The 57,671-nt window shown below is 43.7% G+C and carries 55 protein-coding genes, 1 tRNA gene and 1 pseudogene (1 of these 57 running past the window's edge); 36 read left to right on the forward strand and 21 right to left on the reverse strand.

The features are described 5' to 3' along the window. Positions 1-100 precede the first annotated feature (100 nt). Entirely contained in the window at positions 101-1,423 is a 1,323-nt protein-coding gene (locus tag FWF39_RS01450; RefSeq protein WP_343381660.1) for a DUF3131 domain-containing protein, read from the reverse strand. A 346-nt stretch (positions 1,424-1,769) separates the two neighbouring features. Between FWF39_RS01450 and nth the strand changes: the two genes are divergently transcribed. Together nth and FWF39_RS01460 are read left to right on the forward strand one after the other, a co-directional pair. Next, positions 1,770-2,378, forward strand: a complete 609-nt coding sequence (gene nth / locus FWF39_RS01455) for an endonuclease III (protein WP_343381661.1) — start codon at positions 1,770-1,772, stop codon at positions 2,376-2,378. Then, positions 2,378-4,306, forward strand: coding sequence for an ATP-dependent DNA helicase (locus FWF39_RS01460; RefSeq protein WP_343381662.1), 1,929 nt, complete (start codon positions 2,378-2,380; stop codon positions 4,304-4,306). The genes nth and FWF39_RS01460 overlap by 1 nt, the downstream gene beginning before the upstream one ends. On the opposite strand, the gene FWF39_RS01465 is transcribed toward FWF39_RS01460, so the two are convergent. Together FWF39_RS01465 and FWF39_RS01470 are read right to left on the reverse strand one after the other, a co-directional pair. After that, positions 4,297-5,385, reverse strand: coding sequence for a Clp1/GlmU family protein (locus FWF39_RS01465; RefSeq protein ID WP_343381663.1), 1,089 nt, complete (start codon positions 5,383-5,385; stop codon positions 4,297-4,299). The two genes, FWF39_RS01460 and FWF39_RS01465, sit on opposite strands and share 10 nt — an antisense overlap. Then, the gene (locus FWF39_RS01470) at positions 5,360-6,016 is read right to left on the reverse strand and encodes a hypothetical protein (RefSeq protein ID WP_343381664.1); all 657 of its coding nucleotides are present in this window, start codon (positions 6,014-6,016) and stop codon (positions 5,360-5,362) included. Before FWF39_RS01470 ends, FWF39_RS01465 begins: the two co-directional genes overlap by 26 nt. A 75-nt stretch (positions 6,017-6,091) precedes the next feature. Here FWF39_RS01470 and FWF39_RS01475 point away from each other — a divergent pair, with 75 nt between their 5' ends. Then, entirely contained in the window at positions 6,092-6,781 is a 690-nt protein-coding gene (locus FWF39_RS01475; RefSeq protein WP_343381665.1) for an AAA family ATPase, read from the forward strand. Positions 6,782-6,796: 15 nt separating this feature from the next. Continuing rightward, the gene (locus FWF39_RS01480; RefSeq protein ID WP_343381666.1) at positions 6,797-7,315 is read left to right on the forward strand and encodes a CDP-2,3-bis-(O-geranylgeranyl)-sn-glycerol synthase; all 519 of its coding nucleotides are present in this window, start codon (positions 6,797-6,799) and stop codon (positions 7,313-7,315) included. A gap of 206 nt (positions 7,316-7,521) precedes the next feature. Here the strand turns inward: FWF39_RS01480 and FWF39_RS01485 are convergent, their stop codons facing one another. From FWF39_RS01485 to topA, 3 genes are all read right to left on the reverse strand, one after another. Beyond that, positions 7,522-7,935, reverse strand: coding sequence for a hypothetical protein (locus tag FWF39_RS01485; RefSeq protein ID WP_343381667.1), 414 nt, complete (start codon positions 7,933-7,935; stop codon positions 7,522-7,524). Then, positions 7,919-8,161, reverse strand: a complete 243-nt coding sequence (locus FWF39_RS01490) for a hypothetical protein (protein ID WP_343381668.1) — start codon at positions 8,159-8,161, stop codon at positions 7,919-7,921. The genes FWF39_RS01485 and FWF39_RS01490 overlap by 17 nt, the downstream gene beginning before the upstream one ends. A 97-nt stretch (positions 8,162-8,258) precedes the next feature. Further along, complete coding sequence (gene topA, locus FWF39_RS01495) at positions 8,259-10,343, reverse strand: DNA topoisomerase I (RefSeq protein ID WP_343381669.1); 2,085 nt, start codon at positions 10,341-10,343, stop codon at positions 8,259-8,261. A 124-nt stretch (positions 10,344-10,467) separates the two neighbouring features. On the opposite strand from topA, the gene FWF39_RS01500 reads away from it, so the two are divergent. The 4 genes from FWF39_RS01500 (at position 10,468) to FWF39_RS01515 (ending at position 14,594) form a co-directional block, all read left to right on the forward strand. Next, complete coding sequence (locus tag FWF39_RS01500; RefSeq protein ID WP_343381670.1) at positions 10,468-10,638, forward strand: hypothetical protein; 171 nt, start codon at positions 10,468-10,470, stop codon at positions 10,636-10,638. 7 nt (positions 10,639-10,645) lie between these two features. Continuing rightward, a complete protein-coding gene (locus tag FWF39_RS01505) occupies positions 10,646-11,362 on the forward strand; it encodes a class I SAM-dependent methyltransferase (protein ID WP_343381671.1) in 717 nt (238 codons plus the stop codon). A gap of 77 nt (positions 11,363-11,439) precedes the next feature. Next, positions 11,440-13,716: an STT3 domain-containing protein gene (locus FWF39_RS01510; protein ID WP_343381672.1), complete on the forward strand. Its 2,277-nt coding sequence runs from the start codon at positions 11,440-11,442 to the stop codon at positions 13,714-13,716. Further along, entirely contained in the window at positions 13,716-14,594 is an 879-nt protein-coding gene (locus FWF39_RS01515; RefSeq protein ID WP_343381673.1) for a hypothetical protein, read from the forward strand. Before FWF39_RS01510 ends, FWF39_RS01515 begins: the two co-directional genes overlap by 1 nt. A gap of 168 nt (positions 14,595-14,762) precedes the next feature. Here FWF39_RS01515 and FWF39_RS01520 read toward each other — a convergent pair whose 3' ends face one another. Beyond that, positions 14,763-15,431: a translation initiation factor IF-6 gene (locus FWF39_RS01520; protein ID WP_343381674.1), complete on the reverse strand. Its 669-nt coding sequence runs from the start codon at positions 15,429-15,431 to the stop codon at positions 14,763-14,765. A gap of 233 nt (positions 15,432-15,664) precedes the next feature. Between FWF39_RS01520 and FWF39_RS01525 the strand changes: the two genes are divergently transcribed. Then, entirely contained in the window at positions 15,665-16,069 is a 405-nt protein-coding gene (locus tag FWF39_RS01525; protein WP_343381675.1) for a hypothetical protein, read from the forward strand. A 514-nt stretch (positions 16,070-16,583) separates the two neighbouring features. Here the strand turns inward: FWF39_RS01525 and FWF39_RS01530 are convergent. From FWF39_RS01530 to FWF39_RS01545, 4 genes are read right to left on the reverse strand one after another with little or no spacing between them, the layout of a single operon-like run. Next, entirely contained in the window at positions 16,584-17,066 is a 483-nt protein-coding gene (locus FWF39_RS01530) for a 50S ribosomal protein L31e (protein ID WP_343381676.1), read from the reverse strand. A 13-nt stretch (positions 17,067-17,079) separates the two neighbouring features. Then, on the reverse strand, positions 17,080-17,238 hold the full coding sequence (locus FWF39_RS01535; RefSeq protein WP_343380400.1) for a 50S ribosomal protein L39e: 159 nt from the start codon (positions 17,236-17,238) through the stop codon (positions 17,080-17,082). A 3-nt stretch (positions 17,239-17,241) separates the two neighbouring features. Beyond that, entirely contained in the window at positions 17,242-17,571 is a 330-nt protein-coding gene (locus FWF39_RS01540) for a DNA-binding protein (protein WP_343381677.1), read from the reverse strand. Positions 17,572-17,577: 6 nt separating this feature from the next. After that, positions 17,578-18,042 carry a 30S ribosomal protein S19e gene (locus FWF39_RS01545; RefSeq protein ID WP_343381678.1) on the reverse strand — a complete coding sequence of 155 codons (465 nt, stop codon included), beginning with the start codon at positions 18,040-18,042 and terminating at the stop codon, positions 17,578-17,580. A 417-nt stretch (positions 18,043-18,459) separates the two neighbouring features. Here FWF39_RS01545 and FWF39_RS01550 point away from each other — a divergent pair, with 417 nt between their 5' ends. The 8 genes and pseudogenes from FWF39_RS01550 to FWF39_RS01585 all read left to right on the forward strand — a co-directional run bounded on the left by FWF39_RS01550 (position 18,460) and on the right by FWF39_RS01585 (position 29,446). Beyond that, the gene (locus FWF39_RS01550) at positions 18,460-18,948 is read left to right on the forward strand and encodes an NAD(P)H-dependent oxidoreductase subunit E (RefSeq protein WP_343381679.1); all 489 of its coding nucleotides are present in this window, start codon (positions 18,460-18,462) and stop codon (positions 18,946-18,948) included. A 55-nt stretch (positions 18,949-19,003) separates the two neighbouring features. After that, positions 19,004-19,213 (forward strand): annotated as a pseudogene (locus FWF39_RS01555) ((2Fe-2S) ferredoxin domain-containing protein); the annotation flags it as partial. Between the two features lie 21 nt (positions 19,214-19,234). Then, positions 19,235-20,587 (forward strand): NADH-ubiquinone oxidoreductase-F iron-sulfur binding region domain-containing protein, encoded by a 1,353-nt coding sequence (locus FWF39_RS01560; protein ID WP_343381680.1) that lies wholly within the window; start codon positions 19,235-19,237, stop codon positions 20,585-20,587. Beyond that, on the forward strand, positions 20,584-21,294 hold the full coding sequence (locus FWF39_RS01565; RefSeq protein ID WP_343381681.1) for a 2Fe-2S iron-sulfur cluster-binding protein: 711 nt from the start codon (positions 20,584-20,586) through the stop codon (positions 21,292-21,294). The genes FWF39_RS01560 and FWF39_RS01565 overlap by 4 nt, the downstream gene beginning before the upstream one ends. Beyond that, a complete protein-coding gene (locus FWF39_RS01570; protein WP_343381682.1) occupies positions 21,291-21,833 on the forward strand; it encodes an oxidoreductase in 543 nt (180 codons plus the stop codon). Before FWF39_RS01565 ends, FWF39_RS01570 begins: the two co-directional genes overlap by 4 nt. Beyond that, positions 21,826-23,262, forward strand: a complete 1,437-nt coding sequence (locus FWF39_RS01575; protein WP_343381683.1) for a Ni/Fe hydrogenase subunit alpha — start codon at positions 21,826-21,828, stop codon at positions 23,260-23,262. Before FWF39_RS01570 ends, FWF39_RS01575 begins: the two co-directional genes overlap by 8 nt. Positions 23,263-23,557: 295 nt before the next feature. Continuing rightward, entirely contained in the window at positions 23,558-24,511 is a 954-nt protein-coding gene (locus FWF39_RS01580; RefSeq protein ID WP_343381684.1) for a LamG-like jellyroll fold domain-containing protein, read from the forward strand. A 405-nt stretch (positions 24,512-24,916) separates the two neighbouring features. Further along, positions 24,917-29,446: an InlB B-repeat-containing protein gene (locus tag FWF39_RS01585; protein ID WP_343381685.1), complete on the forward strand. Its 4,530-nt coding sequence runs from the start codon at positions 24,917-24,919 to the stop codon at positions 29,444-29,446. A 166-nt stretch (positions 29,447-29,612) separates the two neighbouring features. Here FWF39_RS01585 and FWF39_RS01590 read toward each other — a convergent pair whose 3' ends face one another. Next, positions 29,613-29,894, reverse strand: coding sequence for a hypothetical protein (locus FWF39_RS01590; protein WP_343381686.1), 282 nt, complete (start codon positions 29,892-29,894; stop codon positions 29,613-29,615). 97 nt (positions 29,895-29,991) lie between these two features. Here FWF39_RS01590 and FWF39_RS01595 point away from each other — a divergent pair, with 97 nt between their 5' ends. Further along, positions 29,992-30,387 (forward strand): methionine-R-sulfoxide reductase, encoded by a 396-nt coding sequence (locus FWF39_RS01595; RefSeq protein ID WP_343381687.1) that lies wholly within the window; start codon positions 29,992-29,994, stop codon positions 30,385-30,387. A 191-nt stretch (positions 30,388-30,578) separates the two neighbouring features. Here the strand turns inward: FWF39_RS01595 and FWF39_RS01600 are convergent, their stop codons facing one another. The 5 genes from FWF39_RS01600 to FWF39_RS01620 form a co-directional block, all read right to left on the reverse strand. Then, on the reverse strand, positions 30,579-31,175 hold the full coding sequence (locus tag FWF39_RS01600) for a nitroreductase family protein (protein ID WP_343381688.1): 597 nt from the start codon (positions 31,173-31,175) through the stop codon (positions 30,579-30,581). Between the two features lie 31 nt (positions 31,176-31,206). Next, positions 31,207-32,229, reverse strand: coding sequence for a zinc-dependent dehydrogenase (locus FWF39_RS01605; RefSeq protein ID WP_343381689.1), 1,023 nt, complete (start codon positions 32,227-32,229; stop codon positions 31,207-31,209). Positions 32,230-32,255: 26 nt separating this feature from the next. Further along, the gene (gene lsrF, locus FWF39_RS01610; protein ID WP_343381735.1) at positions 32,256-33,053 is read right to left on the reverse strand and encodes a 3-hydroxy-5-phosphonooxypentane-2,4-dione thiolase; all 798 of its coding nucleotides are present in this window, start codon (positions 33,051-33,053) and stop codon (positions 32,256-32,258) included. A 217-nt stretch (positions 33,054-33,270) separates the two neighbouring features. Next, complete coding sequence (locus tag FWF39_RS01615; protein ID WP_343381690.1) at positions 33,271-34,872, reverse strand: hypothetical protein; 1,602 nt, start codon at positions 34,870-34,872, stop codon at positions 33,271-33,273. A 123-nt stretch (positions 34,873-34,995) separates the two neighbouring features. Next, complete coding sequence (locus FWF39_RS01620) at positions 34,996-35,205, reverse strand: hypothetical protein (protein WP_343381691.1); 210 nt, start codon at positions 35,203-35,205, stop codon at positions 34,996-34,998. A gap of 521 nt (positions 35,206-35,726) precedes the next feature. On the opposite strand from FWF39_RS01620, the gene FWF39_RS01625 reads away from it, so the two are divergent. Genes FWF39_RS01625 through FWF39_RS01645 form a run of 5 tightly spaced genes read left to right on the forward strand, consistent with a single transcriptional unit; the run spans position 35,727 to position 39,233 of the window. Further along, entirely contained in the window at positions 35,727-36,365 is a 639-nt protein-coding gene (locus FWF39_RS01625) for a hypothetical protein (protein WP_343381692.1), read from the forward strand. A gap of 44 nt (positions 36,366-36,409) precedes the next feature. Then, the gene (locus FWF39_RS01630) at positions 36,410-37,051 is read left to right on the forward strand and encodes a Type 1 glutamine amidotransferase-like domain-containing protein (protein WP_343381693.1); all 642 of its coding nucleotides are present in this window, start codon (positions 36,410-36,412) and stop codon (positions 37,049-37,051) included. 54 nt (positions 37,052-37,105) lie between these two features. Continuing rightward, a complete protein-coding gene (locus tag FWF39_RS01635) occupies positions 37,106-38,572 on the forward strand; it encodes a hypothetical protein (protein WP_343381694.1) in 1,467 nt (488 codons plus the stop codon). Positions 38,573-38,620: 48 nt separating this feature from the next. Then, positions 38,621-38,929 (forward strand): translation initiation factor, encoded by a 309-nt coding sequence (locus FWF39_RS01640; protein WP_343381695.1) that lies wholly within the window; start codon positions 38,621-38,623, stop codon positions 38,927-38,929. A 34-nt stretch (positions 38,930-38,963) separates the two neighbouring features. Further along, positions 38,964-39,233, forward strand: coding sequence for a hypothetical protein (locus FWF39_RS01645; RefSeq protein ID WP_343381696.1), 270 nt, complete (start codon positions 38,964-38,966; stop codon positions 39,231-39,233). Between the two features lie 24 nt (positions 39,234-39,257). On the opposite strand, the gene FWF39_RS01650 is transcribed toward FWF39_RS01645, so the two are convergent. Beyond that, positions 39,258-40,202 (reverse strand): transcription initiation factor IIB, encoded by a 945-nt coding sequence (locus FWF39_RS01650; RefSeq protein WP_343381697.1) that lies wholly within the window; start codon positions 40,200-40,202, stop codon positions 39,258-39,260. Between the two features lie 370 nt (positions 40,203-40,572). On the opposite strand from FWF39_RS01650, the gene FWF39_RS01655 reads away from it, so the two are divergent. Next, a tRNA-Gln gene (locus FWF39_RS01655) sits at positions 40,573-40,648 on the forward strand. A 94-nt stretch (positions 40,649-40,742) separates the two neighbouring features. Here the strand turns inward: FWF39_RS01655 and FWF39_RS01660 are convergent. Then, on the reverse strand, positions 40,743-42,260 hold the full coding sequence (locus FWF39_RS01660; RefSeq protein WP_343381698.1) for a catalase: 1,518 nt from the start codon (positions 42,258-42,260) through the stop codon (positions 40,743-40,745). Between the two features lie 411 nt (positions 42,261-42,671). Between FWF39_RS01660 and FWF39_RS01665 the strand changes: the two genes are divergently transcribed. From FWF39_RS01665 to FWF39_RS01685, 5 genes are all read left to right on the forward strand, one after another. Continuing rightward, on the forward strand, positions 42,672-43,772 hold the full coding sequence (locus FWF39_RS01665) for a formate--phosphoribosylaminoimidazolecarboxamide ligase family protein (RefSeq protein ID WP_343381699.1): 1,101 nt from the start codon (positions 42,672-42,674) through the stop codon (positions 43,770-43,772). Next, a complete protein-coding gene (locus tag FWF39_RS01670; protein WP_343381700.1) occupies positions 43,772-44,857 on the forward strand; it encodes a formate--phosphoribosylaminoimidazolecarboxamide ligase in 1,086 nt (361 codons plus the stop codon). The genes FWF39_RS01665 and FWF39_RS01670 overlap by 1 nt, the downstream gene beginning before the upstream one ends. Before the next feature lie 159 nt (positions 44,858-45,016). Next, positions 45,017-46,693, forward strand: a complete 1,677-nt coding sequence (locus tag FWF39_RS01675) for a hypothetical protein (RefSeq protein ID WP_343381701.1) — start codon at positions 45,017-45,019, stop codon at positions 46,691-46,693. Positions 46,694-46,931: 238 nt separating this feature from the next. Further along, on the forward strand, positions 46,932-48,551 hold the full coding sequence (locus tag FWF39_RS01680; RefSeq protein ID WP_343381702.1) for a hypothetical protein: 1,620 nt from the start codon (positions 46,932-46,934) through the stop codon (positions 48,549-48,551). Between the two features lie 188 nt (positions 48,552-48,739). Next, entirely contained in the window at positions 48,740-50,272 is a 1,533-nt protein-coding gene (locus tag FWF39_RS01685; protein WP_343381703.1) for a hypothetical protein, read from the forward strand. Positions 50,273-50,320: 48 nt separating this feature from the next. Here FWF39_RS01685 and FWF39_RS01690 read toward each other — a convergent pair whose 3' ends face one another. Continuing rightward, positions 50,321-51,097: an RIO1 family regulatory kinase/ATPase gene (locus tag FWF39_RS01690; protein ID WP_343381704.1), complete on the reverse strand. Its 777-nt coding sequence runs from the start codon at positions 51,095-51,097 to the stop codon at positions 50,321-50,323. A gap of 132 nt (positions 51,098-51,229) precedes the next feature. Here FWF39_RS01690 and FWF39_RS01695 point away from each other — a divergent pair, with 132 nt between their 5' ends. From FWF39_RS01695 to FWF39_RS01720, 6 genes are all read left to right on the forward strand, one after another. Then, entirely contained in the window at positions 51,230-54,241 is a 3,012-nt protein-coding gene (locus FWF39_RS01695; RefSeq protein ID WP_343381705.1) for an ATP-dependent DNA helicase, read from the forward strand. Between the two features lie 183 nt (positions 54,242-54,424). Further along, positions 54,425-54,997 carry a 4Fe-4S dicluster domain-containing protein gene (locus FWF39_RS01700; RefSeq protein WP_343381706.1) on the forward strand — a complete coding sequence of 191 codons (573 nt, stop codon included), beginning with the start codon at positions 54,425-54,427 and terminating at the stop codon, positions 54,995-54,997. Continuing rightward, positions 54,984-55,889, forward strand: coding sequence for a CoB--CoM heterodisulfide reductase iron-sulfur subunit B family protein (locus tag FWF39_RS01705; protein ID WP_343381707.1), 906 nt, complete (start codon positions 54,984-54,986; stop codon positions 55,887-55,889). Before FWF39_RS01700 ends, FWF39_RS01705 begins: the two co-directional genes overlap by 14 nt. Before the next feature lie 29 nt (positions 55,890-55,918). Next, positions 55,919-56,101 (forward strand): hypothetical protein, encoded by a 183-nt coding sequence (locus FWF39_RS01710; protein WP_343381708.1) that lies wholly within the window; start codon positions 55,919-55,921, stop codon positions 56,099-56,101. Further along, the gene (locus FWF39_RS01715) at positions 56,082-56,441 is read left to right on the forward strand and encodes a nitrous oxide-stimulated promoter family protein (RefSeq protein ID WP_343381709.1); all 360 of its coding nucleotides are present in this window, start codon (positions 56,082-56,084) and stop codon (positions 56,439-56,441) included. The genes FWF39_RS01710 and FWF39_RS01715 overlap by 20 nt, the downstream gene beginning before the upstream one ends. A gap of 44 nt (positions 56,442-56,485) precedes the next feature. Next, positions 56,486-56,974 (forward strand): hydrogenase maturation protease, encoded by a 489-nt coding sequence (locus FWF39_RS01720; RefSeq protein WP_343381710.1) that lies wholly within the window; start codon positions 56,486-56,488, stop codon positions 56,972-56,974. On the opposite strand, the gene FWF39_RS01725 is transcribed toward FWF39_RS01720, so the two are convergent. Next, positions 56,963-57,439 (reverse strand): hypothetical protein, encoded by a 477-nt coding sequence (locus FWF39_RS01725; RefSeq protein WP_343381711.1) that lies wholly within the window; start codon positions 57,437-57,439, stop codon positions 56,963-56,965. The two genes, FWF39_RS01720 and FWF39_RS01725, sit on opposite strands and share 12 nt — an antisense overlap. 183 nt (positions 57,440-57,622) lie before the next feature. Between FWF39_RS01725 and FWF39_RS01730 the strand changes: the two genes are divergently transcribed. Continuing rightward, positions 57,623-57,671: the start of an AIR carboxylase family protein gene (locus FWF39_RS01730; RefSeq protein ID WP_343381712.1), read on the forward strand. 431 nt of this gene lie beyond the right edge of the window; 49 of the gene's 480 nt are visible here — the first part of the coding sequence; its start codon is at positions 57,623-57,625; the stop codon falls past the right edge of the window.

A 57,671-nucleotide genomic window follows, 5' to 3' on the forward strand; every position in this document is an offset into this window, starting at 1 on the left:
AATTGTCTCAAAAATTATCCAACGCTCATCTTTGGTCAAGTTAACACTGTACTTTTTATTCATAACTAAGCACGTGTTAACATATACAATCAACACTTATTTATAATGCGGTCAAAGCAATACACATATTTTTAGTATAATTGGTGTTGTAGATGGCTAAGAAGCTAAACGCAATTTTTGTATAAATCATCGGCGGGAGGGTTATTGGTTCTTGAGCACTGTTTAGAGCAATCCAGGTTCGACCATCCGGTAGTACTATCCATTCCCATTGCCAGTCGCTTGAAGCCGAGCCGGGTCCTTCTCCAAAGGCACGAAATTTCTTATTTTCGTTATAGTATGTTTCATGTGCTGAATAAGTCATATCTAACAACGTTTTTAGTCTGGGATCGTTGTTTTTTATTTCAAAAAATGCACAAAGTAATGGTTCGCATGAAATTCTTGCTTTAGGCAACCTAACATTGCCTCCTACATCGATATACTCCGATGAGAGTATGTTGTCTAGCACTTTTCTAGAAGAACCAGTAAGTTCTGGATAAAACGCTTCAATGCCTCTTATTATGTAGTATGCGTATATGTTTGTGTCTGTTTCTGCTAGGTTTTTTATTGTGGGCACTATGTTGGCGTAATTTGTTCGACCGTAATTTTGGCCATATACTATTCTATTTATTTTTGCGGTGTAATAGTCACCATAATCTCTTAGATTGTTTAGTGCAACAAACAGGCGTCCTGTGTCTGCTATATCGATATGCTCATCTGGGACTGAGTTGTCCTGCACTTTTGCTCCGGTATCTGAATGGTAAAACCAAAATGGATTATTGGCACCGCTTAACTCCCGAGTTTCTAGCCAATCTAGAACTTTATCTATTCTTTCCTCAAATCCCCAAGCTCCGATTCGATTAACCAACCCCAAGCTTTCTGCATCAATAACTGCTTGAATGTAGGCACCTAAATCCCAATCTGTAATGCAGGGTGAACCTACGCCTGCCAAAGGCAACCCAGTATTTCTATCAACACCTGTATCTGGCTGATAGTAACGCCATGCAATCGCTGCCATAGCCCGCCAAGTGGTGCTATTTATTGTCTGAGCTGATTCTAAAACACCTGGCTTTCTAGGCGTCTTATCACTTGATTCTTTGATATCAGTTAAAAAGTTATTCATATTCCCAGTTATCTTGTTTTGATCACTATTAGACGAGGTTGTTGTTGATGGCTGAGGACTTGCGGCATCAACCGGAGTATCCATCTGAGGGGTTTGATTGTATCTTGGAAGCAACGCAAAAAGAGCAACTAAAATAACGATAATAAGTCCAGATGTTACTAGAATCTTTATTCTTCTGTTGTAGCCTCGAGCATGAACCCCTTTATTTTGGTTTAATAACTCGACAAGACGGCTAAATATACCAATTTTCTGAAAATTACTCATATTTTTCCTCTTCACGGGTTGCTTGTTGAACTGAACCTTAGCTAAAACAACAACTACCCTTATGCAAGGTAGGTTCTTGCTTTTAATTAAGCTATTGAATAAACACTATAACCAATCAATTATTACGCTATTTCTAGTAGGTGTATGCTGGATCTTTTATACCCCCTATTTGGGTTCCGTGAATTGTACTTGCATCGGTGTTTGTGTGTTAATTTGATTGTTGTTTTTCTGTACAATCAGTATTTATAACCTGTTAAACATCTACAGAGCCTTACAGAGGGTGAGATCGATATTAACACAGCCCAGTGCACTAACAATTTTAACAACCCTAGATGGTAGGTTGTCTTTGCCTAAGCTTGTTAAATCTGGAGCAGATCCGTATCAAACCCTTGTTGTCACAATTATTTCTCAAAACACTGCAGATACCAACACTGAGCGTGCCTACAAAATTCTCTCTGAACGCTTTCAAATTGTGCCCGAGGTGTTGGCTAACGCCGAAATCAGCCAAATTGAGGCTTGTATACGAGTGGCTGGACTCTATCAAGGCAAAGCCAAAACCATTCAAACAGTGTCTCAAACTCTGCTTGAAAAATTCGGTGGAAATCTCGATTCAATTTTAGCGTTGCCCACTTCAGAGGCTAGAAAAACGCTTATGGATATGCCCGGTGTGGGACCCAAAACAGCAGATGTAGTGTTACTTTTTTCTGCTGGTAAACCCACCCTACCTGTGGATACACACGTTAATCGGGTTTCAAGACGCCTAGGTTTGGCACCTGCACATGGCGGCTATGAAGAGGTGCGGCTAAGTCTACAGAGGTTCTTTGAACCCAAAGATTACCGCTTGGCCCATCTGCTCTTTATTGCGCATGGCCGAAAAACCTGCAAAGCCCAAAAGCCGCTCTGCCCAACCTGTCCTCTCAACACATATTGTCCCTCTAATGGAAGAGTTAACTAATGCAGCTACCCGCAGAAGTCCAAGAATACTTTCCCTACGGCAAGGCCCGTCCCCACCAAGACGAATTTATAACAACTGTTAACAAAGCCCTAAATGACCGTAAAAGCGTACTCATCGAGGGTAGCAATGGTTTGGGCAAAACAATCTCTGCTCTCTCTGCAGTGCTCCCCATTGCAGTCAAAAAAGACCTCAAGGTTCTCTATGTCGCAAGAACCCACCGCCAGCATGACCGAGTCATCGAAGAACTCCGAGCTATATACAAACAACATCCCATAACAGGCGTATCTATCCGTGGACGCAACGAAATGTGTCTTAACGTATTTGCCTCCAAGGGTGCATCTGACTCACGCTCACTTATGGAAGTCTGCGAGATGCTCAAATCCAAAGGCAGATGTCCCTACCACACAAACGTACAAAACCGCTCTTGGGAGTACCTTCAAATGCAGCAAGAAATCTCCAGACGCCCCTATATGGGCTCTGAAATTCTGCGTTCCTGCAAAAAAAAGGAACTCTGTGCCTACGACCTAGTTAAGGGCGCAATATCTGAGGCACGGGTTATCGCACTAAGCTATCTCTATGTCTTTGACCCAATAATCCGAACAGCTTTTCTAAAAAACCTAGAAACTGAGCTCTCAAGGATAATTCTAGTTGTAGATGAAGCTCACAATCTGCCCGAAACCGCCATAGACATCTCTGGTAGCCAGCTGACCTCATTTGTCATGAAAGCCGCCGAAACAGAAGCCGAAAGATACGACTACCGCGACATAGAACAATTCATCCACTACTTCAGAAACGAAATAGAAACCCTAACCGATAAAGTTCACAAAGAAGAAATCATTCCCGCAAGCCGCATAAAAAGCATAATCGAAAAAGGCGGCATTCAAAATCCACGTTCTTTCTTTGAACACATCCACGAAACCGGGTTGGTAATAAGAAAAAGCATGCTTGCTGAAGGCAGAAACCCTCGTTCCTACATTAACTCTATGGGCGAATACCTGCAGAAATGGATCGAAACAGCAGATGATGACTCCTACATAAATGTGGCCAGCCGCTACTTTACCAAAGAAGGCAACAAAACCGGTAAACTCGAAATCGCTGCCCTTGATCCCTCCAAGATAACTGCACCCGTTTTCAGCTCCACTTATGCTAATGTAATCATGTCAGGTACCCTCCAACCCCTAGAAGCCTACGCCCGCATCACCCATCTCTCACAAGACACCGTGCAATTCTTAGCTCCCTCACCATTTCCAAAGGAGCACATTTTCTCCGCTGTTTGTAGCGGAGTTACCACCTCAATGGAGAATCGCACACCAAAAATGTACCAGACCATGATTGAACGCATAAACGAGGTCGTTAACAGCACCCCAACTAACACAGGGATTTTTGCCGCCAGCTTCCAAGTACTCAATGCCTTACTCTCTGAGGGTCTTGAGGAACAGTTACTAAAACCACTGTATTGTGAAAAAAGCGGCATGACATCTAAAGCCAACGAAAAATTAGTGCAAGATTTCAAAGTATGCGGCGACCGGGGCGGAGCAGTCTTTTTAGGCGTGCAAGGTGGTCGTACCTCAGAGGGCGTAGATTTCCCCGGCAACCAAATGAACTCAGTATTGGTTGTAGGTGTACCCTATGCTGAGCCAACCCCACGCGTAAAAGCACAAATCGACTACTACGAACGATGCTTCCCAGGCCGAGGCCGAGAATACGGCTACACATTACCCGCGATGAAAAAATCCACCCAAGCCGCAGGCCGACCCATTCGCACCCTAGATGACAAAGGCGCCATAATCTTTCTCGACTACCGCTTTGGATCAGCATACTGCAAAAGCTTCATACCCAGCTGGATAACAAACGGCATGAAAACCCTGCCCGATAAACCCGGCATATTGGGTGATGAAGTCAGAGCTTTCTTTTCCTCTCAATCCTGAATCTCTTGAAGCTTACGGTTTAACAAGACCTTGCCGATGATGAGTCGATGAGGTGTTGTGGTAACTGCCGTTTGAACCTTCAAAGTCCGTCTCTCAACATTAATTGCACGCAAAACTCCAATACCTAAAAACCTGTTTCCCCAGCCATATAACCCTATAAGTACCCCTTTCTCAGGATCCTGCTTTTTAGGTACAGCATTTCGAGGCTCAACTGTAACTTGACTAAGTGGATAACATTGCAATTTTGATTTACGCAGATACTTAGCATAGGTCATTTCACGAAGAATCCGCCGTTTCTCTGATGTTCTTTGACTCAACGCAGGTGAAGGTGTCGCTGTTAATACACCCCCGCCTCCCAGATAAGACATCAACGTCGTAAGCTCATCTTTTATCTGAACCCCAACAACAATATTGGGCTTTAATTCTTTAATCAAACTCAGCTTATAACGTATAGCATCAATACCTGATACAAAGCCATCTGTGTTGATTATTATAACATCTGCTTGGCGCTGGTTGGCTTCTCCCATAATGGCCGCTAAGCCCTCAAGCGTTTTGGCAACTGCTGTTGGAGGCGAAGTGACGCCTATAAAGTATCCGTTTTGATACCGTAAATCATAGAGTTCAACGACAGGTTTAGTGACTATTGCATAGCCAACAGTTGCGCAGGGACCAATATCAGACTGACCCAAATCTCCATCAAGAATTGCGACTCTACGTTTGGCTTCAACCATCTTGTTTAACATATAGGTGCATAAACTGCTCTTTCCCGAATCCGATGCACCTAAAACTAAAATTACAATAGGCTTTTTCTCAAGTCCCAACACGATTTGGATGGGTTTATTCCACGATTCTGGAACCGTATTGCCCTCCATCTCCTGCACCGTTGCGTTTGCACCCAACACAACATCAAAAACCGAGGGTTCAGATGCAAAAAATGGCATACGTTTACCTTCCCTAACAACAGTCCGCTGTAGTTCATTAAAGGGGCACCCGAACACTTCTGCTTTTCCCGAAATCAGCTCAACTGATGCTGGACCATCCACTATGAGCGTATTATTGGGTTGTATGGCTTGCCGCAATCATTGGTCTCCTGTGCACTGAATTACCTAATCGCCCAGCTATATGTATAGCTGAAGAAATATGCCTTACTTTTCGGCTATGGCGGCGATCTTTTAGAGGTTGATTGGTTCTGGTCTCATCTACCACCATAAGCACAATCTGCATCGGCAAAACATAATCAAGCTCTTTGAGCAGATCCCTATAAACTGCTACACCATTACCAATTTTTATAATAACCTTGGTCAAGGTATAGTCAACACTTTTTAGAATTTTTTGTATGCTTAAAACCAATTGCTGATTACTATAGCAGGTTTCCTGTTCTATGATTTTCCCATCAGCGATAACTGCTAAGCCAATGGCCTCACCGGGATCAATACCTATAACAATTCTTTTGTAAGCTTCTTTGCCAAGCATTAACCGTTTGGTTGCATTGAGTAAACTATCCAATTCATCCTCGCTGCAAAAAACCAAAACCTGCTCAAAGTTCACTAGATGCCGTTCCTGAGGCGTAGTTATGACCAGCTCTACCTTAGGCGGCACTGGCGTGCCTGGAACCAGACTCAAAAATGAAATATCATGTTTTTTGAGCATGTTAACTATGTGGAAGTAGGCTATGCCTCGCACTGTTGCAACAGCAACTTTTTCGTTCATACAACATCCTTAAAGAGTATACGTTTAAGTGCAAACACAATATCTATCTCTTAATAATCCTTAAAAAGTGATTCCATGGCGCAAATCTCAATCGGCGTAGAATCCATCGACAAAGCCATCGGCGGAGGCATAAACCCCCAAACAATCACCCTCATCTACGGCGAACCTGAAACCGGCAAATCCACCTTAGCGATGCAATCCGCAGTCTACTGTGCTCTACAGGGACACAAAATCCTCTATGCAGACTGCGACAACAGCTTCTCAACCCAACGCCTCGCACAGCTCTCAGGTGACAGATTTGACGAAGTTGCTGAGCGCATAATCTTGGTGAAACCACAAGATTTCAAAGAACAAACCGCCCTGATCGATCACATAGAAGACTACACAACAGGCGTTGGTTTAATAGTAATAGACACCTTCACGTCTCTCTACAGCGCCAAAGCCGCCGAATTCTCCCGAGCATACGGCACCAACCGAGAATTAAACCGACAACTTGCCCTATTGGCCCAAACAGTAAAAACCAAAAAAATTCCATTAGTTATGACCAGCCAAGTCCGAAGTGTAATTGGTAATGATGCCTCAGATGTACGTCCCGTGGCAACTAGGGTTCTACAATTCTGGGCTGAAAACATCTTGTTTCTAAAACCCACCCAATTTCCCCAAACAATCAAAGTAACAATCGAAAAAGTAGCGGGTCTTCCTCAAAGTGCTATATGCTACGTACAAATAGGAGGAAACGGAATAAAAGATACCCAACTCCACTAAAACGGCTGAACACCTATGGATGTCGTCCTGCTCATAATAGAAGCCCTGAAATTCATTTTCCCAGCCTACTGTGCTAATGCTACTCCCGTCCTTGCAGGCGGCGGTACAAAAATGGACTTTGGCAAAAACTTTACCGACGGCAAACGCATTTTTGGCAACAACAAAACCTGGCGTGGATTTTTCTTTGGATGGGCCGTGGGTTTTATGGTTGGTATAGCTGAGGGCTTCATTTTTGGCTTTGACAACTATCCCTTGCTATTTAGCGCCCTTATTCCCCTAGGCGCATTATTGGGGGATCTGACAGGAGCATTCATTAAGCGGCGTCTCAACATTGTTCCAGGCGGCTTATTGCCCATCGTAGACCAAATCGACTTTGTGGTGGGTGCTGTAGTATTCGCGTTACCCTTAGCTTTGATTAGCTGGCAGGGCTTGAGCTGGCCAGTTATCGCTGTAGTATTGTTGCTAACTCCACCTATACATTTGCTCACTAACTTTATAGCCTATAAACTAAAACTCAAAAAACACCCTTGGTAATCCATAATTACCCAGAATCCTAATTGGACCGCGCAATTACCAAACAAAATAGCGCACGGTTCGATATTGTTGTCTCTAAGTCAACAAAGTTAGCGCTATATTCTTTTGTTATATATTTAGCTATTAAATAAAGACAGAGGGGCTGTTGTCAGACCTGTTAATGAATGGTCTGCCAACAACCTGTTGGTTGTGGCTATATGTTTCTATTAAGCGCCGCCGGTTATCTTGAAGTTAATTGCGCTTTCTATGAATATGTATGATATCAATAGTAAGCTAATGCCGACAATAAGTAACATATAGGCCTGTTTAGGCTTACTTGTACTTTTTGCACTTTGATATAGAGAGAGCATACCAAAGAAACCTAGTGAATAGAGAATTGCAGTTATTATGGTGTCTCCGCCAAATTGCATGCTGAGATTAGGATACAGGAAATAAATTGTGCTTCCTGCAGGGTACACCATGATGGGTCGGACGATGAGGGTGTATAAGCCGCCGCTGAAGAGAAATATTGCATAGCCGATTATGGCAACTGTGATTATGAAGGTTGAGGGTGTATTTGCCGATACCCGACGGAACCATCGACTAAACGAGAACGACATGTCCTCAGTATGTTTCTTCATTTTTTCTGACATCAGTGCTCTCTCCTGTAATTATGTCACTTGCTACTTCTTTAGCCCATTCTCCAGTTAAAGTATTTTTCTGTATTTGAACTAAATATTCTACCCAATCTATGCCCAGTGCTTTATGCCAAACCGCATATTTCTCCACAATATTGCGATATGCCCCCAAATGCAATGAACAAAACCCGTTGGCTTCAACTTCTCGGTTACAAATTCTACAGTTCATAACTATCTTCTTTATAGTGTGTGAGCATCAAAAGACTATGTTGCGGTATGTCTTTAACTTTTTCTTACAATAGTCACATAAATGCTAACAAATGCTTCTAGCAACCAGCTTCAGGTTTATTGGCTGTAGCTTTGGAGTTGCATTGCGGATTTAAGCAGAGCCTCCAAGGTTTCTTTCCCCGCATATATGTTGCCACCACAGGTGCGTCACATATTTTACAGGCGCTTCCAAGCGGTTTGATTGTACCTTTCTGTGGTAATGGATACGCCATATTACATTTGCCCTCAAAAAAACCCGTGCAACCCACAAACCGTTTCCCTGACTTTTTTGAGCGCAGTATAATTAGTTGATTACACCCACATTTTGGACAGGTTCCAATTGCCCGATCATTTAACCATGACTGCTTAAGTGCTTCGCTCAACTGCGAACCAATAGTTGTTTCTTTGGCTTTGAGTTCTGTAGTAACCTGCTTTAGGGTTTCTACGGCATCTGTAAGCACACTTTGTTTGTTCTCTTTGCACTGCTGTATATCCTCCATTTTCCCCTCTAGCATCCGTGTCATTTCAGGTGAAACAACTACCGGGCAGTACCGCTCAAGGACTCCGATAACTCCAAACCCTAAATCACTCACAGCTAACTGATCTACTCCGTTTAGATATTTGCGGTCGTGAAGAGTTTGAATGATCGAAGCACGGGTTGCTTTAGTTCCAATTTCCTTTTTTTCCATCTCAAGAAGCAGACTACGCGGATTATAGCGAAGCGGCGGCTTAGTATAATGTTTCTTCACGCTGAGTTGCGAAACATCTACCGTCTGGCCCTCCATTAGCGGTGGAAAAGTATCTTCTTTTATACGTACATAGGGACGATAAAACCTAAACCAGCCCTCCATAAGTGTTCGTGCCAAGCTTAAACAAAAGCGGTAGTCATTGAGGCTGATTGTGATGTTTACATTTTGGCGTACCGCGGGTTCAGCAAAAACAGCCAAAAAACGCTTTACTACTAAGTCAAAGACATTTCTAGATGAGGCATCTAGGGGTTTTTGTGCTAGATTTCCTGTAGGATATATAGCAGGATGGGCGGGGTCGATTTTTTTACCCTCGTTTGGCTTTAAGCTGGGTTTAGCTAAGAGTTCTGATGCCTGTTTTGTGTAAGCGGGCGTTTTTTGGAGTTTTTTGAGTATGTCTTTGTAGCCGATGGCAGACGGCAGTTTTTGACTGCTTGTCCGCGGATAAGAAATCAGGGCATCAAGATATAGTCGTTGCAGAATTGCCGAGGTGCGTATGGGGGTGTAGTGAAAAAGTTTGTAGACTTCTCTTTGCAGGGTGCCCAAATCAAACGGTACTGGCGGTTGAACCTCAGATTCGTGAACCTCAACTGAAGATACGGTGCCTGTTTTAGTTTTAGCGGCATTCTGAATCGCTTTTGCCTCCGCTAAGGTTTCAAGTGGACGCTCATATTCTACCGCATAAATTTTGTTGTCTATGCTGATTTTTGCGGTAAGCTTCCAATACGGTGTAGGCACAAATGATTGGATGTCTTTTTCGCGTTCTTCTAAAAACCGTAGTGTTGGTCCCTGTACTCTGCCTGTGCTCAAGGTACTATACTGTCCACTGGCGGTTTTAGCGGCCTCTGTGAGGGCTCGGCTGAGATTTATACCATAGAGCCAGTCGACTTCATGGCGGGTTAGTCCTGCTTCTACCAGTGCAAAATCAAGATGGGGTAAAAGATTATCGTAGGCGGTTTGCAGTTCTTCATCGGTTAGCGTGGAGTATTTCATGCGTTTAGCGGTATCTTGTTTTTCACCACAGGCGTACTTGAGTATAGTGTAGCCAATGATGCTGCCTTCTATGTCAAAGTCACAGCCATCCACAAACATTTCTGCCTCTTTAGCCAAATTCGAGATAACCTTGAGCCAAACCCGAATTCGTCCCGCTTTTTTCTCTGCTTGATAGCGGGGCACCCAATGGTAATCAAAAACTGGGTAGTTGCGTTTTTTTTGTTTACTGGTTATGGTGTAGAGATGACCAAGTGCTGGAACAACCACAATGTTGCCACTGCGGTAGGATTCATAGTAGGGCACGCCATTTTGGATTGATTTTTTGGGTTTACCCCGCGCATCTAAGGCTGTAGCTATCCGGTTTGCAGCATCGGGTTTTTCAGTGACGATTAGTGTGTACTTCACGTGCTCTAACCACCTCATCCCAGCATTCTATCCATTAAAACCTTCAGTTCTATCTTTGATGCTCTATCTTGGGGGTTTAGCAAGCAATAAATATGCCCTGCGGATGTATTTAGGGGGGTATGGGATGCCACAACGTGTTGTTTGTCATGGTTGTAATTATATTCTATATGAGGGCACTGAATTAAAACCGCCAGATGAAATTATCCAACAAAACAGCGGAAAATGTCCACAATGTAGCCGCAAGCTATCCTTGTTACCCATAGAGGTTGAAATTATACCCCTAAACAAGCGTTGAATTCCCAATGGAAACCACCTCTGTATCCTCCTCCTCATCTGATTTCTCCTCAGAAACCCACTGGGAAATGGCTGCAAAAACCAAGATGGGCAAGTATCTAACACGTCTTGAAACAGATTTTATCTCTAGATCTCTTGATCTATCCCAAGAGAACCTATCTGTTATGGATGTGGGTGCTGAGGCAGGTCGTTTCTCTTTGCTTCCCCAAAACAGCAAAGCCCGTGTTGTCAGCATAGATATAAATGCCTATGCGCTCAGACGCCTCAAACAGAAAAGTCGGCACGTTAACATTATTTTGGCTGATGCAAGAAACCTGCCGCTAAAAGATGGCATATTTGATGTGGTTTTTATGATTGAGGTGCTAGACTACATTCCCGAGCTAGACCAAGCTTTGGGTGAATGTATGCGCACCCTCAAACCTGAGGCTTCAGCGGTTCTATCGTTTGGTAACAAATCCAGCATAAAAGCTCACTTAAAGGCAATACAGGGCAAATCATATCGTCACTCATATGGCGAGATGATGCGATGCATATCTAAAACAGAGTTCACAATTAAGCGAAAGTTGGGGTACAGCTGGGTACCTTTCGGTCGAACTTCACAAAGCAGTTTGGTACCTATTCTGTCGGCATTAGAGAAAATTTTTGGGTTGAGACGTATCGTAAGGTATAGTCCTTGGGTGATCATGCATATAACAAGGCATTCACGGACTATGAAACCTGTGTAGATATGTTTGGAAAGCCATAAATAAACCTCCCATGTGTAAAATAGTACAAACGGAAATATACACTGGAGATACCTAAGTTGGGGGAAACATTCAAGGAACGACTCGGCGGTTTCAATAGATTCGGACTCAGAATAAGCCACGGCACAATCATTGCAGGCGTAGCGTTGCTTCTCATACTCTTTATTGCAGTAACCATTCGTCTGTTGCCGCTCCGATGGGAAAACCTTACAGCCGGCACATCATTTCTCAACGAGTTTGACCCCTTCTACCAGCTCAGTATCACTAGACACATGGTAGACAACGGTCTGCTCTCCCCGTATTATCCTCAGCCTTGGATTGACACAATGAAATGGTATCCAACAGGCTTAGATATGTCCACTTCACTACCTGCTCTACCAGCGACAGCGGCTGTTCTCTACGGTATAGCATCCATTTTTAGTCCAAACATTGATTTAATGACTTTCTGCGCAATTCTACCCGCATTTATAGCTGCACTTTCCTGTATTATCATCTACTTTATAGGCAAAGACATGGGCGGCAGAACAGTTGGTTTATTTGCTGCGTTATTTCTCGCATTAGCCCCGTCTTTTCTGCAGAGAAGTTCCTTGGGATTCTTTGATACTGAAGTCCCGGGAGTTTTGGGTCTAGTTTTCTTCATATTCTTCTTCCTGCGTTCTATGGATAGTAATCGTTCGCTTAAGGGCTCCCTTCTGTATTCATTAGGTGCAGGTCTAGCGTTAGCATACTTTATTTCTGGTTGGGGTGCTGCATACTATGCTATTGCCTTAGCCAGTCTCTTTGTCTTTGTTATGGTTCTCCTCAAACGCTACAGTACCCGAATGCTTGTAACCTACAGCGTAACCTTTGGTTTAGCCCTGATGATAGGTACCAAAGTTCCCTACATCGGCCTGAGATATCTAACCTCGGGTGCAATTCTGCCTGTAGCCTTTGTATTTGTAGTGCTGATAATAGCAGAGCTTCTGCGCAATAACATATCGATAAAAAGTAAGTTAACTCTCACGGTTGCATCATTGGTTGCCATAGTTGGCGGAGTTTCTATCCTTGCGATAACTGGTTCACTTGTTGATCTGGCAGGTAAATTTATCACAGTTCTAAATCCATTTATCCGATCAGATTCGCCGCTTGTTGACTCTGTAGCTGAACAGAGGCTATCGGGCTGGGGTAACCTCTATATTGAATTCGGGATCGTTATCCTGTTCTTCCTAATCGGTTTATTCCTCACAATACGCAAACCAACTAACCGAAACATCTTCATGTTGCTCTTTGCGGCAACTTCGCTATATTTCGCAACTTCAATGGTTCGGTTGTTGGTAATCTTAGCACCGGCATTTGCCATACTCGCCGCCATAGGCATATATGGTCTGCTAAAGCCGTTCTGCGCAAGTCTAAAAGACACATCTAAAAACATTGCCAAATCCAAACGCAAAATAATGCGCGTCAGCAGAGAATACGGCGGCATAGCAATCTTGTTTGTATTCATACTCCTAGTAACAAACTTGGCAGTTTCACCACAAAGCGGTGGCATGCCAAGACCAGTATCACAGGCGCTCACACCTACTGCAATAAGCGCCTCCAGTCTTCCAGTGGGTGGTGCTGGATTAACCGAACCTATCACTGCATGGCTAGATGCCATTACCTGGTTAAAAGAGAACGCTAAATCAACCGATGTTGTGGTTATGTGGTGGGACTACGGAAACTGGCTAAGCGACCTTGGAAACGTGACCAGTTTGGCAGATAACACCACTGTAAACGCTACACAAATAGCAAACGTGGGTTTCATATTCATGGGCGACGAGGAACAAGCCATGAAAATGCTCTCCGCATATGGTCAAGAAAACACCAAATACATCGCAATCTTTACAGTCTTAGCTCTCCAGTCAGACACTAGCACAGAAACATACTATATGGTCCCAGCAGGTTATGGCGACGAAGGCAAATGGACTTGGATGGCACGTATTTCAGGGCAAGATAAACAACGCTTCATAGATCAAGGCTTCATAAGCGCCGCAGATGCATGGGTTGACGAAACCACCTTTGGCGAAAGCACACAATACGGCTGGCAATGGAATGAGCGCGGTCTAAACACTACTATAGTAAAACTCCTAACCTATACTGAATATACCTACTGTGCATTGATGCAAGAGCTTGAAGTGCCAGTAAGTCCAAGTTCGCAACAGGTTGAACCGTTGCAATACTTCAAACCTGCGGCATCTGATTCATTCAATTCATTTGCAGGTCTATTGACATCGCCCTTCCAATATGGACTGGTACCGATCGTGGCCATCTTTGAGATAGACTGGGCCGCATACAACCTTGATCACCCAGTTCGGTAATGCAGGAACGTAACAAAGTGTTGCCAAGGGTTCCTGACCAGCACAAAGTTGGGCGCCCTCTAATCCCCAACGGTTTAGGCGTTTTTTACGTCCTATTCACAACCGTTTATCTTTTTTTGGTTTATTTTTTGCAACAAAGCTCCAACCCTGAGCCCGTTTCAGCCGCTTTTACATTAGCGGCTTGTGTGCTCTTTGGCGGTTTTATGGGTATGATGGATGACTGGATAGATTTGAAATGGCGCTACAAAGCATTTATGCCCATCATCGCTGCCCTGCCTTTGATTTATTATGCTCAAGCAATCGGTGCCAGAACAAGCATAGCTCTGCCCTTTTTAGGCTTGGTGGACTTCGGCAGTGCATACTTCTACATTATAATCCCCCTAATCGTCATGATCGTGACTAATGTTGTAAATCAACTTGGAGGATTAAATGGACTTGAATCCATCTGCCCCGCCATAGTCATAGCTGGTCTGATGGCTTTCTCGCCAAACTATCTGCTTATGGTTGGTCCCCTTCTGTTCTGGCTGGTTTTAGCCGCAATTAACTTTTCCGGAAAAATCTTTGTAGGAAATACAGGCTCATTTGCAATAGGCATGACCGTCGCCTCATTTGCCGTCATATCCGACTTAAAAGTCAACCTGTTTGTTTCCATTCTCCCCTTCATCTTTAACTCTGCTCTTATCCTGCTCTCTGCCTTTTTTGTAGGCAAAAAAGCGGCAGTAACATTCGACGGCAAAAAACTCTGCTCTGAGAGCCGAAAAAGCCTTGTAACCATCATAACATACCGCCGTCCTCTCACCGAACGCCAAGTAGTCTTAATCATCTCATTAATCGTTGGGTTGTTTACTTTGCTTGGAGCATTAACCCATATATTCTAACTCGGCTGATTTACCTGACTTCTCTGTTGTATTATATCAAGAAAACTAAAATTAGCGGCACCTTTTAGATTTATTACCGGCTTACTTTTGGTTGCCGCATATCTATTTGTTGTGGATTTATTCCACTGGTATAGGCACAACTGGAAGTTGCTTAACTATGGCTTTGTTTTATAGTGTGTCTAGGGCGTGTTCGATTATGAACATTTCTGGTCCGGTAGTCATGGAGCCTGCTACGGAGGCGTTGCTGTTGGCTAGTAGGCCTGTGCCGACATAGGGGATACCGCAGTTAACTGTACCTACATCAACGGGAACTTTGAAGATATTTTCGAGAGTTTTCTTTTCTTCCTCTTTTAGGAGTGGATGAGCCAAAACACCTTTGTTGGTTGCCACTGCAAGTGAGCCGACATAGGGTAGAGCGGCGATTTCACAGGGTACGACTTCTACGCCTAGTGTGTCTGCGATTTGGTTGATTTCTTTGGGTTTGAAGCGGGGGTCTACGATTGCACCTTTGTCGTTGGCAAGTATCAGGTTGCCGTATGCGGTTTTTTTGCTTTCCATGATGGTTATGTTGCCTGTGAAGACTTTTTTTATGCGTTCTAGTTCTTCGCCACGGATGGAATTGGCTACCAACATACCGTTGCTATTGGCTGATACTAAGGCGCCGGCGAGAACAGAACCGCTGATAGTAGTGTAGATGAGTTGGGCTTTGAGCCAATCTGCGTATTCCTGAGCTTTCTCTTGGGTAACCATTACTGGAATAATTACTATGTTCTCTGTTGCTAAGGCGTATACGCCGATGCTTGCGCTTCCCACGATACTGGATAGGTAAACAGTCAAAAATCTTCACTGTCCTGTACTTGAACAATACTGTTCTAGACTCCCCCATTTAAAGTTCACGGAAGCGCTTCGACTTCATTTATTTCCAATCCGTTACTGACAAGCCCTATTTGGTAAATTTGTCTTCTTTTTTGTTTTGCTTGACAATCTTTGTTTTCTGGTGCTATATTATTTTTTTAGAGTGTTGCAAAAAGGATTATAAGACGGTTTAGCCGTTTGTATGTAGAATAGTTATGAGATGCCCAAAGTGTGGAAAAGAGCATTGTGTAAAAGCAGGCTTTAACCACAACAGACAACGCTTCAAATGTAAAGACTGCAAATACCAATTCACTCAAACAGACGGCAAAAACACCACAAAACGAGCTTTTGCCCTGTATCTTTACGTGATTGGGCTATCAATGAATGCTATTGGTCGAATGTTTAAAGTAGAGTCTTCCACAATTTTATATTGGGTAAGAAATTTTGCACTTAAAACCTATGAAAAACCCGCCCCTCAGGGTGAGGTTGTTATTGAGCTTGATGAGATGTGGCACTTTTTACATTCAAAAAAAACAAGGTCTGGGTGTGGAAGGCGTACTGTAGAACTACCGGTGAGCTTGTTGATTGGGAATGCGGAAACCGAAGCGCTCAAACTCTAAAAGAGATGTTTGACCGTCTTGAATTGTTGAAGGTTGAGGTTTTCTTTGCTGATAACTGGGAGGCTTATGCGGAGTTGATTCCGCCAGAGTTACTTACTCAAACTAAGGCGCAGACGCATGGGGTGGAGCGTAATAATTTTTGTCAGTGTCATTGGTGTGGGCGGTTTCGTCGGAAGACTTGTATTGTTTCAAGGAGTTTGTGTATGATTGATTTAACTGTGTCGTTGTTTGCTCGTTTTCATGTCAATGGCTCACGAGAGGAAATCTGGAACCTTGTTCATAATCCTTTTTAAAACACTCTCTATTTTTTTATGTCAAGTCCGGGTCTTCAAATATTTGGGTGGTTTTTTGGTTGATGTTTTGTGTTCTGGACGTTGTTGGTTGTTAGAGTGTTGCTTAACTTTTGAGTTGTTGTTGGTTGAGTGTAGTTTGTTGATTTTAATTCAACATTTTTTCAGCTACGCTTAGTTTGTTTGTTTGATTAAAAATAGTTTTAAAATAAAAGAAGAAGTGTTTATTGGTTTTCTGCCAAGTAAACGGTTACGTAACCGTCTTTGTCTTTGGTTACACGCGTTTTGATTCTGCGTGGAGGTTTCTCGATTCCTCGGCCCCAAACTTTTTCATTAACTTCTGGGGCGATGATAACCTGTGGTAATTCTTCACCTTCGTCTTCTTCAGTGACTTTGGTTTGAAGTTTCATATGTCTAGCTGCAAAGAGTTTGATGATCTGCATAGCGCGTGGTGCGCGCTTTTTAGGTGGACGAACAAGGGCTCTTTGGAGTGGAATGGTGTAAAATCTTTCTTCAACGATGTCGTCATCTTTCTTTTTGCGTTGGGCTTTGGCTTCTTCTTTAGCTTGGGTTTTTTGTGATGCCGCTTCTTCTTTAGCTACTGCTTGTTCTGGTTCGGCTGTTTCCTCTATTGTGCCTTCTGGTAATTCTGCTAACTCTTCCAGTTCTTCTTGTAGTACTTGTTCTTGTTCAGTTTCTTTTGTCATGGCTATTTTCTCCTTACGGCTTTATTTTGCTAGTCCGCCAGTTGCGCCTAGATTTGGGATTCATTCTGACTTTACCGTCAGTTCTTGCTATGACCCATGTTGGTACGGACTGCGACTCTCTGCCGGCTTTAGCTAAGCGGAGTTTTTTCGCGGTTGGTTTTACTCTTGCCATTTTCTATATCCTTCTGATGGTTGTCTCTCGCTTCCGTGATTGAAGCTGTAGTAGGATCGATTTGAGCTGTACATCTGAGAGTGGAATCGGCAATCTGCCGGTTTGAGCCATCTCGATGAGCTGCAACTCGATTTGTTCAGCAAAGTCTCGTTTAACCATTTTCAGGTTATTTAGCCTTTGCCGTGCTTCAGGCGACAAAATCTTTGCTAAGAGCGCCTGTTTTTGTTGTTCAATTTGTTGTTCGGCTTGAGCTTGTCTCTGGTCATCGCTTACTCGATTCTGCATCGAGTGAAGCTTTCTTTTACGAATTTGCTCAAGCTCGTCATCTGACATGGTTTCCTATTCGCCTTGATACTTCTTGAGCTCAGGTGTAGTCTTGAAGAGTTCTTTTGCAAGATCCCCTGCAACTTCCTGTGCTAGCTTGCGTCCTTTGGGTGTCATGATTCTACCCTTTGGACGAGTAACTTGGATTAAACCGGCTGTTTCAAGTTGTTTGAGAGCTTTACGTATGTTGCTCCCTCCGGCTTTTGTAGCCCGATTCGGCTTACTGCCCCGGTTTTTTCTTCCGCCATAATCTGAGCGGAGGTTCTCCAGACCGATTGGACCGTGAACGTAAACTTTACGCATTATAGATGCGCTTCTTGTATACCACCATGCTGGATTCTGTGGTTGTTTCTCAACATGAGAGCCGGTCTTAGCGAAGGGTGCCCATGGCAAAGGTTGCACTTCATCAACATTTTCCATAAGATACTTTGCTAAACGATCGATGAACATTGAAGATGGAACGTCATGAGGAGTCATCAAAGGTACTCTATCCTGTAGTTTTTCCTTGCACTAAAACAATGACGCCTAATATAAATGTATTCAGGCAACTCATCACACACAAGACCAAGCCTGCCCACCTGCTCTCTGACCAAACTTTACCACACATAATACATATGTGCCTAAACAGGCCACTAAAAAACAATCCCACAAATTATTAATTGATTTCCCCGCAACTAACAGATATTTCAGTGAAAATACCAGTGTTTTTCTCCTGATCATTCCTCCTTTAACTAATACAGGTGTATTTTTAACCTCTGATGCGTCGGTTTCTACAATAAATGGTGACAAAATAAGTAGCCAGGTATTGCTTGATTTTTTTGTTTGCGCCCTTATAGATTTTTATAGATGAGACTAAACCTTACTGATGTAGAAAAATTACCAAGTGGAGAAACATCGTTGAAAGATGATAAACGTCGTGGGATGCTTGAAAAGGTTCTAAAAGACCATGACTATCAGGAAAGCGCTCTTTTAGAGATTTTGCATGGAGCACAGGAAATCTATGGATTTCTTGACAAAGAATTGCTCACCGAAATCGCTGGGGTACTAAACATTCCACACAGTCAAGTATATGGCGTCGCCACCTTCTACAGCTTCTTTAAACTCCGCAAACCCGGCGAACATGTCGTCACCGCTTGCCTTGGCACCGCATGCTACGTTAAAGGTGTCGAGCCTATCATAGCGGCAATAGAAAAAGAATTCAACCTCAAACGAGGCGGCTCAACTGAGGATGGCAAACTCTCCATACTCCAAACACGATGCATAGGCGCATGCGCCATGGCACCAATCCTCTCAGTGGATGATGTAGTCATAGGAAAAGCCACCAAAGAAGTCGTCATCGCACACATCAAGAAGGTCTTGGGGGAAACTAACTCTGAAACTGTCTGATCTACACAAAATTCTCGAGCAGGAACTTGAATTCGAACGTGCCTACAACTTTCGCATAAACGTCTGTTGCTCTAGTAGCTGTACCTCACTCAACGCCCCCAAACTAATAAAAGCCTTCCAAGACGTTGTCAAAGAACTGGGCGTAGAAAAACAATGCAAAGTCGCCCGCACAGGTTGCATAGGCGCATGCTCCGCCGGACCAACCGTTCTTATCGAACCCGGCGCTTATCTCTACCAAAACATAACCCCCGACAAAGTCCACAACATAGTTCGGGATCACATCGTTTTGGGCACTCCAGTCAAAGAACTCCTCTATGAAAGCGGCGGATTCTTTAAAAAACAACACCGCCTTGTCCTGCGAAACGCAGGTAAAATAGATCCCAACCGCATCCAAGACTACATAGCCATGGGCGGCTACACCGCACTAGCCAAATGCCTCTCAGACATGACCCCCCAGGGTATCATAACCGAAATCCTATCCAGCGGACTGCGCGGAAGAGGCGGCGCGGGTTTCCCCACAGGCCAAAAATGGCGCCTAGTCGTCCAAGCTAACAACACCCCAAAATACATCGTTGCCAACCTTGACGAAGGCGACCCCGGCGTCTACGCTAACCGATCCATCGCCGAAGCCGATCCCCATGCCATAATCGAGGGCATGCTCATCGCCGCATACGTCACCGGCGCAGAAAAAGGCTACATCTACATCCGAAAAGAATACCCCCTGGCCATTCAAACCCTCCAAAAAGCCATCGAACAAGCCAAAGCTATGTCCTTGCTAGGCGATAACATCTTGGAAACTTCTCTAAAGTTTGATTTAACTCTACGCTTTGGAGCAGGCGCATTTGTGGCAGGCGAAGAAACCGCAATTTTAGCCTCAGTTGAAGGCCGCCGAGCAATGCCCCGCCCCCGTCCACCCTACCCCGCCAACTCGGGTCTCTGGCAAAAACCCACCCTTATACAAAACGTGGAAACCCTCGCAAACATCCCCCTAATTATCCAAAACAGTGCTGCATGGTTCTCCAAAACCGGCACCCCCGCATGCACAGGCACCAAATGCTTCTCCCTAACCGGCAAAGTAAAAAACCCCGGCCTAATCGAAGTCCCCATGGGCATCACACTGCGTGAAGTAGTGTTTGACATCGGCGGCGGAATCCCTGATGGTAAAAAATTCAAAGCTGCCCTAATCGGTGGACCCTCAGGAGGTTGTCTGCCTGAACAACTTCTCGAAGTACCCATAGACTACGACTCTCTAACCAAAGTCGGAGCGATCATGGGCTCAGGCGGCATTGTAGTGCTAGACGAAGACAGTTGCATGGTAGACACCGCACGATACTTTACAGAATTCTGCGTCGACGAATCATGCGGTCGATGCACCCCCTGCCGCGCAGGCCTACCCCGTATGCTAGAAATTTTCCAAAAAATCACCCACGGCCAGGGTGAATACAGCGATCTTGAGGTCTTAGAAAAATCCTGCCGCTTCATACGCGAAGCCAGTCTCTGCGGTCTAGGACAAACCGCACCAAACCCCGTACTTACCACTCTACGCTACTTCAAAAACGAATACCTGCGCCACATAGAAAACAAAGAATGCGAAGCGGGCGTATGCTTTAAAAACCGAGACGAGGACGAAACCAAATGAACCTCCACACTCTAAAACTCAAAATCGACGGTATAGACGTTGAATGCACCGAAGGCTCAACCATACTAACTGCCGCAAAAGCCATCGGCATAAACATCCCCACCCTTTGCTATCTAGACGGTTTAACACCCTACGGTGGTTGCCGACTATGTATAGTTGAGGTTAGCGGCACAAGCAAACTCTTCCCCGCATGTGCCACCCCTGTTGCATCAGGCATGGAAGTTACCACGCAGTCCCCCAAACTCTATGAATACCGAAAAATGGTATTAGAAACCTTGCTGGCCGAACGAACTCACATTTGTGCAGTTTGTGTTGCCAATGATCACTGTGAACTCCAAGCTCTAGCCAATCAACACGGCATAGATCATGTTTCCTATGAACGAAACTGGAGTACCAACAAAATCGACTCTACCCACGACTCTTTGGTAATCGACCCTAACCGTTGCATTCTCTGCACTCGATGCATTCGAGTCTGCGATGAACTCGAAGGCGTCCACACTCTTGACCTCAAATTCCGCGGCAAAAACGCCGATGTCATAATGGACCAAGACGAACCCTGGGTCAAAGCCTGTAGCTGTACATCCTGCCGCAAATGTGCCAAAGTCTGCCCCGTTGGAGCTATATACGTTGAAGGCGAAAACATTGAAACCACCAAAATTCCCGATGTCGCCGCCTTTATAGTCGAGCGGAGGAAACGCCTCAAATGAATCCAAACCAAAAAATACGCGTCGCAACAGTCTGGCTCAGCGGTTGCAGCGGATGCCACATGAGCTTTCTAGATCAAGACGAACGACTGATAGACTTGGCAAAAAAAATCACTCTGGTATACAGCCCCTTTGCTGATGTAAAAGAGTTCCCAAAAGATGTCGCAATCACCCTAATCGAGGGCGCTGTGGCAAACGAAGAACAAAAAGAACTGCTAAAAACCATCCGATCCCGAACAGCAATTCTAGTTTCTCTAGGCGACTGCGCAGTTACAGGCAACGTCGTTGCACTGCGCAATGGCTTGCCACACACCGACCAAGCAGTCCTAGAACGCGCCTACAAAGACCCAGCAGTTCTTAACGCTCAAATTCCTGACCAAGTACCCAAACTGCTCACCCATGCCCGACCCCTACACGAAATCATTAAAGTCGATCACTACATCCCCGGTTGCCCACCAAACGCCGATCTGATTAACTATATACTAACCGAATTACTGGCTGGGCGAACACCCACCATGGAGGGACATTCCAAGTATGGCTGATAAAAAAATCTTAATTTCACCCGTTACACGGATTGAAGGACACGCACAAATTACCATCCATCTAAACGATGATGACACAGTCAAAGAAGCAAACTTTAAAGTCACTGATTTCCGAGGCTTTGAAAAATTCACAGAAAACCGCCCATTCTATGAAATGCCCTCAATTACCAGCCGCGCCTGCGGCATATGCCCCGTGAGCCACCTCTTAGCCAGCGCTAAAGCCTGCGACCAAATCGTTGGCGTTAACCCTCCAAAAACAGCTATAAAACTCAGGCGCCTCATGCACATGGGCCAACTAATCCAGTCTCATGCATTAAATTTCTTCCACCTCTCCTCACCTGATTTTTTGATGGGATTTGACTCAAACCCTTTGCAACGTAACATTTTCGGATTAATAGACAAAGAACCCGAATTAGCCATGCGCGGCATTCGACTGCGCAAATTCGGACAAGACATCATCGAGAAGATAGCAGGCAAAAAAATCCATTCCAGCGAATGGGTTCAACCCGGAGGTGCCAAATGGCCTCTAACACAAGAACGCGCCGACTACCTCCGTGCCAATCTCCCCGAAGCTCTTGATGCCGCACAAAAAACGCTGGATATGTACAAACAAATGCTCGATGGCCTCCAAGAAGAAGTAGCAAACTTTGGTAGTTTCCCAACCTACTACATGGGCCTAGTAACCCCCGACGACGGCTTAGAGCACTATGACGGCAAACTCCGAATCATAGACCCAACCGGAGCTACAGTCGTCGAATGTGTAGACCCCGCAAAATACCAAGACTTCATAGGTGAAGCCGTGGAGCCATGGTCTTATATGAAATTCCCCTACTTCAAAAACGTCGGCTATCCCAGCGGTGCTTATCGTGTCGGCCCCCTAGCGCGTCTAAATGTTGCCTCTCACTGTGGCACACCCCTAGCCGATGAGGCACTCAAAGACTTCAAAAAACTAGGCAAAAACGGTCCTGTTCAGAGCACATTCCACTACCACTACGCTCGTCTTATCGAGGTGTTGTTCTGTATCGAAACCTCTAAGCGTCTCTTATCTGATCCCGATATCCAATCTGAGAACATTCGCTCAAAAGCCTTTGTAAACAACCCTGAAGGCATAGGCGTCACAGAAGCTCCCCGCGGTACCCTAATTCACCACTACAAAGTCGATCCTCAGGGCATGATAACTTGGAACAACATGGTTATCGCCACTGAGCACAACAACATCGCCTACAACATGGCTATAACCCAGGTCGCAAAAAAATACGTCAAAGCACGCGAACTACAAGAAGGCATGCTCAACCGCGTAGAAGCCGTCATCCGAGCATTTGACCCCTGTTTGAGCTGTGCCACACACGCCCTTGGAAGTATGCCTCTGGATATACAACTCGTTGCATCCAATGGAACACTTCTAGACCGCAAAATAAGACAACACTAACTCTGCATCAACACCAACCCCCTCTTTCACCAAGCAAGACTCGCCTAACCTGCCGGTTGCACACAAACGCTACTCTTTTGATGAAACAAGCACTGTCTCTATTTTCTAAAACTTAACTTTCTATAACCCTTTTTGGTTAAGCGCTGACTTGACATGTTGTTTAAATTCTTTGTACCCTTGTAGTATTATTGTTTTTAATTAAATATGAGCCGTAGCTTTAGCCTCTAGATACCCAGCGATTTATCCCTGTAGTTCAAGCAAGTGCTCATTCTATTTTAAAAGATGGTTGATTTAGTTGAACAAGAGTTTAGTAGCATTTTGTCTATTGGTCCTTCTGAGTGTTCTTTTAGTGGTTCCCCTAAAACCCGCAGGGGCTACAACGGTGTTTTCAGATAATTTTTCCTCTGGAAATTTTGAGCGCTGGTCTCAATCATTTGTTGTTTCTGGCGCAAGTCAAAGTGTTAGCGGCGGCATCGCCCGATTTATCGTTCCCACTCCAACTGCTGGGAGCAATTCATGTTCATACCTTGTAAGAGACGGTTTCACCTCAACAGTAAACAGCACCATCATAGCCTCCCAAGATATTTTGGTAGCAAACGTTCCCAATGGGTCTCCACAGGGTAACGGTGCCATATTTTTTCTCTATGTATGTGACTCAACCGATTTAGGCGGTAATGCCGGAAACATTGGCATTGGTATAGATGGTTCAACGCTATGGTCCATGTGGATAGGCGGAAGTCTCATCTACACATATGTTTTTCAAACAACCGGTTCATCCCCAACAAGCAATACATGGTACCATATTGTTCTAACTATTAACAATCAAGCCCAAACGGCCACTTTAGCAGTTAATGGTATAGTTGTGATTAATGTTTCTCAGCAAGAATTCACCGATAAACCCCATCCCATAAGTCTTATGTCTGGAATGGGTGAAGACTGGTGGAGCGATGGCTCGGGACAACAAGAAATCAATATTGATAATGTTCAACTCGACATCTCAGACGCATCCACATCCCTTGGTATTCCAAATAATATCTATCCACTTTCACCCTCTCCAAACAACCCTTTTGATACCCCAAATATCATGGTCACACCCTCCATTTCGCCACCCTTTCTGTATCCTACTCAAAAATTGATGCCCGTGGATGTTGACGTGTTCATTGGGTTAACACTTATGGGCGTCACTATCTTGACTGTTTTAGTCGGTGTTCTAATCGCTGTGTTTAGACACAAACATAGTGCTAAGTAAGAGCAAGTAGTAAACACAAATAATCTTGCTTAACATCTGCCAGGAAAAAACTTGATGAAAGTGGATTCTGCTCTTTTTTTTACTTCTTTTAAAAGAGTGTGGTGTTTTATCGGTATCATTGGGTCTAAGAAAATTAAGGCTGTTTTTTTATTGATGGAAGGTTGTGGTTGTTATAGCTTTTAGCTGTTAACTGTTTTGGTGAGGTCGTTGTTGTTATCGTGTTTTATCTTGTTAGGTGGAAATATGTGGGTGTATGTTTTTGGCTTATGTTTTTGATGTGTACCTACAATCCTGTATTCATTAAGCGCCATCTACGATTCATTTGTGAGTCATCAGTAGGCTTAATAATGCTGATATATCTTGTAAAAATGTATTAATTCACAATACATTATAAAGTGAACTGTTATGCGCCTCCTCATAAAAAAAGTCAACATACAACCTAACAAAAAACCAAAAACAAAACAAATTATAACACACTACCTACTACCCACACTACTCATCCTGACACTAATAATAACAACAGCCCTCATCATACAAACCAACAACAACGTAAACGCCCTCACAAGAACCGACCAATACGATACAACATATTATGTATCCGCAAATGGAAACGACACCACAAATGACGGCTTATCTACAGACACTCCTTTTGCAACACTAGCAAAAACAGCAGAGATAATCAATGGCAAGGAAATAGACGGAAATTATCTTGTCATTGTTATGACTGATCTAACCTCAACCGCATGTGCCCGCTACTATGATCACAGCGTCACTATCACAAGCATCAGTGACACACCCCTTACCGTCACCCGCGGCACCAACTTTACTGTTATAGCAGATAACGCACGCAGCTGGTACAACCCACCCATGCTAGAAATCCAAAGCACAAACCTAACCACAACCGCCCCTAAAATCACCTTAACCCTCAAAAACATCATCTTTGACGACGCATATCTTCACGAAGGTACAACATTTAGCTACGCACCAACCCCACATGGTAATGAATCAAGCACAGCCTATGTCCAAGACGCCATAGTCTCCTCCTATGCCCTCTCTGCAACCATCATATTAGACACAGGCGCCGAACTACACAACTTCGGAGGCATGACCGCAATACGTGCCGGCTACCAAGCCACTGTAGTACTTAACAGCGACAGCCTAATCACCGATATTCGACCCAACGCAAACACAAACAACCGCGAAGTCAACACAGCCACAAACAACTGGGCCGCCAATGGTGAGGCCGCCATAAGCATTGCAGATTCTTATCTCTACATGCACTCAGGCTCAAAAATTACAAACATTGCAAACACACACGCCATAAAATTCACCGGAACCATCGCATGTTTCATGGACGGCGAAATCTCCAACATGATAGGCAATAAAGGCATGGACACCGATCCCAACGGCAACGGAAGAGGAGTCAAAAGTGCAATATATTTTGACCGGAGCGCAACTGTCGACCATACCAATACAGCTGCACATATTTCTGGTTCAGCTATTATCGGTCCAAACGCAACCATACACAGCAACGCCATAAAATGCGGTGCCATATGTGTTTCTCGCAACCCAAACACTTCAGTAAAAATACATGGCAAAATCAACAACAACACAGGTGGAACAGGTTCACTAGGCTTAGGAGCAAATGGCGGGGGTCTCTACATCGTCAGCGGCGGTACAATATATCTAGAAGACGGTTGCGAAATTACCGGCAACAGCATTAGAGGTGGCGCCTACGGCGGTGCAGCCAGTGTTCAGCAGAGCGGCTCAAAATTGGTTATGAATGGCGGCACCATTTCTGGAAACAGCGGGTCAGTAGCCAACCCCGGTATAACCGTAAATAAGGGCGATGCAAGTTTTGAGATGAATGGTGGCATCATTGAAAATGGTGATCAAGCGCTACATCTCTATGAAAGCGGCTCAGATGGTACCGTGGGCAAGCTTACACTAAACGCAGGCACAGTCTCGGGTGTAACAGTGGACCCCAACATTCTCTTTGGGTATCATATCCAACGTTATCTTTTCATAAACCAAGACAATGTCACCATTGAAACGGGATACGCACGTGTTGCTGGCCGAAACGTATACCCCATAAGCGCGGATTTTAAAATCGGCAATCCAAACACAGCAACCTACACAAATATCCAATCAAACCTGCCCAAAGACTGGACCATGCCCACTAACAACGGTAATGTTATTGGGTTCTGGTTACAAAAAAACGGCAGTGCAAAATACTCCATACCAAAACCAACAACAGGCACGGGTGGGATTAACTATAACGCGTCTCTTAACAGCTATTTTGTTGCCATACAAGCAACAACAGCTGACGGCATAGCAGATACCAACATTCCACTCAAACTCTACCCGACATCAATTATCCGCGTAGGCAATGCCGATCACATTGTTGTATCTGTTCCTCTTGATGCATACCCAAACGGTGCTACTGTGGCCCTTGTTCAACCCACAACTGTATACGGTGAAATCATCATCACCGGACCCCCAACATTATACTATGACCTAACCGCTAACGACTACACCATCAACTACACCACTTCATACAATATGCCGCAAGGACTACACGCCGCACTAATAGCCGATGGACACAACAACGAAAACACACAATTTCAACTTATCCTCTATCCTGATTCCCGTACAACTCCTGATCTCTCAAACTTGGTTCTAACAAGCGATATCTTTGAGATCAAAGACATACCTGTTTGGAACACAGCTACCCACGAAGTTGTTTTGACCCTTAAACTAAAAGATGACTGGAACACCACGACAGACCTGGAGTTAAATTTCGAATTTAACTGCAATATGGTTGCTACAGAGTTTGAAGAAGGTGAATTTCTAAGACTTACAGGTGACCTTATAATTAACGGAAAGGGGCAAACCTATGAAGTACCTAGCAATGAAGCAAAAACTGAAATGAAGATACAAAAGGGCAATCTTGATATAAAAAAAATTCTTTCAGGCAATAGAGCAGAGGACACAAAAACTTTCCACTTCACCATAACCTTTAGTGACGGCGGCACATATGATGGCATTGTAAACGGAACCACCATTCCATTAAAGGGTGGTGAGAACAAACTCATCGAAGGTATAATTCAAGGAATAAACTATACCGTTATTGAACAGGAGGCAAATCAGGACGGTTATACAACAACCTCAACAGGTGCAAGCGGCACCATATCGGAAAACCTCTCTGAAGCCATCTTTATCAATTCCCGCGGTTTACCTGAGTATGTTGTGACCATTAATGACAGCTTTGCCGGCGAGTTATCTGGTGCAGGTAAGTATATTGAAAGCACCAATGTTACCATTCGTGCAGGCAATTGCAAGGGTTATGACTTCTCTGGCTGGACAGTTGACGATGTAACGGTTGGGCTTGAGAACAACACAAGTGCTACTACCTCTTTTATTATGCCTGCAAATAATGTTACACTCACAGCAAACTGGACGCCCATTGCATACAATATCGTCTATGTACTGTCTAGTGGAACTAATGCACCAAGTAATCCTTCTATGTACACTGCGCTTGATCTCCCCCTTAGCATAGCGGCACCCTCTAGAACAAACTTCCTCTTTGTAGGCTGGATCGCAATTTATTCTGATGGAACTCCCGCTTTAACAACTTCAACCGTTAGCTACAGTATCCCCCAAAACACTACTGGTAGGGTTATCTTATATGCTCAATGGCAACAAACTGGCGGTGTAAGCCGCTATACAGTAACATACAACGGTAATGGCAATACAGGGGGTGTAGTGCCCATAGACACTAACAGTCCCTATATCCGTGGAAGTACAGTAGTAGTATTAAGTCAAGGTAGCTTAATCCGCGAAAACTATACTTTCCTTGGATGGGCAACAAACCCCACCGCAGACATACCAACCTACACAGTTGACTCCGAATTTACCATACAAACTGACACCGTTCTATATGCAGTATGGACTCAAACCAAATACACAGTAACCTACAAACCGGGCGAACATGGCACCTTTGATGAACAAGTCACAACTGATCTTTCCTTTGGTATCCCAACACCTAAATCACCTGAAGTAACAGGTGAAATCGGCTGGATATTTACCGGTTGGAATCCAATACCCAGCGAAACAGTTACAGAAAATGCTATCTACACAGCACAATGGAAACAAGAACCCAACCCAGAGCTGTTTACAGTACAGTTTGTAGATTGGGATGGAAGACTCTTAAAATCTGAGCAAGTTTCCTATGGCGGTAATGCAACTGCACCGGCTAATCCATCACGTGTGGGGTATACATTTACCGGTTGGAGCCCCTCCACCTTTACCAACATCACCTCTGATCTAACAGTTATTGCGCGATACAGCCAAAACGGTGGCGGCAGTAGTGGTGGAGGTGGATCATCAAATAAACCCACACCCAGCCCATCTCCATCTCCCAGTCCCTCGCCTTTACCTAGTTTATCGCCTTCACCCAGTCCATCAGCTCCTCCCATTGGCGGTGGTACAGATGAGAACGAGTTACCCGCTTGGGCTCTGGTAAACTTGATTTTAAGTATAGTGGGTTTGGTATTGGCTATTCTGTTGGTGGTTTGGGTGTTATTATCACGCAAACAAAAACAAACAAAACAACCACAAGAAAAGCAAACACCGGCTAATCAGGATAAGTATGGAGCTAATCAAAGAGAAGCCAAAGAAGAAGTGAGAAAGCAGAAGCGGTATCGAACCTTGTGGTTTGTCTTAGGGGGCATTATGGGTATTGGGGGTTTTATTGTGTTTCTGCTTACAGAGGATACGAGCCGTCCAATGATCTTAGTTGATAAATGGACCATCGTAAACGTCATCATGTTTGCAGTACAACTCATCGCTATAACCTTCACCTTTAAACCCAAAAATAAAAAAAACAAAGAAGACGCTAAACAAGAGGTGCATAGCGCCTCTTCTCCCCGCTAACCTATCCAGCTATTCTTGGATAGACTCTGCATTTTTAACTTTAAAATAACTGTTAAATGTGCCCGCTTGCGGCATGCCTTGTTTGTTGCCTGCTTATATTGTCTGCTTTTAGTTACACAGTTTGCATAGTATACAAAAAATAAACTGTTACTTCCAGATTAGGTTGTTACTCTTTACACTGTTTGAGGTTACGGAGTTGCTCAAATGTCTGATTTAGTATTGCATGATCCGCTATGGTTCTAACGGCGGAAACTGGAAGACAAACTGTAACCTTACCAAGAAAGGGTTGCTTAAACCCAAGCCGTTGTGTCGACTCATCAGTCAAATTAACAAACATGCTCTTTATCTGCCAGGTATCCATGTCTACGTCAGCGCTGTTAATTTCACCAAGTTCAAAATTATCTGCAGTAAATGCCTTTTTCCAAAAAAGCCGAGTTATTTCAACCATAAAAAAGCCTCATTATAAAAATGCCCGATGCGGTTTATATCTGTTAGTTAGAAGCCTTTTAACATCCTGCTTCTATAATGTAGTGGTGGTATTTGTTTTGTCAGATTCTCAACAGCAAAGAAAACTCTCCGCTGAAGAAGAACAAATTATAGTCTACAAAGACACTGAGATGCCTTTTACCGGTAAATACAATACTTTCTGGGGAAAAGGTACCTATATCTGCAAAAGATGCGGGGCCAAACTGTACCGTTCAGAGCACAAATTTGAGGCCGACTGCGGCTGGCCCAGCTTTGATGAAGAAATCCCCGGCGCAGTGAAACGGTTACCTGATCCTGATGGTATACGAGTAGAAATTGAATGTGCCAACTGCGGTGCCCACCTCGGGCATGTCTTCACAGGTGAGCACTTAACCCAGAGGAATACACGACACTGTGTTAATTCATTGTCGATGGAATTCATTCCAGATAAACCAGTATCTTCTGGAGAACAGTAAAATGGCAAGTTGTGGAATGCTTAATACCTTATAGCATGCAATCTACCGGTAGGTGATTATTGTGCCGCAGATGCCATATGGTGGAGATATTTTGGGAGAGTGGAAACAAATCAAGCAAGGCAACGCGTCCCGCTAAACTTTCTGAAACATCCCTCATAAGTCTGAAAATTTGTGAGCGCTGTATTTAACGATCAAAGGATAAAACAATAATCAGTGACTTTTTTTCTGGGTGGTGCCGATGGTTGTTCATCTGGATAACCAAGTATAATGAATGCATGTGGTTCAACATGTTTGGGGATCTTTAGGGTTTCCTGCACAAGTTGCCTACAGAAGGCAGGTGCACAATACCAGCAAGTACCCAAACCGATTGCATGGGCTACCAAAAGCAGATTTTGGATACCTGCACCTAAACTCGCCACCGCCAAATCCCGCTCAATACTCTGCCGCACTTCATCGGAAAATTTCCTAAGACCCTCCATTGTTAAGCATGCCAAAATCAACACCGGGGCACCTGCAAAGCGCTCTACCCGTTCACTGCGCGTTTTAGCATCAACCCCATGATTATCCCTTGCGACATCTATTGCCCAAACATCTGCCATCTGCTCAGCCAAATCCCGCTTAACTTGAGCATCCTCTAAGACAATAAACCGCCACGGCTGACTGTTATGTGCCGAAGGCGCCCAAGCCACCGTCTCCAAAACCGTTTGTACAACCTCTTTGGGAACTGGTTTAGACTGATAGCTACGAATACTTCGTCGTTGCCTAATTACATCATACAAATCGGGCATAACAAAATAAAAAGAAAAGTTGGTTTTATGTTTATGCTTGGTTGGGTTCTAATATGACTTTTAGCGAATTACCCGCCTCAGCCATCAACCGAAAACCTTCCTGAGCTTCAGTGAGCGGCAGTCGATGGGTAATCATGTCCTTAACGTTGAGCTTGCCTGTTGACAAAACGGCCAATGCGTCTTCGATATCATTGGGTGCCGCACCGTAGCTTGTGCGCATGGTGATTTCGTTACGCCAAAACTGATTGATAGGCACCTGTAGTTTCACAGTTGGATCAGGCACAGCAAAGAACAGAATCGAACCCCCATTTTCCACACAATCCATCGAGGCCATAGCCGCTGAGATTGCACCAGTACAAACAATGACTTGATCAGCTAAATGTCCCGTTAACTCTCGCAGTTTCTCTGATAGGTTGGTTTTAGCATCAAGCGCATGGTGCGCACCAAATTTCTTGGCCAACTCTAACCGATAGGGGTTGATATCAGCGACAATTATGTTCTCAACACCATGATATTTGGCGAGCTGAGCGTGGAGAATACCGCTGATGCCGCTGCCAATGATAAGAACCGTATCTTCTTTTTTGAGTCCTGTTAATCTCTGTCCACGCGATACGCAAGCCAACGGCTCAATAAAGGTGCCTTCCTCAAAACTCATCGCATCAGGCAATCTATAGATGCCATGTTCTACATTGATTTTGGGAACTAGCACATACTGAGCAAAACCGCCGGGATAAAAGTTGGTAGTGTGGAGGGTATGACAGGCAGTATGATTACCTCTTTGGCAATGCCGGCACTCAAAACAAGGCACATGATGGGAAACAAAAACCCGTTCGCCATTCCAGTTCTTAACTTTGTCTCCAACTTGATCGATGATACCTGTGACTTCATGGCCCAACACACGCGGTGCCTTGGGAACACGATACCACTCAATAACATCACTACCACAGATACCGCTCGCCATCACTTTGAGCCGAACTTCTTCCTCACCGACTTTAGGTGTTGGAATCTCTTGTACCTGCACATCATGATTGTTATAATAAAAAGCAGCTAACAATAAAATTCACCCAAAAAAGAGGCTGATTAGGTTTTGCCTGCTTTTATTTGATTGTAGAGATCCTCAGCTTCCTGCGCAGTATAACCCTCATGAATTATAGCGCGGATGGCTCTGATAGATGCAACAGGATACTCTGTCTGCCAGATATTGCGACCCAAATTGACCCCTGCCGCACCTTTCTGCATACCATCATAGACAAAATCAAAGACTTCCCGCTGAGTCTCCGTCTTAGGTCCACCCGCAATAACAACAGGTACTGGACAGCCGTTAATGATCTTTTCAAAATTCTCTTGACAGTAGTAGGTTTTAACAACACGAGCACCGATCTCGGCGGCGATTCTAGCGGAGAGCGCTAGATAACGTGCCTCACGCTTTTCCAGTTCTTTACCCACAGCACAAACAGCCATGACCGGAACACCATAGTCCTCACACTCATCAACAAGCTTGGACAAGTTGGTTAAACTCTTGTTCTCATATTTACTGCCAACAAAAACCGACATCGACACAGCTGAGGCATTAAGACGCAAAATTTCCCCAATGGAGGTAACTAACGACTCATCAGCTAGATCTTCCCCAACAACTGAAACCGCACCAGAAACCCGCATAATAATCGGTTTCTCGATAGCTGGATCAACACAATTACGCAACACACCACGAGTAAGCATCAAAGCATCAGCATACTGATAAATCGGTTTAATTGTCTCCGCCGGCTTCTCAAGGCAACGTGTTGGACCTTGGAAGTAACCATGATCAATGGGCAAAAACAAAGCCTTTCCATCTTTCTCAAAGAGCCGACTCAAACGGTTTTTCATACCCCAATCCATAATAAATTTCTCCAAAAAGCAGTTGATCTGAGAATTAAATAACCTTATGCTAAACAAACAGCTATTTGATTTGCCGAAGGCTAACCTACAAGACTCTTTTTGAACGCTATTTGACTTTGAGTAGTTTTATGAATATGTATATGAAATACGGCATAACTATTCTGTTAAACACCCTGAAAAATTAAGTGCTTTTATTGGAAAAGTTATCCAATATGCACTATAGGGTAACTGGTTTTGTTGTTTGGTTTTTTCGCCGTTTGAAATAGATTAGCAGGATGCCAGCGGTTATAGGGAGTAACAAAATGGCAGCTATTAGCCACATATACGGAAAAGGGGCGTTTACATAGTAGATGTTACTGTATCGGTTTGCTACGGGGTAATCTGGATCGTCATAGACTATGTCGAGTTTTAAACCGTACTTGTCTAGCTGGGTGTGTACTTGGTTCCAGATTTGTTGGCAGGTATCGTTTGCTGGCCATAGTCCCCAGATTGTGTCTTGGGGGTTGCGCATGCCCCAGCCAAAGTTTTTGGGTAATACTAGGGCGGCTTCGGCTTTTATGCTGCCATGGGTGACGTCTGGGTTTTGGACCACCTCTGTCCAGAAGCGCTCCAGCGCCTGATAGTGTTCGTCTTCGAGGGTGTTTGGGTTTGTGGGGTCTTCAGAGTAGTTAAAGACAATGATGTATTCTGCGCCTGTTTCGTATGATGTTTTCATTTGTTCAAATATCTCTTGTCCATCAGCAAGAAAGGGTCGCTGTGTGTATTTCCAGGTGATGATGGTGCCCCAGCTTTTGCCTTGCAAATTTGCGGCCCCCCGCACCAACCCAATCTCCTGTTCGATAGTGTTGTTCCAGCCTAACTCGGCAAGTACCATATCATATCCTCCGCGGAAATCCCACCAATGTAGTGCATAATCCGCGGTAAACAGAGGTACTGAGACGTTTTCTAAGAATTGCATACGTCTTGCGTATTCAGCTTCAAATGCTTGAGCGGTTCCATCGCAGGTGTTGAAGGGATTTCTATCTAGAACCACACTTCGGGGTTCCACTTCAGTGATTCGTGCACTGCCATTTGTCATTGTGTAGAACGTGTACTCTTGGTTGTCCCACTCTCCAATTTTATCCAAAACGGTGATATCATCATTAGGATAATACATGACCTCCGACTCTATTCGGTATCGGTAATCGTACTCAAATCGAACAGTTGTTCCATTTGGGTATTCAATATATAGTTCTTCTGGACAAGGAATATTTTGTATAATCTCATATGAATGGTCTGGATGAGAAATGTGGAGTGTACCATTTTTTGTTTTGTCTGGTGCGATTGTAGTTACTTTTATGGTGCTGTTGGGGTAATAATAACTCTGACGGCTATCTTTGATCCATTCACCTATGCTGATAGAGCCATCGGCTTCTTTTGCTACGCTTCTATTTGGCTCTGTAAACCATACTCGATCATCGAGCATTTTTCCGCCCGGTTCATCATAAAAATATATTCCTATGAAATGGTTGTCCCATCGTTGTGGTATCCTATCAAGCCATTCCTGTGTAACAGCATTGCCCGCGTTGGTACCAATGTATACTGAGAAGTTAAGTCCAGCGGCGATTGTATAGTCACCGATTTCTTCTACCTCTGTGAAGTTTAGTTCTCCTGAAGAGAGTATGAAGAGGTTAGTGTAGGTTTTGACTTTGTCGATTAGCTGTTTTGCGCCATCGACTGTGTCCCCCTCGTAAGTTACACCAACATAGACAGTCTTGTCAGTAGGGGAGACGTTATCTGCCATGATAAGGGTTGCTGAAACAATCCCTATTAAAAACATAGTAATAACAGTCAGTAGTACTGTTCGCTTTATGTAGCAACAACCTTTATACTTTAGCATGCTGGCAGGTAAATAGTTAGGTTCTACTTATTTTTATTCCCAAATTCGGTGTGAGGTTTATTTTTAGAGGGGTCTTAGAATTAAGTAACCTTTTTCTATAAGCCAGTGATGGAATTGCCATGTCGTATATAGACACGATTGGCTGCATTTTTCACGTGTCTGTTCATATGCCGTTGATCCCTCAACCTGTTTGTTTAGTTCTATTTGTACTGGACATTGGACATCTTTACAGAATTCTCGCCGTTTATACTCCACATAGCCTTCAGGAGCCATAGTTATCAACCGCTAATTTCAGCCTAACCTAATAAGCCTACTGCCTAATCTGTGCTTACACAAGCCGCAGGCAGGTTACTAACCCACACAACAATCAACAAAAAACCTTAATTGCGCATTTTTTGCGATAAATTCTATTTATGGGCTGTTCTATCTAGAAAATGCCTTACACTCTTGTGTAGTAATATAGTGATAAGAGTGGGTAGTTTGGATAGAGATAGCGGTAAAATTAAAGTGTGGATTGTAAAGAAGCGGTTGCAGGGGTGGGTTGTTACTGGTATTTGTGTTTTTGTTAGGATAAGTCGGGGTAGCGTGTTGTGATGACTGATTGTGGCTGATGATAAGTAGTTGAATCTCATTTAACAGGTTAGTTATAATCTTTGTTTTTTGTGGCGATTGTTGATTAGTACAGTTGTTTACGAATAGAGTTAAAAACTAAGCCGTATACTTCTTCTATTAGGGACTAAAGTTTGGATAAGAAACACGGGTTACTTTACTGTGCAGGTTTTCTATTGATTGCCTTGATTGTTGGTTGTTTTGTTACGTCAAATTACCAGTACCAAAACTTTAGCTCCAATCAGAACCCAAACTATGGTCCTTTAAACATAGCCAGTTTTAACGCTATAACCCTTAGTCCGTATAATTTGTTGACGTTTCCGTCTTTGGTTTCCCTTCAAACGCCTCTTATAAGCCATGAGGTTCTGGCTAATTCAACTCGGAGCCAAATCTTCAACCACATCAGCCAAAACCCAGGCGTTCAATTTCGCGCAATTGCTTCAGCGCTTTGTTTGCCTGTGGGTTTAGCAGAGTACCATCTTGATATATTGAGCCGTTCAGGATTAGTTTCGTTTATCCGCGACGGACGGTACAAGCGGTTTTTTGTTTCCAAGCGGTTTAGCATAAGCGATATGAAGCTGATTTGTGTGTTGCGGCGCAGAACGCCTAAAAAAATTTTTACTGTGCTCTTATCTAAGCGGCAGCTATCCCATGGTCAATTAGCCGAGGAAGTTTCGGTTACCTCCCAAGCGCTGACTTGGCAGATGAAAACCCTCAAAGACACTCAGCTAATCCTACATGTTAATGACGGTCTGCGAATAGTCTATTCGATCGATCAATCCGCGGCACCGCTACTGGAGAAATATCTCACTGTTGTAGAATAGCCTTTTTTAATATCTATTTTTTATTATCTGCTGATTGATGAGTTATGTCCAAAATTTATCTTCTAGGCGGCGAAAATGTCTATAGCCGAAGCGCAAAGCAGGTTAACCTAGAGGCCTTTGAGGGCGCGGCTCAGCCGCTTAACGTTTTGATATTGCCTTGGGCACGGGCATCTTTTGATCAGCAATACCAAAAACGACAGACCTTAACTGATTATTTTAGAAGCCTAGGCGCTAGGGCTGTGAATTTTGCGGAATATGGCCCAATAGAAGCTACCGCCGAACAGATGACCGAGGCAGGCTTAGTTTATTTGACGGGCGGTCAACCCAGCATTCTTATCAACCGCCTAAAAACCATAGGCGTCGACCAGTTGCTTGAGAATTATGGCGGCGTGATGGTTGGCCGCAGTGCAGGCGCTTTGGCTCTCTGTAAACGGTGCGTAACCACCTGCAGAAGCAACTCCAAAGTCCGAATCGTCAACGGCTTAGGCTTAGTAAACATCACCCTAAAAGCGCACTATACTCCCAAAAAAGACGAGGCCCTAAAGAGCTTTTCTCTAACCGAGGATATTTTTGCTGTTCCTGAAGGATCCGCCTTGGTCTATGAGGCTGGCAAACTCTATGCAATGGGTGAGGCCTACCTTTTTAGCAAAGGTAACCGCCAAATCTTTACTCAAACCTGTTTATAATTCACTGAATAACAACTTTTTTAGGCGGGTATAAACACAGAGTTAATGATTGTTATGCGTAGATTTGCCTTAGTAGCAATCCTTTTAACAGTACTTATAACTGTATCTGCGGTAGGTGTTTTAGGTTCAACTGTTGCAACTAGTTGCGTTTGGGATCGCGAGACCGGCGCACTTGTCTATGCAAAAACATCTCAACAAAACTATACCCTAGAAACCAGTGTAGATCAGACAAACATGTGGCCCTCTGATATCTTCAGTTTTAGCCCCTCCACATTCTATACACTAATCTCCATTGTTGCTGTGTTAATCGCAATTTTGGTCACGCTCTCTGCTATTTGGATAAAGCAGAAAAAGCAAAAGCCGCTGTTACTTGCGCTTCAAATTGTCGGGGCCCTCTTTACGGCAATTTTCCTATTTGCCTATATAGGCGGCATGTTTATGACGCCCTCTACAACTGTTTTACACTCTGAACTTCCCGTTCGCATAGCCTTGTTTGTTTCTGGTGCCGCGTTTCTGACTTTAATTCTGACAAACGCCATTATGGCTCTGCGGGAAAAAACCCTCAAAAGCTCCTTGGCGTTAAAAATTGGTTTACTTGTAGTTGCAGTTGCATACTTTCTCTTTACTCTTCATGCTCTCTTTACTTTGGAGTGGATAGGTGAATGGAATCGTTTTGCTAGCGGGTCTATCTCTACAATAATACTTGTTCAAGATGTCAGTGCTTTTGTGGGCGTAATCGCCCGATTCATAGCTGGTATAATTGCCATAGCAGGTGTTGGGCTCTATTTTCGCAGTGGGTTTCCTTCAACCCAAAGATTCTATAAGATTCTGCGGGGGATCTTGGTGCTTGAGGCGTCCTATTGGTTTGCCCTTATACCCACTGCTGTTACCTTGGGCTACATTGCTGGAGTTTTCTACGGATCATCTACCATAGGCTTATTGGGTGCTCTTGCTTGGACCACTATCCCCTTATTTGTGGAATCTATGGTGTTGCCCTCTGCTTTGATTGTTTTAGCTAAAAAATTGGATTACAAAAAGCCCGCTGTTGACGCTATTAGATGGGCGTGGATTTCTGGTGTGTTGTTGATAGTGGTTTTCTGGTTAACCAACATGGGAACTTGGATGCTTACCGTTGGAACTAATGGGCTTAGCTATCTTGTTGCTTATCCCCAGAATATGTTTAGCTTCATTATAACGGTGGTTGGTCTTATTGGATTAGTTCTCTTTACGGTTTATTTCGCTAAGAAACGTGGTCTTACCTCAAGTTGGCAGACTCTTAATCTGCGGGGCGTGGGTGTTATTATCACCTTGTTAGGCCTTTTTTTCCTTTGGAACTATCTTGGTTGGATATTTTTTGGTGGTGACTATGTTTGGAGTAACTGGTATGCTTGGTTTCTTGGGCATAACTTGGATTTATGGATGTTGACCTTGCCCCTATTTGGTGTACCTTTGATGTTTTATTGTCCAAACAGAGACACTGTGGGGTCTAGGGGCGGTGCATCAGCTGTTAAATCTGGTTAGGTTTGAAACTCTTATATACACCAGTTGATAATTTCTCTTTTGAGTGTCATGGCCGAAGTTTGTTCAACATGCGGATTACCTAAAGACCTGTGCGTTTGCGGCGAAATAGAGAAAGAGCAGCAACGTATACGTATACGTCTTGAAACCCGAAAGTTCGGTAAAGCAACCACGATTATTGATGGAATGGATGATAAAAATCAGAACCTTCAAAGTGTCGCCCAGAAGCTTAAAACTTATTGCGCCTGTGGCGGGACCCATAAAAATGGGCAAATCATGTTGCAAGGTGACCATCGTGATCGTGTCAAAGAGTTTCTGATAAAGATCGGATACCCTCAGGAAAACATCGAGTTACAGTAAGTAACTCGCAAGCCGCTAATTTGGTGCATCTCGGATGAAAAAGGCAGATAGCTTACGTGAGATCTTCAAAAACACAAAACGCAGAAAGCCAACCGCAATTTTTTGCCCCCGATGTTGTAGTCCAAAAATTCAATTAGCCAGTAGTTTAGCTGTTTGGCTGACTCCTAAACAGTACTACTGCGAAAACTGCGGCTACACAGGCATTATAGTTATGGAACTTGAAGAAGCTCCCGAGCTGGATAAAGCTGAAGAAGGTTCTGAGATATATCAAGAAGAAACTGAGATAGACCAAGAAAAAAAGTAGAGTGCGCTTGATAGATAAGCGCTCTTAATCGGGTAATTCGAGGTTTAGCTGTTTTTTGAGTGTCTTGTAGCGGTTTCGCACGGTAACTTCGGTTACTCCGGCGGCTTCTGCTATGTCTTTTTGGGTTTTCTTTTCGTTGTTTTGGAGACATGCGATGTAGAGGGCAGCAGCGGCTAGTCCCATGGGGTCTTTTCCTGCAGCAGCACGTTTACGTCTGGCTTCCCGAAGGATGTTGATTGCTGCACCTTGGGTTTTTCCTGATATGCCGGTTTTTTCAGCGATCTTGGATACATAGGTCAGAGGATCTGCGATGGGCATGTGAACTTCGAGTTCTCGGAGCAACAATCTGTAGCATCGAGCGACATCTTTTTTGTCAACTAGGCTGGCTTCAGCGATTTCGCGCAATGTTCTTGGTGTTCCGCTTCCACGACATGCTGCATACAATGCGGCTGCGGCTATAGCAGCGATGGAGCGTCCTCGGACTAATCCTTTGTCGAGGGCTTTTCGGTAGACAACGGCGGCTTTTTCTTTGATCGGTGGTGGGATGTAGACTTTGTCTGAGAGGCGGTCTAGTTCGGCCATGGCTTGTGCGAGGTTGCGGTCGATGGATGAGTGAACTCGGCTTCGGATCTGCCATTTTCTAAGACGCCACATTTGGAGTCTTGTTGATAGGGGCAGTTTTCTGCCAAACGCATCGCGGTCCACTTGGCTGATGGCTGTGGATAAGCCTTTGTCGTGGACGGAGTAAGAGGTGGGTACACCGACGCGGCTTCTGGACGCTTTTTCTTCTTGGGTGAATGCGCGCCATTCTGGTCCTTTGTCCATCATTTGTTCGTAGAGGACAAGGCCGCAGTCGCCGCAGACGGTTTCTCCTGTGTCGTAATCGTGAACCAGGTTTGCGCCGCCACACTCGGGGCATTTTTCTGCCTGTCGTTGGGTTGTTTTCGGTGCTTCTTTTTTTATGCTCACTTATTCTACCTCACTTGGATATGCGTAGAACCGTCACTATGGCCAATTCGGCTAGAAACAGTACATTCGGCTCGCGCAAACTAAGCTGATGAACTGTTTATATATTTAAGCTTTGTGGTTTATTAAACCTGTTGCACACATTCACTTCGAAATCAGCATAATGCGCCCCATAAAAAATGTAAAAAAATGTAAAAATCTAACAAACAAAAAAACAACCCCCCTTATCTATCCCATAGCTTCTACGATCACAAACCAACCAAACCTCTGCCAAACAAGCCAAACCCCAAACAAATTTCAATATGCTTATTAGGAGAAAAGTCGCCCTTTAACCTCTAACAATAAATAACGCCGTACATAATCAAAACAACGCAGCCCGTTGGTGTAGTGGTCAAGCATTTCGGGCTTTGGACCCGACGACGAGAGTTCGAATCTCTCACGGGCTACCACCAATATACACAAATTTTGAAGCACCTCCGCTCACAAAAAAATGAGCTGTGAGAGCCAGCCCAAAATTTGTTACTGCATTTCTCTTCTTTTGGTTTATTTCCATATCGCTTGACTTGTAGCATAGAGCCTTTCTTGTCGGCTCATCTTGGATAGATTAACTACCCTATCAAACTGCAAATCTAGTGCTTGGGCAATACGGAGTCCGTATTCTTGGTCTGCAAGATAACAGTGTGCGGCATGGCGATATTTGATATTCTCAGTCACAGAGGCAATGTTTGCTGTGGTGTTTTTGATTAGCATAGCTCGTTTGTCCTCGCTCATAAGGCGGTATAGATCACCGGGTTGATAGAAACAATCATCATTTAGGTATGGATCATGATGATCAATAGTGCCCTCGGCTGTAAGAGGCGGCTCAGCATATTCTTTTTGCTCTTCCCACTCTCCATAACTGTTGGGATGATAACTTTTTGTTGCACCATAATTCCCATCAACACGCATTAACCCATCTCTATGATAAGAATGCCTGGGACATTTAGAGGCATTAACAGGAATTGACGTATGGTTCACTCCTAACCGGTAGCGCTGGGCATCACCGTAGGAAAATAACCTGCCCTGCAACAATTTATCCGGAGAGAGCCCAATGCCTGGAACAGTATTAGAGGGATTAAAGGCGGCTTGTTCGACATCTGCAAAATAGTTCTCAGGGTTTCGATTAAGTTCCAATATACCCACCTCAATTAGCGGATATTCTTTGTGACTCCAGACCTTTGTTATATCAAATGGATTATCCCCGTGTTTTTCAGCCTGCTCTTGGGTCATAATTTGGAAATACATTGTCCAATGCGGATAATGCCCCTGTTCTATGGCATAAAACAAATCATGCTGTGCACTTTCTCTGTCTTTTGCAATAATCGCTTCGGCTTCTTGATCAGAGAGATTTTTAATCCCCTGCTGGGTCCTTAAATGGAACTTTACCCACACACGCTCATTTTTAGCATTAAACAAACTATACGTATGACTTCCAAACCCATGCATATGCCTATAACCATCCGGTATGCCCCGATCAGACATCACAATTGTAACCTGATGCAACGCCTCAGGCAGCATCGTCCAGAAATCCCAATTATTTTGAGCCGAACGCATATTGGTTTTAGGATCCCGTTTTACGGCATGATTAAGATCAGGAAAATGAATCGGATCCCGAATAAAAAACACCGGCGTATTATTACCCACCAAATCCCAGTTCCCCTCCTCAGTATAGAACTTGATAGCAAAACCCCGAATATCACGCTCAGCATCCGCCGCACCACGTTCTCCAGCTACAGTAGAGAAACGCACAAAAACCTCAGTATCTTTACCGATTCCAGAAAACACTTTTGCCTTTGTATATTTGGTCACATCACCTGTAACCGTAAACTTGCCAAAAGCACCACTACCCTTAGCATGCATCCGTCTCTCAGGAATAACTTCACGATCAAAATGCGCCAACTTTTCTAAAAACCAAACATCCTGCAAAACCATCGGCCCACGCGGACCAACAGTACCTACATTATTATGATCTGCTACAGGAGCTCCATTCTCTCTAGTAAGCTTTTTCATATTTCCACTCATAACTGCCCATCCTGTCCTTCTACCCACACTATTGTTATTCGTGAACTTAAAGATAGTTTAAAGCTACTCATGACAAAATAGATCAACTATTACCTGATATCTCCGTCTCTTAATTTTAATCGACATACCCTCGCGCAACGGACTAAATATTTTTGGTTAACCTGTTGCTTTTATGGATAAAGGGATATAAGACAAAACCCAAATAATCAAACCTGTAATGCGATGGGCAACCGGATCAAGTATCCAAAACCTACCGCGACACCAACGATCTATGTGCCGCTCCTACACTAACCCCAAACTTAAACAATAATCAACCATATGTATAGGCGGTCACTAACAAGCTAAGACTAACCCCTTAGCTCCTCAAGCCTGCCCATAATTGAATTACACAAAGGATATGAGTGAAAAAGCATGAACATGCAAGATAAAATCAAACAGGTACTAATGGACTACGACCCAAACGAAATCCGCATCGGCGTCTTGGGCAGCCACTCAGCCCTAGAAATCGCCTCAGGCGCAAAACAAGAAGGCTTTGAAACCGTAGTCGTATGCCAAAGCGGACGAGAAAAAACCTACGCCCGCTACTACCGAAACATCTTTGACAAATTCATCTTTCTAGACCAATTCCAAGACATAACCCAACCTCAAACAATAGACGAACTCCAAGAACTAAACACCGTCTTTGTTCCCAACCGCTCCTTTAGCGTATACACAGGCTATGAAGCCATAGAAACAAAATTCACCGTACCCCTAATGGGTAACCGTTACCTCCTAAAAACCGAAGAACGCACCGCCCCTAAAAACCAACTCTGGCTCCTAAAACAAGCCGGCATCCAACTCCCCCAAGCCTTCCAATCACCAAACGACATCGACCGCCCCGTCATCATCAAAGTCGCGGAAAAAAACAGAACTATCGAGCGCGCATTTTTCTATGCCTCAAGCCCACAAGAATACCAACAAGAAGCCGAAAAACGCATCAAAGCCGGCATAATCACTCCTGAAGCACTAAAAGAAGCCGTTATCGAAGAATATGTTCTTGGCGCAAAATTTAACGCCAACTATTTCTACTCCCCCCTAAACGATGATATTGATCTTTTAGGCTTTGACCGCCGCATCCAAACCGATCTTGATGGCATTTTGGATCTGCCGGCAAGAGAACAACTAGAACTAAACATAGCCTCCCAAAACATCGAAATCGGACACCAAGGCGCAACCATGCGCGAGAGTCAACTTGAAAAAATCTTTGAAGCCGCAGAACGCTGGGTCAATATCTGCTACAAAGAATTCCCCCCCGGCATGATCGGTTTATTTGCATTACAAGGTGCAGTTACAAAAGACCTCCAATTCCGCGTATTTGATGTGAGTCCCCGTGTTCCTGGTTGTCCCTGTGTAGAACCTACCTCACCCTACATGAAATACAAATACGGCGTAGAAGTCGGCCCCGGCAAACGTGTAGCCATGGAAATCAAACGTGCAATAAGAAAACACCGCCTCTCAGAAGTGGTAACCTAATGATCGACAGCGTAGCCATAGGGAAAATCATAGAAAAATACGACCCCACAAAACTCGCCATAGGCACCCTTGGCTCTCACAGCTCTTTAAACATCTTTAAAGGCGCCAAAGAAGAAGGCTTCCGAACCGTATGCATTTGCAAAGAAAAAGACGCTATCATCTACCAAAAATATCCCATAGTCGATGAACTAATCACCGTAAAAGACTTCACTGAACTGCTCAACCCCAACCTACAGGAGCGCCTCCGAAAACTAAATGTCATTTTAATTCCACACGGCTCCTTTACCGCCTATCTTAGCACCGAACAACTAACCAACAATTTAGAGGTGCCCCTTATGGGAAACCGTCAACTGCTCCACTGGGAAGCCAACCGCAAACGCCAAGAAGAATGGCTAAAACAAGCCGGCCTACGCTTGCCAGCAACCTTTAACTCACCTGATGACATCGACCGACTCACCATCGCCAAACTCCAAGGCGCCAAAGGCGGCCGAGGATACTTCCTAGCCAACTCCCCAAACGGTTTCTACAAAAAAGCCAACGAAATGCTAAAACGAGGCCTGCTAACCAAAGAAGACCTCGAACACGTACACCTCCAAGAATATGCCCTAGGCGTCAACATCTACCCCAGCTACTTTAGCAGCATCCTAAACAATGACGTAGAACTCCTAGCCATGGACCGCCGCTACGAATCCGCCGTAGATAGCATCGGAAAAATTCCCGCCCAAGAACAACTTGACATCAACATCGCTCCAACCTACACTGTCGTAGGAAACTTTCCCGTAGTCCTCCGAGAATCCCTTCTGCCTGAAGTATTGCAAATGGGTGAAAATGTCCACAAAAAAGCTGCAGAACTAGCACCACCTGGCATCATTGGGCCTTTCTGCCTCGAAACTGTCATCACTGATGATCTTAAAATCTACACTTTTGAAATCAGTGCCCGCATCGTAGCTGGAACAAACGTCGGCATCGGAACCTCACCCTACGCCTATCTACGCTACGGCGAAAACATGTACATGGGCAGACGCATAGCCCTAGAACTCAAAGAAGCAACAAAACAAAAACGCCTCCACGAAATAGTTGCCTAACATACTAATTCAACAACTTTTCTTTTTACTCTCTCTGTCGTCATAAAACTCGTGTTTTTAAAGCCCAAATAACTCGATCACTCGTGTTCCGCTTTGGAACAGGGTTGTTCCGTAAACAGAGCTAATAGTTGCTTTAGGCTAAATGCATCAGGGAAAAGCATGAAAAGGGTATCTAAAATTATTATCTGCTCAATATTGTTGCTAACTGTTCTTTCAGTTGCTATTATAGCAAATGTATCGTTAGCTGAAACTGATGCCGATAATAACTCCTTCTATGTCGGTGTAACCTATGGTGGAGATACCGTCGAGGGCGCAAAACAACTAATCGACAAAGTCAAAGACTCCACTAATCTCTTTATCCTATCCTCTGGAGGACTGATATATAACATTACAGCCGTGGAAGAAATTGGCGACTATGCAATCGTTTCTGGCCTTAATTTTGCAACATCCTTTGGTCCATACTTCTCCATTGTTCCTCACGGATGGGTTGACACTGCGCAACAACGCTGGGGTAGCAGTTTCATAGGGATATATTTCTATGATGAACCCGGTGGAAAAATGCTTGATGACACTGTATGGTTCCCAGATGAAAGCGGCGGGGATCAGTCCGTAACAAAACTAGAGATTGGCGGTATTAGTTTACGTAAACATATGATATCTGCTAGCAATGTATCTGATTATTATTCTAACGGTATCGTAAAAGTAACTTTTAATGACCTATATGAATCAAAGACTGGTCGATTAGATGTTGATTATCCGGACGGATCATCCAAAACTATACTCGATGTCCCCTGGCAAGAAGAAAGCTTCATAGAGTACCCAAATGGAACCAAAACTTGGTTCAGGCCATACTGGTTCAATACTGAAATAACATATTATCCTGATGGGGATATCACTGTTTGGGAACATATCGATGAGGAAAATCACTATGATATGTTCTATACAGCAGTGAATGGCAGCAAACGCATTGCTGAAGTGGAACCGCTGAGTGCAGTTTTAGAGAGGAACCCCATCAAGACCCATAATGTGGCCGCACAAGTATTTGAAAATGAACTCGCAAGACGACTTTCACCCTTAGAAAACAGCACCATACCTCTGTTTACCTCGGATTATGGGCTGTATTGGTGGGATTTCCGCGGAGGATATGATTTAGTTCTTGCCCAAATAGGCTGGAACAACACTCTTGAGCAAGAAATCGCCCTAGTCAGAGGCGCAGCAAACCTCCAAAACAAAAACTGGGGTACCATCATCACCTGGAAATACACCCACACACCGTTTCTCGCTGACGGCCAAGAAATGTTTGAACAAATGAAAACCTCCTACGAAACAGGAGCCAAATACGTCATAGTTTTTAACTACTCCGAAGACCCCCAAAACCCAAACATCCTCCAAGACGAACACTATCAGGCGCTGGAGCGTTTTTGGCTGGAGGTAGTTCAAAACCCAGAGGTAACTCATGGCGGCATAAAAGCCGAAGCCGTTCTAGTACTACCCCCAAACTATGGCTGGGGCATGCGTAACCCAACCGATTGCATCTGGGGTATCTGGGAAACAGACAACAATTCTCCACAAATCTGGAACCAAGTACACACCCAGCTAGACAAGTACGGTTTAAAACTCGACATAGTCTATGACGACTCCGACTACCCCGTAGCTGGCCGATATAACAACATCTACTATGTAAACCCACCCTTCCCCTATGTATGGCTAATAGCCGCCATTTTGTTGCTCCCTATAGTTGTTGGTGTTTTACTGATCTATACATTAGACGGCGAAAAAACCAAACAACAAACCCCATCACCCCTACATTGTAGGCTGAATAACTTTCTTTTTTGATATTTTTATCTATTTAACACTATAGTGTTGGCCAGGTTCCGTTTAAGCGATACTTTGTTTGTTTCTGTTTTCCTATACTTTGTGCAGTGTACAGTGACGCTTTTTAACTAACCCCTAATCGGACCCCTTTCTGTCTCAAAATGCTGTGCCCAAGTCAATATGGTGTTCTGCTTTAGAACAAAAGTGTTCTGTAAAGAGAATTAATAACCCCTTTAGCCCTAAACGTGCTGGGAAAAACATGAAAATCGCAATAAAACTCATCGTATGGCTGATACTAACAATTTTCTTAGTCACTACTATAGCAAACGTTTCGTTAGCTGAAAATCACCCTGATACTGCATCATTTTATGTTGGTGTGACCTATGGTGGAGCTACAGTTGAGGGTGCAAAGCTTCTAATAGATAAAGTCAAAGACTGCACCAACCTCTTTATCCTAGCCTCAGGAAACCTGCAACAAAACACCACAGCAATAGAAGAAATCGGAGACTATGCAATCGCTGCCGGCCTCAACTTTGCTCCATACTTTGGCACCTCTAGTAGCATGACTGCTTATCAAAACTTTGCCAAGACCGCACAACAACGCTGGGGCAACCACTTCACAGGTATGTATTTCTTTGATGAACCGGGCGGAAAAATACTCGATGCCACTGATGCATACTTGACAATCAAAAACAACACCTACCTAGCAAAACGAAACACGGGTAACATCATAATAAGTGAATATAGTATAGATGGTTATGGCAGTAGCTATGTAACTAATTATTGTCCTAACGGTACAGTAAAAGTGACTACCACATTTCCAGATAAATCAAGAAATGGCACACTATACATTAATCATCAAGATAATTCATACGAAATTATATCAAATGCACCTTGGCGCGAAAAACCACATATTGAGTATCCCAACGGAACTAAAAGCGATTTCACCCCATATACCATCGAGAGAGAGGTCACGTATTGTTCTAATAAGGATATCACAATTTGGGAGCGGGATTGGGAAAGTCAAGAGTACCTGTTATACACAAAGATAAATGGTAGTGCGCGGATTGCGCAGGTAGAACCTTTGAGTACAGTTTTAAATAGACACCCCCTCGGGAATGATGTGGTAGCTCAGGCCTTTGAAACCTACACCGCAAGCTATTTACAGCCTCTAAAAAACCAATCTGCAACTATCTTTACAGCTGATTATGGATTGTATTGGTGGGATTTTCGAAGCGGCTACGATTTTGTGCTTGCTGAGTTAGGCTGGAACAACACTCTTGAGCAAGAAATCGCCTTAGTCAGAGGAGCTGCAAATTTGCAAGGTAAAAGCTGGGGTACAATCCTTACTTGGAAATACACTCATCCGCCCTTTCTTGCTGATGGTCAAGAGATGTTTGAACAAATGAAAACCTCCTATGAAGCCGGAGCAAAGTATGTAGTAATTTTTAACTACTCAGAAGATCCAAAAAATCCTGATACTCTTCAAGAGGAACACTTTCAGGCGCTGGAGCGCTTCTGGACAGAGGTGGTCCAAAACCCAGACGTCACCCATGACAGCATAAAAGCCGAAGCCGCCCTAGTATTACCCAAAAACTTTGGCTGGGGCATGCGCAACCCCCAAGACACAATCTGGGGACTATGGCCAGCAAACGATACGTGTCGGCAGATCTGGAATCAAGTGCAAACTCAGCTGAATCAGTATGGGTTAAAACTTGACATAGTCTATGATGATCCTGACTATCCCGCGGCAGGCCGATATAACAACATCACCTATGTGCACTCTACTTTTCCCTATGTCTGGCTGGTAGTTGCTATTTTGTTTCTTTCTATATCGTCTGGTGTTTTATTGATCTATGTTAGACGAAGAAGAAATTAATAACACCCCTTCTTCTTTAGATACTCAAATAATCTTTTTGTCTTTCCAAATTTTAGTATGCCCTAAAGTCTCTGTTTGGTTATGGGGATAAAGATAAGAAGTGCTATGTTCTATTTTCTAACAAGTAGCAATAAGTTTGTGGTTGGATGAAACATACCGTAATACTTGTAACTATTGTGCTCCTTATTATGATGATACTTCTTTCATCTGTTACTGTTATGGGCGATGTCTCGTCAGCTGAAAATACCTCAGATAACCTTCAGCCTTTCTATGTCGGTGTTACATATGGCGGTGAATCAGTTCAAGAAGCAAAAGAGCTTATTGATACTGTAAAAGAATATACCAATTTTTTTGTTTTACAATCAGAGTATTTACAGTGGAATATTTCCGCTGTGAATGAAATATGTAATTATGCTATGACTTCTGGTTTGTATTGTGCCGCTTTTTGTGGTGTTTATCTTGATGTAGGTAATACTGCTGAATTAGCTATGTGGCTTAATGTTGCAAAAGAACGGTGGGGCGAGCAGTTTATTGGAATATACTACGATGACGAACCTGGCAGAAAAATGATTGATTCTACGGTCGTTTTGGAACGGATACTTACCCGCGGTGAATTTGGACTTAGATTTCAATATCATCTCATAAAGGATTCCTCTGGAAAAATTCAGCTTGATGTTGATGGAATTAACTATGAGTTTTTTCCTGATGGTGAGATCACGGTTTTAGAAAGGGGTCGCTTAATTACTTATTATCCTGACGGAACAATCACCTTATCAGACTGGGAAAATAACAATTTTTACACACCTGAAAATATCACAACATATTCCTCACAAATACCAACCTATGAACAGGTCGTAGAACAAAATCCTGTCAAAAACAACGATGATGCCGCTAAGGTATTTGTAAACAAGAACAAGGCTGCCATGGAAGACCGTTATCGTTTAAACAAAATGCAGCTAGAGAAGTCAATTTTAATTTTTACCGCTGATTCCAGTCTTTACTGGTGGGATTATCAAAGCGGTTACGATTTTGTACTTGCCAAATTAGGCAAAAACGACAAAGTAGCACAAGAAATCAGCTTAGTGAGAGGTGCCGCAAATCTATACGGTAAAAGTTGGGGTACCTTTCTTACTTCAAAATCCTATGATTCGTCCGATCTTGCTGATGGTCAAGAAATGTTTGAGCAAATGCGCGATTCCTATGAGGCTGGGGCGGAATATGTGGTAGTTTTTAACGCCTACTCCTATAACCCAGAAAATCCAAATACCCTCCAAGAGGAACATTTCCAAGCTCTGGAACGCTTTTGGATTGAGGTAGTTCAAAACTCCCAAGTTACCCATGGCGATATCAAAGTAGAAGCAGTTTTAGTGTTACCTCAAAACTATGGCTGGGGCATGCATAACAGGGGTAGCTATGACTGGGGCAAGACCTCTGACTGTCTTTGGGGTATATGGGACACCAATAGCACTACCCAACAAATCCGAAACCAAATGCAAACCCGCCTCAACCAATACGGTTTAAAACTCGACATAGTTTTTGATGATCCTGCCTACCCCATAGAAAACCGATACAACAACATTTACTATTGGGATTCTCCCCCGCCGGCTTCGTTTTTTGATTTTTTCACTTTATATTTTGGGTTGTTGGTAGCGGCTATTTTGCTGTTCCCTATAGTTGTGGTAGGGTTGCTGGTTTATTTTAGACGCCGAAAAATCATTTAACAAAAACCCTCTACACCGCTTTGTAGCCTACCTTGACACCTATTAATGTTACAGTTGTTGGTTGGTGAGGCAATGTTTGAGTAAGGTTTCAAAGCTTTGTCGGTTTCTGTTTTTTCTATAATTGCGCAATGCCTCCAGTAATTCTGGTTTGTCTCTCTTCCCAATGATGCTTGCGATTGTTTTGCAGACTTCACTTTGACCTTGAAACAGAAACTGGCAAACTGAGGTAACATTGGATGCATTACGCTGAGTGCTGGCCGTTTCAAAATCAACGATAAATGGGGTATTGGTTTTGTTGACCAAAAGATGTTTAGGTGCTTTGCTAAGCTCACCATGATCCAAACCAATTTCATCCAGACGCCAGCATTGCTCTAAGATCTCTTTTACAATGGTCTGCACCGCGGACTTGCTTCTATGAGTTGTTGTTAGCCACTCCTCTAACAAGTAACCATCAATGAGTTCCATCAAAAGAAAATGCTTGGTTGTTGCTACAAACTGTGGACCTGCCCCAACAGTGTTGGCCTTGACAAGTAATTCTGCTTCATGTTCTAAGCTCTCGCGCTCAGAGTCCACGCGTTGCATCTTTAGAGCCAATTTTTTACCCTGCGCATGCGCCACTATAACAATACCCACATAACCCTTACCCAGAACCGATAAGGTAAAGGCGGAGGATTTACCTGAAAATTCTACCGCTTCCACACCCAACATTTTTAATTCTTCCATACGGGGCTGCATCTCCTCAGGCGTTGCTCGGGGATAACATACAACCGATGCGTATGGTTCCTCTACAAGATGATTTATGGGGACTAAAGCGGAGTGTGGCATTATCTCTCAAATCCACACTACAAGCAAAAAGCCTTCCGCATACTCGAGAGATATCTAAATTAGTTGTCTTGTTGGGTCTTGCAAGTTTTATTGATGGGAATGGTTAAAAGTATACTAGGTTATCCTTTTTGTATGTCGCAGTCAAGTTCTGAGTTGCAAAATTCTGTTCTAGAGATTTTTAACCGTCTAAATTCTCAGCAAAGTGAAGCTGTAAAAGAGATTGATCGTCCGCTTCTTATAATTGCGGGTGCGGGTTCAGGGAAAACCTTGACTGTAGCAAGTAAAATAGCGTATTTGATTGCAAAAGGTGTGCCGCCAGAGAATATATTGGCTTTAACTTTTAATCAAAAAGCAGCTGAAGAACTCAAAGTACGCGTAACAGAGTTGATGAAAAATCCTGCAGATCTCAACATATCAACGTTTCATTCTTTTTGTAATCAAGTTATACAGGATAATATTCTCAACACTAAACTAAATGCTAATTTTAAAGTCATTACTGAAACAGCACAGTTAGTCTATTTAGCTAAAAACATTAACAGTTTTGGTCTTGAGCATCTGGAGTTCAACCACAAACCCTACACCTTAGCTGAGGAGATGAAAAAATTCATATCCCGATGCAAAGACGAATTTGTAACCCCTCAAGACCTGCAGCAATACCTCCAAGAACAAAAACTACTCACACTTGATGAGGAGGTGCAGGAGGATCTAAACAATCTTCAAGATATTCTCAAGATTTATCAGGCCTATGAGGCCTACAAGCTCCAAAATAATCTCCTAGATTTTGGAGATATGCTTTGTATAGTGCACAATCTGCTAAAGAGCAAACCTCTAGTTCTGCAGAGCTATCAAGAGAAATTTCAATTTGTAATCGTTGATGAATTCCAAGACACCAACTATATCCAACTTCAAATAGTCAATTTGATTGCAAAAAAACATGGCCACATTACCGTTGTTGGCGATGATGATCAAAGTATTTACCGCTTCCGAGGGGCGCATCTCACAAATATAGCCGAATTCAAAAAAACGTTCCCAAACTTTGTCGAAAAAGCCCTAGAACACAACTATCGTAGCACCAAAAAAATAGTCACCACAGCCAACGCCTTAATAGAAAACAGTCCCGAGAGAACCCTAAAACAGCTCTTTACAAACAATCCCAACGGCGACCAAATAGATATCATCGAAACCCCCAATGACGCCTCACAAGCAAACTATATTGTTGAAGTAACAAAAGAACTCCTAAAGACCCATCCACCCCAAGATATCGCTATTCTATGTAGACGAAGAGCAAGCGCCGAACCCATAATTAACACCTTTAGAAAACACGCCCTACCATTCAACTTTATTGGCGAAACCGGCTTCTTCCAAGAACCCATAATAAAAGACATCACCGCATTTCTAAAAGTCCTCAGCAATCCCCTAGAAAGCAACGTTGAAATCGTTAGAATCCTAAACCGACCCAACTATGGCATAAAACAAGTCGATATATGCAAATTTACCAGTTACGCAAAACAAACCGGCCTCTCCCTCTATGAGACCTTTGATCACCTAAACAAAATAGCCGTAGACAAACTCAAATTCCCCATAGTCAAACAAGCCCTATCTGATATACTAAACAAAAAAAATAGACTACGCCCCCTAGATCTTGTGCATACCATTCTTTTTGAACGCGAATTCTACAAATACGAGCTAGCCCTCAAAAATAACCACAACCTCCAACTGTTAAACCAATTCTATGCATTTGCCGAAGAATTCAACAGCATATACCCCGATAGCGACATTGACGACTTCACAGACTACCTCACATATGCCTCAAACTTTGAAATCGAAGAAAAAAACAACAGCGAACAAACCATCATCATATCCACAATCCATGGCGTAAAAGGCATGCAATACCCCGTTGTTATCATCCCCGATGTCAACGAACGAAAAATACCCACCACCTATCAAAAAGACAAATTCGCCATCCCCCAAAAACTCCTAAAAGGCATCCCCTCCAACCATGACGACAAAGAACTCCACATCCAAGAAGAACGACGCCTATTCTATGTAGCCATAACCCGCGCCAAAGAAAAACTAATCATAACCTACGCTAATCGCCACGGAGAAAACAAAACCGACTCCAAACCCTCCCGATTTCTCCAAGAAATCAACTATCAACAAAACCCCGACCTAACCTTCCAACAAATAAACCCCCAAGAAATACCCCTCGAATCAACAAACACCGAAAACCAAACAAAAACCACCTTGCTCCAACAAGTCATAGCAAACCTAACAACCGGACAATTCAATGAAGCAATAGAAACTGTTCTTCTCTTCGCTAAAGTAACCAACAAAACCATAGACATACAAACCGATATAATCAAAAAAATCAAAGAACCAAACTACACCTCAATTGAACAAGTAACCCAAAAACCTCTAACGGTTCTCTCAGACCACGTTTTTAGTGTCTCCCAATTTGTCAGCTACCAAAAATGCCCCCGACAATACCACTACCGCCATGTAATGAAAATCCCAGAAAAACCCCGCTACTACTTTGAATTCGGAACAACCATACACAACATCGCAGAACAACTAACCCGACTACAAAAAGAAAAACAACCCGTTAATGAAACAATAGCTGAAGAGTTGCTGGCCAAGTTTTGGAGCTCAAAAAGCTACCTAAGCGAACTTGATGAAAAAAGAGACTATGCCGAAGCAAAATCCATCTTGAAGATCTTTCTTGAAGAACAAAGCAAAAACAAAACCGAAATCTTAGATATCGAACGATGGTTTGAAACTGCCGTGGGAAACGTACGCATCAGAGGAAGAATCGACCGCATCGACAAAGACGAAACAGGCTACACAGTTATAGACTACAAAACAAGCAAAACCGCATCATCACTAAATGAACTCAAAAAAGACATGCAACTATTAGTCTACGCACTTGCAGTCAAAGAAATATATGGCAGTGAAAGCCAGCTAAAAGTCGGCGATTGGTTCTTGCGACCTAACAAACAAGTCTTTTTTACCCCCGAAAAACAAGCCATCGAGAACATCCAAACCGAAATCCAAGATATGTCTAAAAAAATCAACTCAGCCGTATTTGACCCCAAAAAAGACGCCTGGAACTGCCGCGAATGCGACTACGCATGCCTATGCGATTAACAAACAACCTCAAATTACCAACAACAGACAAACAAAACTGCCTAATGATTCTATTGTTTTGTTTCCATACACTGAGTCTGATGGACAAATGTGTTTGGTCAATGCTCAAACTTTATCTATTCGGTAGCGGCATAAAAAAATTAGCACATCGCGGTGCTATCCAAATTAGGCGAAATCACCGTTATGACTGAGGTATCAACATTTAATCAGGGCAAAGAGCAGCCCATCAAAGCTTCTGAAATCGACCCAACTTTCAAGTATGAACTTGAAAAAATTCCCGGGGCAGAAAAACTCCTTCTCTGTTTCCAATGCGGTACTTGTACCTCTGATTGTCCAATCGCCAGATTTAGTGACAGCTACCGCCCCCGAACCCTTATCCGCCTAGCACAGCTGGGCCTAAGAGACCGCGTATTAAACAGCGACACACTCTGGCTTTGCTCCGCCTGTTTTACCTGCACAGATCGCTGTCCACAAAATGTCGAAGTCGACAGCATCATACGAGTATTTCGCAACCTAGCTATTGAGAAGGGCTATATTCCACAGGGACTTCGCGACCAAACCCAAACCCTACTCGAAACCGGATATATATCCAAAGTTCCCGAATCAAGAATCAAAAAACGCGAAACCTATGGCCTACCCCCGCTACCAAAAACTAACCCCGAAACAATAAAAAAAATACTTAGCGGCATCCCGTTTTTTGATCACCTCCAAGCAATACCAAACCCTCAAGGAGACAACAAAAATGACTCCCAGTAAATGTCTCTTCTTTTTGGGTTGCGCCATACCCTCCCGCGGTATCTCTTATGAAATCAGCGCCAGAAAAATCCTCACAAAACTCAACGTAGAACTAATAGAGATGCCCGAATTCAACTGTTGCGGCCTACCCCTCGACTCTATCAACCACCAAGCCATGCTGATCTTGGCAGCAAAAAACCTCGCCCTAGCTGAACAGCAGGGCTTAAACATCCTCACCCTATGCCCCGGATGTGCCAGCACCCTCAAAAAAGTCAACAAAACCCTAAAAACAGACCCCCAACAAAAAGACAAAATCAACCAACACCTCAAAGCAACAGACCTCACCTACAATGGAACCATCGAAACCAAACACCTGCTCCAGTTCCTCAAAGAAGACATAGGCATAGAAAACATCAAAACCACCATAACCCATCCACTCACAAACCTCAAAGTCGCCGAACACAACGGCTGCCATATCCTGCGACCCAAAAAAATCATAACCTTCGACGACCCCGAAGACCCCCAAACCCTAAAAACCCTCATCGAAGCCACCGGAGCTGAATGCCTCGACTACACTGATAAAACCCAATGTTGCGGCCTACCCAGCGCCGGTATAAGCGAAAAAATCGCCCTCCAACTCGCACGCGATAAGCTCAACCACATAAAAAACGTTGGTGCCCAAGCGCTAATCACGATATGCCCTTCCTGTCACACAATGTATGACACAAATCAACCCAGAGTAGAAAAAACCTTTGACGAAACCTACCGCATCCCCATACTACACTACCCCCAACTCCTAGGCTTAGCCATGGGCCTAACACCCCAAGAATTAGCCTTTGGCGAACTCCGCATAAACCCAGAAAAAATAATCCAACAATTCACCCCATCAACTACACAAAAACAAATCAGCTAATAGTTTTATAACCCCGTGTTTTTGGTTTTATGGAACGAATTGCACAATACCACCTTAAACCCGCCGAATTCGACGGTTTAGAAAAGAACCCTGCTGATATACCCTTGTTGACTATATGCTTACTTGAGAATCCCTTACAGTTTAGGGTTAAACCTTATCTGAATAAACCTGCATTATCTGTGCTTGATGTTTATGCAACCTCAGCCTCCTAACCCCACACATAAACGCATGAAACGTGAAAAGCAAACCATAACCCAAATGGTTGATCTCTACTGCAAAAACCACCACAACACCAAAGGCGAACTGTGTGCTGAATGCAAAGAATTCCACGAATACGCTCTTCTACGGCTCGACAAATGCCCCTTCCAAGAAAAGAAAACTACCTGCGGCAAATGCGTCATTCACTGCTACCGTCCAGATATGAACCAAAAAGCAAAAGTCATTATGCGCTACTCCGGCCCACGTATGCTTCTACATCATCCCGGATCTGTTCTCCATCACGCCTGGGACTCAAGACGAAAACCACCCACACTGACAAAAAAGACCTCTTAACAACCCTTTTCTATGATTCCTCTTTATCCATATTGGTGGACACATTGGTTGAGGGTATTGAGCAACAACTCAAAGACTGGTTCTCTGATAGGGACAAAGTGGTTGTTGCAGGTATTGGCAATCCCATCCGAGGAGACGACTACGCAGGCCTAAAAATTGCGGAGAACCTACAGAACAAAGTCTCAAGTAACGTCTGTGTGCTAGAATGTGAAACAGTTCCTGAAAACTATTTGGTAGATATTGAACAGTTCCACCCCACACATATACTGCTCATCGATGTTGCCCTCATAGGTATCCAACCCGGCGAAACCAAATTAGTAAAGGCCACAACAATTGATGAAGTCTCTACTTTTTCATCACATGGGTTATCCCTAAGGCTTTTCTGTGAATACATCACAAAACTACTTCCAGATGTACAAATATCACTATTACTCATTGAACCCACAAACATGGACTTCGGATATGAATTGAGCCCCAAAGTGCAGACAACAGTTGATAAGCTGACTGAGATTCTGCAGAGTTTACTCACCTAGTTGCTTACGCTTAAAAACATAATCAGTTGTCAATAGTAGCTTGCCTTTGGAGTAGTTGTTTTCTTTGATTTCAAACTGGTTCCTATTTACCCATTTGGCGGTAATTTGTTCTTCTTGTTCTTGATCCTCAAAAGTACCCCGCCAATACAACTCCAAAGTGGCATCATCAATCCATTGCCCCCTGTGATCATGAATCTGCCCATCCGAACTTGATCTCAGCAAATGTATTGTATCATCTGCTGAGTCAACTGTCCAGAAGTCATTTTGGTAAAAGTCTTCATAGCCTTCAATGTGACCATTGATTTCACAGTTTATCCCCATATGTTCTTCTTTTGCACTCATTTCACCACAGCCAGCCACCACTTTAACCTCACTGGTTTTCATGGCAATACCCATAGCCCACTCGTCAACGAGTTGTCTGAGCCATTCTTCTGCTTTGGTTAGTTCCAAATTTTTCTGAGACACACCCTTGACCTCACAATAGTTTTAAAAAGCGAACTGATAAGCCAATGTGGCTGTATTGCTACAGCAACGGAATTATCAACAACCCTAACACACAAAAACTCTGGCACAAAGTTGAGATGAGCAGAATATGGCTCTGACTTTAAACGTTAATTAGCTACCGACGTTATCTGCCTTGTGATACGTATGACTGGCCTGGCAATTATAATCATGGGTTCTGAGCGGGACCTCGAAT

The organism is Candidatus Bathycorpusculum sp. (assembly GCF_009778815.1).
GTDB classification, from domain to species: Archaea; Thermoproteota; Bathyarchaeia; order Bathyarchaeales; family Bathycorpusculaceae; genus Bathycorpusculum; species Bathycorpusculum hydrogenotrophicum.

Coding starts and splice junctions, on each gene's coding strand:
- FWF39_RS01450 (WP_343381660.1), bottom strand. CDS start 1,423: ATGAGTAATTTTCAGAAAATTGGTATATTTAGCCGTCTTGTCGAGTTA.
- FWF39_RS01460 (WP_343381662.1), top strand. CDS start 2,378: ATGCAGCTACCCGCAGAAGTCCAAGAATACTTTCCCTACGGCAAGGCC.
- FWF39_RS01470 (WP_343381664.1), bottom strand. CDS start 6,016: ATGAACGAAAAAGTTGCTGTTGCAACAGTGCGAGGCATAGCCTACTTC.
- FWF39_RS01475 (WP_343381665.1), top strand. CDS start 6,092: ATGGCGCAAATCTCAATCGGCGTAGAATCCATCGACAAAGCCATCGGC.
- FWF39_RS01480 (WP_343381666.1), top strand. CDS start 6,797: ATGGATGTCGTCCTGCTCATAATAGAAGCCCTGAAATTCATTTTCCCA.
- FWF39_RS01485 (WP_343381667.1), bottom strand. CDS start 7,935: ATGAAGAAACATACTGAGGACATGTCGTTCTCGTTTAGTCGATGGTTC.
- FWF39_RS01490 (WP_343381668.1), bottom strand. CDS start 8,161: ATGAACTGTAGAATTTGTAACCGAGAAGTTGAAGCCAACGGGTTTTGT.
- FWF39_RS01500 (WP_343381670.1), top strand. CDS start 10,468: ATGCCACAACGTGTTGTTTGTCATGGTTGTAATTATATTCTATATGAG.
- FWF39_RS01505 (WP_343381671.1), top strand. CDS start 10,646: ATGGAAACCACCTCTGTATCCTCCTCCTCATCTGATTTCTCCTCAGAA.
- FWF39_RS01515 (WP_343381673.1), top strand. CDS start 13,716: ATGCAGGAACGTAACAAAGTGTTGCCAAGGGTTCCTGACCAGCACAAA.
- FWF39_RS01525 (WP_343381675.1), top strand. CDS start 15,665: ATGAGATGCCCAAAGTGTGGAAAAGAGCATTGTGTAAAAGCAGGCTTT.
- FWF39_RS01530 (WP_343381676.1), bottom strand. CDS start 17,066: ATGACAAAAGAAACTGAACAAGAACAAGTACTACAAGAAGAACTGGAA.
- FWF39_RS01535 (WP_343380400.1), bottom strand. CDS start 17,238: ATGGCAAGAGTAAAACCAACCGCGAAAAAACTCCGCTTAGCTAAAGCC.
- FWF39_RS01540 (WP_343381677.1), bottom strand. CDS start 17,571: ATGTCAGATGACGAGCTTGAGCAAATTCGTAAAAGAAAGCTTCACTCG.
- FWF39_RS01565 (WP_343381681.1), top strand. CDS start 20,584: ATGAACCTCCACACTCTAAAACTCAAAATCGACGGTATAGACGTTGAA.
- FWF39_RS01570 (WP_343381682.1), top strand. CDS start 21,291: ATGAATCCAAACCAAAAAATACGCGTCGCAACAGTCTGGCTCAGCGGT.
- FWF39_RS01575 (WP_343381683.1), top strand. CDS start 21,826: ATGGCTGATAAAAAAATCTTAATTTCACCCGTTACACGGATTGAAGGA.
- FWF39_RS01585 (WP_343381685.1), top strand. CDS start 24,917: ATGCGCCTCCTCATAAAAAAAGTCAACATACAACCTAACAAAAAACCA.
- FWF39_RS01590 (WP_343381686.1), bottom strand. CDS start 29,894: ATGGTTGAAATAACTCGGCTTTTTTGGAAAAAGGCATTTACTGCAGAT.
- FWF39_RS01600 (WP_343381688.1), bottom strand. CDS start 31,175: ATGCCCGATTTGTATGATGTAATTAGGCAACGACGAAGTATTCGTAGC.
- lsrF (WP_343381735.1), bottom strand. CDS start 33,053: ATGGATTGGGGTATGAAAAACCGTTTGAGTCGGCTCTTTGAGAAAGAT.
- FWF39_RS01615 (WP_343381690.1), bottom strand. CDS start 34,872: ATGTTTTTAATAGGGATTGTTTCAGCAACCCTTATCATGGCAGATAAC.
- FWF39_RS01620 (WP_343381691.1), bottom strand. CDS start 35,205: ATGGCTCCTGAAGGCTATGTGGAGTATAAACGGCGAGAATTCTGTAAA.
- FWF39_RS01630 (WP_343381693.1), top strand. CDS start 36,410: ATGTCCAAAATTTATCTTCTAGGCGGCGAAAATGTCTATAGCCGAAGC.
- FWF39_RS01635 (WP_343381694.1), top strand. CDS start 37,106: ATGCGTAGATTTGCCTTAGTAGCAATCCTTTTAACAGTACTTATAACT.
- FWF39_RS01640 (WP_343381695.1), top strand. CDS start 38,621: ATGGCCGAAGTTTGTTCAACATGCGGATTACCTAAAGACCTGTGCGTT.
- FWF39_RS01645 (WP_343381696.1), top strand. CDS start 38,964: ATGAAAAAGGCAGATAGCTTACGTGAGATCTTCAAAAACACAAAACGC.
- FWF39_RS01660 (WP_343381698.1), bottom strand. CDS start 42,260: ATGAGTGGAAATATGAAAAAGCTTACTAGAGAGAATGGAGCTCCTGTA.
- FWF39_RS01665 (WP_343381699.1), top strand. CDS start 42,672: ATGAACATGCAAGATAAAATCAAACAGGTACTAATGGACTACGACCCA.
- FWF39_RS01670 (WP_343381700.1), top strand. CDS start 43,772: ATGATCGACAGCGTAGCCATAGGGAAAATCATAGAAAAATACGACCCC.
- FWF39_RS01675 (WP_343381701.1), top strand. CDS start 45,017: ATGAAAAGGGTATCTAAAATTATTATCTGCTCAATATTGTTGCTAACT.
- FWF39_RS01680 (WP_343381702.1), top strand. CDS start 46,932: ATGAAAATCGCAATAAAACTCATCGTATGGCTGATACTAACAATTTTC.
- FWF39_RS01685 (WP_343381703.1), top strand. CDS start 48,740: ATGATGATACTTCTTTCATCTGTTACTGTTATGGGCGATGTCTCGTCA.
- FWF39_RS01690 (WP_343381704.1), bottom strand. CDS start 51,097: ATGCCACACTCCGCTTTAGTCCCCATAAATCATCTTGTAGAGGAACCA.
- FWF39_RS01695 (WP_343381705.1), top strand. CDS start 51,230: ATGTCGCAGTCAAGTTCTGAGTTGCAAAATTCTGTTCTAGAGATTTTT.
- FWF39_RS01700 (WP_343381706.1), top strand. CDS start 54,425: ATGACTGAGGTATCAACATTTAATCAGGGCAAAGAGCAGCCCATCAAA.
- FWF39_RS01705 (WP_343381707.1), top strand. CDS start 54,984: ATGACTCCCAGTAAATGTCTCTTCTTTTTGGGTTGCGCCATACCCTCC.
- FWF39_RS01710 (WP_343381708.1), top strand. CDS start 55,919: ATGGAACGAATTGCACAATACCACCTTAAACCCGCCGAATTCGACGGT.
- FWF39_RS01715 (WP_343381709.1), top strand. CDS start 56,082: ATGCAACCTCAGCCTCCTAACCCCACACATAAACGCATGAAACGTGAA.